This window comes from Sphingopyxis sp. GW821-FHT02C12, from assembly GCF_059421785.1.
The window spans coordinates 1,368,184-1,425,854 of sequence record NZ_JBWKVQ010000001.1 but is presented as its reverse complement, the minus strand read 5'-3'; the positions used below and the strand labels follow the sequence as shown (position 1 = coordinate 1,425,854).

47 protein-coding genes (2 of these 47 only partly in view) are annotated in these 57,671 nt (G+C 66.5%); 15 read left to right on the top strand and 32 right to left on the bottom strand.

Annotated features, from left to right (window positions below; translation table 11 throughout):
* Both AC07U1_RS06635 and ung read right to left on the bottom strand, forming a co-directional pair.
* A protein-coding gene (locus tag AC07U1_RS06635) for a sulfite exporter TauE/SafE family protein (RefSeq protein WP_495177071.1) crosses the window boundary here: on the bottom strand, positions 1 to 495 show its 5' portion. It extends 264 nt beyond the left edge of the window; 495 of the gene's 759 nt are visible here — the first part of the coding sequence; it begins with the start codon at positions 493 to 495; its stop codon lies off the left edge, out of view.
* Complete coding sequence (gene ung / locus AC07U1_RS06630; protein WP_495177072.1) at positions 492 to 1,199, bottom strand: uracil-DNA glycosylase; 708 nt, start codon at positions 1,197 to 1,199, stop codon at positions 492 to 494. The genes AC07U1_RS06635 and ung overlap by 4 nt, the downstream gene beginning before the upstream one ends.
* An 87-nt stretch (positions 1,200 to 1,286) precedes the next feature.
* Here ung and AC07U1_RS06625 point away from each other — a divergent pair, with 87 nt between their 5' ends.
* The 5 genes from AC07U1_RS06625 (at position 1,287) to AC07U1_RS06605 (ending at position 11,914) form a co-directional block, all read left to right on the top strand.
* Positions 1,287 to 1,607, top strand: a complete 321-nt coding sequence (locus AC07U1_RS06625) for a phosphoribosyl-ATP diphosphatase (RefSeq protein ID WP_495177477.1) — start codon at positions 1,287 to 1,289, stop codon at positions 1,605 to 1,607.
* 9 nt (positions 1,608 to 1,616) lie between these two features.
* Positions 1,617 to 1,994 carry a histidine triad nucleotide-binding protein gene (locus AC07U1_RS06620; RefSeq protein WP_495177073.1) on the top strand — a complete coding sequence of 126 codons (378 nt, stop codon included), beginning with the start codon at positions 1,617 to 1,619 and terminating at the stop codon, positions 1,992 to 1,994.
* Positions 1,995 to 2,112: 118 nt separating this feature from the next.
* On the top strand, positions 2,113 to 7,947 hold the full coding sequence (locus AC07U1_RS06615) for an alpha-2-macroglobulin family protein (protein WP_495177074.1): 5,835 nt from the start codon (positions 2,113 to 2,115) through the stop codon (positions 7,945 to 7,947).
* A gap of 143 nt (positions 7,948 to 8,090) precedes the next feature.
* On the top strand, positions 8,091 to 10,229 hold the full coding sequence (gene pbpC, locus AC07U1_RS06610) for a penicillin-binding protein 1C (RefSeq protein ID WP_495177075.1): 2,139 nt from the start codon (positions 8,091 to 8,093) through the stop codon (positions 10,227 to 10,229).
* A gap of 122 nt (positions 10,230 to 10,351) precedes the next feature.
* A complete protein-coding gene (locus AC07U1_RS06605) occupies positions 10,352 to 11,914 on the top strand; it encodes an amino acid permease (RefSeq protein ID WP_056342360.1) in 1,563 nt (520 codons plus the stop codon).
* Between the two features lie 67 nt (positions 11,915 to 11,981).
* Here the strand turns inward: AC07U1_RS06605 and AC07U1_RS06600 are convergent, their stop codons facing one another.
* The 4 genes from AC07U1_RS06600 to AC07U1_RS06585 form a co-directional block, all read right to left on the bottom strand.
* Complete coding sequence (locus AC07U1_RS06600) at positions 11,982 to 13,175, bottom strand: multidrug effflux MFS transporter (RefSeq protein WP_235535531.1); 1,194 nt, start codon at positions 13,173 to 13,175, stop codon at positions 11,982 to 11,984.
* 188 nt (positions 13,176 to 13,363) lie between these two features.
* On the bottom strand, positions 13,364 to 13,666 hold the full coding sequence (locus tag AC07U1_RS06595) for a hypothetical protein (RefSeq protein WP_056342353.1): 303 nt from the start codon (positions 13,664 to 13,666) through the stop codon (positions 13,364 to 13,366).
* A 26-nt stretch (positions 13,667 to 13,692) separates the two neighbouring features.
* Entirely contained in the window at positions 13,693 to 16,569 is a 2,877-nt protein-coding gene (locus AC07U1_RS06590; protein ID WP_495177077.1) for a M16 family metallopeptidase, read from the bottom strand.
* Between the two features lie 102 nt (positions 16,570 to 16,671).
* On the bottom strand, positions 16,672 to 18,831 hold the full coding sequence (locus AC07U1_RS06585; RefSeq protein ID WP_495177078.1) for an acylase: 2,160 nt from the start codon (positions 18,829 to 18,831) through the stop codon (positions 16,672 to 16,674).
* Positions 18,832 to 18,992: 161 nt separating this feature from the next.
* Here AC07U1_RS06585 and AC07U1_RS06580 point away from each other — a divergent pair, with 161 nt between their 5' ends.
* A complete protein-coding gene (locus AC07U1_RS06580) occupies positions 18,993 to 20,573 on the top strand; it encodes a leucyl aminopeptidase (RefSeq protein WP_492737787.1) in 1,581 nt (526 codons plus the stop codon).
* Positions 20,574 to 20,840: 267 nt separating this feature from the next.
* Positions 20,841 to 23,420 carry an ATP-dependent chaperone ClpB gene (gene clpB / locus AC07U1_RS06575; protein WP_492737789.1) on the top strand — a complete coding sequence of 860 codons (2,580 nt, stop codon included), beginning with the start codon at positions 20,841 to 20,843 and terminating at the stop codon, positions 23,418 to 23,420.
* Between the two features lie 51 nt (positions 23,421 to 23,471).
* On the opposite strand, the gene AC07U1_RS06570 is transcribed toward clpB, so the two are convergent.
* The 5 genes from AC07U1_RS06570 to AC07U1_RS06550 all read right to left on the bottom strand — a co-directional run bounded on the left by AC07U1_RS06570 (position 23,472) and on the right by AC07U1_RS06550 (position 29,164).
* On the bottom strand, positions 23,472 to 26,519 hold the full coding sequence (locus AC07U1_RS06570; protein WP_492737791.1) for a TonB-dependent receptor domain-containing protein: 3,048 nt from the start codon (positions 26,517 to 26,519) through the stop codon (positions 23,472 to 23,474).
* 287 nt (positions 26,520 to 26,806) lie between these two features.
* Positions 26,807 to 27,121, bottom strand: coding sequence for a hypothetical protein (locus tag AC07U1_RS06565; protein WP_495177079.1), 315 nt, complete (start codon positions 27,119 to 27,121; stop codon positions 26,807 to 26,809).
* Between the two features lie 39 nt (positions 27,122 to 27,160).
* Positions 27,161 to 27,418 (bottom strand): hypothetical protein, encoded by a 258-nt coding sequence (locus tag AC07U1_RS06560; RefSeq protein ID WP_495177080.1) that lies wholly within the window; start codon positions 27,416 to 27,418, stop codon positions 27,161 to 27,163.
* Between the two features lie 121 nt (positions 27,419 to 27,539).
* A complete protein-coding gene (locus AC07U1_RS06555; RefSeq protein WP_056342333.1) occupies positions 27,540 to 27,860 on the bottom strand; it encodes a hypothetical protein in 321 nt (106 codons plus the stop codon).
* Positions 27,861 to 27,979: 119 nt separating this feature from the next.
* Positions 27,980 to 29,164 carry an aspartyl/asparaginyl beta-hydroxylase domain-containing protein gene (locus AC07U1_RS06550; RefSeq protein WP_495177081.1) on the bottom strand — a complete coding sequence of 395 codons (1,185 nt, stop codon included), beginning with the start codon at positions 29,162 to 29,164 and terminating at the stop codon, positions 27,980 to 27,982.
* Between the two features lie 61 nt (positions 29,165 to 29,225).
* Here AC07U1_RS06550 and AC07U1_RS06545 point away from each other — a divergent pair, with 61 nt between their 5' ends.
* Complete coding sequence (locus tag AC07U1_RS06545) at positions 29,226 to 30,233, top strand: hypothetical protein (protein WP_495177082.1); 1,008 nt, start codon at positions 29,226 to 29,228, stop codon at positions 30,231 to 30,233.
* 106 nt (positions 30,234 to 30,339) lie between these two features.
* Here the strand turns inward: AC07U1_RS06545 and AC07U1_RS06540 are convergent, their stop codons facing one another.
* From AC07U1_RS06540 to xseA, 4 genes are all read right to left on the bottom strand, one after another.
* Entirely contained in the window at positions 30,340 to 33,531 is a 3,192-nt protein-coding gene (locus AC07U1_RS06540; protein WP_495177083.1) for a TonB-dependent receptor domain-containing protein, read from the bottom strand.
* Between the two features lie 257 nt (positions 33,532 to 33,788).
* Complete coding sequence (locus AC07U1_RS06535) at positions 33,789 to 34,724, bottom strand: M23 family metallopeptidase (protein WP_495177084.1); 936 nt, start codon at positions 34,722 to 34,724, stop codon at positions 33,789 to 33,791.
* A complete protein-coding gene (locus AC07U1_RS06530; protein WP_056342324.1) occupies positions 34,721 to 34,927 on the bottom strand; it encodes a DUF2093 domain-containing protein in 207 nt (68 codons plus the stop codon). The genes AC07U1_RS06535 and AC07U1_RS06530 overlap by 4 nt, the downstream gene beginning before the upstream one ends.
* A gap of 75 nt (positions 34,928 to 35,002) precedes the next feature.
* Complete coding sequence (gene xseA, locus AC07U1_RS06525; protein WP_495177085.1) at positions 35,003 to 36,433, bottom strand: exodeoxyribonuclease VII large subunit; 1,431 nt, start codon at positions 36,431 to 36,433, stop codon at positions 35,003 to 35,005.
* Between xseA and purD the strand changes: the two genes are divergently transcribed.
* Both purD and AC07U1_RS06515 read left to right on the top strand, forming a co-directional pair.
* Positions 36,432 to 37,709, top strand: coding sequence for a phosphoribosylamine--glycine ligase (gene purD / locus AC07U1_RS06520; RefSeq protein ID WP_495177086.1), 1,278 nt, complete (start codon positions 36,432 to 36,434; stop codon positions 37,707 to 37,709). The genes xseA and purD overlap by 2 nt on opposite strands.
* 59 nt (positions 37,710 to 37,768) lie before the next feature.
* A complete protein-coding gene (locus AC07U1_RS06515; protein WP_495177087.1) occupies positions 37,769 to 38,440 on the top strand; it encodes a helix-hairpin-helix domain-containing protein in 672 nt (223 codons plus the stop codon).
* 99 nt (positions 38,441 to 38,539) lie between these two features.
* Here the strand turns inward: AC07U1_RS06515 and AC07U1_RS06510 are convergent, their stop codons facing one another.
* Complete coding sequence (locus tag AC07U1_RS06510; RefSeq protein ID WP_187668988.1) at positions 38,540 to 39,304, bottom strand: hypothetical protein; 765 nt, start codon at positions 39,302 to 39,304, stop codon at positions 38,540 to 38,542.
* Positions 39,305 to 39,518: 214 nt separating this feature from the next.
* Between AC07U1_RS06510 and AC07U1_RS06505 the strand changes: the two genes are divergently transcribed.
* Complete coding sequence (locus tag AC07U1_RS06505; protein WP_495177088.1) at positions 39,519 to 39,929, top strand: hypothetical protein; 411 nt, start codon at positions 39,519 to 39,521, stop codon at positions 39,927 to 39,929.
* Between the two features lie 50 nt (positions 39,930 to 39,979).
* On the opposite strand, the gene AC07U1_RS06500 is transcribed toward AC07U1_RS06505, so the two are convergent.
* Positions 39,980 to 41,302 carry a hemolysin family protein gene (locus tag AC07U1_RS06500; protein ID WP_056342308.1) on the bottom strand — a complete coding sequence of 441 codons (1,323 nt, stop codon included), beginning with the start codon at positions 41,300 to 41,302 and terminating at the stop codon, positions 39,980 to 39,982.
* A 213-nt stretch (positions 41,303 to 41,515) separates the two neighbouring features.
* Here AC07U1_RS06500 and AC07U1_RS06495 point away from each other — a divergent pair, with 213 nt between their 5' ends.
* The gene (locus AC07U1_RS06495; RefSeq protein WP_495177089.1) at positions 41,516 to 42,205 is read left to right on the top strand and encodes a YiaD family glycine zipper/OmpA-like lipoprotein; all 690 of its coding nucleotides are present in this window, start codon (positions 41,516 to 41,518) and stop codon (positions 42,203 to 42,205) included.
* Between the two features lie 61 nt (positions 42,206 to 42,266).
* On the opposite strand, the gene AC07U1_RS06490 is transcribed toward AC07U1_RS06495, so the two are convergent.
* The 7 genes from AC07U1_RS06490 to AC07U1_RS06460 are packed head-to-tail and all read right to left on the bottom strand — an operon-like array spanning position 42,267 to position 48,387.
* Complete coding sequence (locus AC07U1_RS06490) at positions 42,267 to 42,893, bottom strand: MarC family protein (protein WP_056342302.1); 627 nt, start codon at positions 42,891 to 42,893, stop codon at positions 42,267 to 42,269.
* Between the two features lie 2 nt (positions 42,894 to 42,895).
* Positions 42,896 to 43,576, bottom strand: coding sequence for a hypothetical protein (locus AC07U1_RS06485; protein ID WP_495177090.1), 681 nt, complete (start codon positions 43,574 to 43,576; stop codon positions 42,896 to 42,898).
* Entirely contained in the window at positions 43,576 to 44,466 is an 891-nt protein-coding gene (gene folD / locus AC07U1_RS06480) for a bifunctional methylenetetrahydrofolate dehydrogenase/methenyltetrahydrofolate cyclohydrolase FolD (RefSeq protein ID WP_495177091.1), read from the bottom strand. Before folD ends, AC07U1_RS06485 begins: the two co-directional genes overlap by 1 nt.
* 3 nt (positions 44,467 to 44,469) lie before the next feature.
* Complete coding sequence (locus tag AC07U1_RS06475; protein ID WP_056342910.1) at positions 44,470 to 44,769, bottom strand: YggT family protein; 300 nt, start codon at positions 44,767 to 44,769, stop codon at positions 44,470 to 44,472.
* 45 nt (positions 44,770 to 44,814) lie between these two features.
* Positions 44,815 to 45,711 (bottom strand): acetylglutamate kinase, encoded by an 897-nt coding sequence (argB, locus tag AC07U1_RS06470; protein ID WP_056342298.1) that lies wholly within the window; start codon positions 45,709 to 45,711, stop codon positions 44,815 to 44,817.
* The gene (locus AC07U1_RS06465; protein ID WP_495177092.1) at positions 45,708 to 46,385 is read right to left on the bottom strand and encodes a queuosine precursor transporter; all 678 of its coding nucleotides are present in this window, start codon (positions 46,383 to 46,385) and stop codon (positions 45,708 to 45,710) included. The genes argB and AC07U1_RS06465 overlap by 4 nt, the downstream gene beginning before the upstream one ends.
* 43 nt (positions 46,386 to 46,428) lie before the next feature.
* Positions 46,429 to 48,387: an alpha/beta hydrolase family protein gene (locus tag AC07U1_RS06460; protein ID WP_495177093.1), complete on the bottom strand. Its 1,959-nt coding sequence runs from the start codon at positions 48,385 to 48,387 to the stop codon at positions 46,429 to 46,431.
* Between the two features lie 151 nt (positions 48,388 to 48,538).
* On the opposite strand from AC07U1_RS06460, the gene AC07U1_RS06455 reads away from it, so the two are divergent.
* The 3 genes from AC07U1_RS06455 (at position 48,539) to AC07U1_RS06445 (ending at position 50,948) form a co-directional block, all read left to right on the top strand.
* The gene (locus AC07U1_RS06455) at positions 48,539 to 49,888 is read left to right on the top strand and encodes a NupC/NupG family nucleoside CNT transporter (RefSeq protein WP_495177094.1); all 1,350 of its coding nucleotides are present in this window, start codon (positions 48,539 to 48,541) and stop codon (positions 49,886 to 49,888) included.
* A gap of 125 nt (positions 49,889 to 50,013) precedes the next feature.
* On the top strand, positions 50,014 to 50,622 hold the full coding sequence (locus AC07U1_RS06450; protein WP_495177095.1) for a beta/gamma crystallin-related protein: 609 nt from the start codon (positions 50,014 to 50,016) through the stop codon (positions 50,620 to 50,622).
* A gap of 11 nt (positions 50,623 to 50,633) precedes the next feature.
* A complete protein-coding gene (locus tag AC07U1_RS06445) occupies positions 50,634 to 50,948 on the top strand; it encodes an MliC family protein (protein WP_187139181.1) in 315 nt (104 codons plus the stop codon).
* Here the strand turns inward: AC07U1_RS06445 and AC07U1_RS06440 are convergent.
* The 8 genes from AC07U1_RS06440 to gluQRS all read right to left on the bottom strand — a co-directional run.
* Positions 50,943 to 52,085 (bottom strand): epoxide hydrolase family protein, encoded by a 1,143-nt coding sequence (locus AC07U1_RS06440; RefSeq protein WP_495177096.1) that lies wholly within the window; start codon positions 52,083 to 52,085, stop codon positions 50,943 to 50,945. The genes AC07U1_RS06445 and AC07U1_RS06440 overlap by 6 nt on opposite strands.
* A gap of 35 nt (positions 52,086 to 52,120) precedes the next feature.
* A complete protein-coding gene (locus AC07U1_RS06435; RefSeq protein WP_187139183.1) occupies positions 52,121 to 52,609 on the bottom strand; it encodes a hypothetical protein in 489 nt (162 codons plus the stop codon).
* A gap of 122 nt (positions 52,610 to 52,731) precedes the next feature.
* Positions 52,732 to 53,598, bottom strand: a complete 867-nt coding sequence (locus AC07U1_RS06430) for a 3-hydroxyacyl-CoA dehydrogenase NAD-binding domain-containing protein (protein ID WP_495177097.1) — start codon at positions 53,596 to 53,598, stop codon at positions 52,732 to 52,734.
* 69 nt (positions 53,599 to 53,667) lie between these two features.
* Entirely contained in the window at positions 53,668 to 54,654 is a 987-nt protein-coding gene (gene egtD, locus AC07U1_RS06425; protein ID WP_495177098.1) for an L-histidine N(alpha)-methyltransferase, read from the bottom strand.
* Between the two features lies 1 nt (position 54,655).
* Positions 54,656 to 55,966, bottom strand: coding sequence for an ergothioneine biosynthesis protein EgtB (gene egtB / locus AC07U1_RS06420; RefSeq protein WP_495177099.1), 1,311 nt, complete (start codon positions 55,964 to 55,966; stop codon positions 54,656 to 54,658).
* Between the two features lie 274 nt (positions 55,967 to 56,240).
* Entirely contained in the window at positions 56,241 to 56,822 is a 582-nt protein-coding gene (locus tag AC07U1_RS06415) for a cob(I)yrinic acid a,c-diamide adenosyltransferase (protein WP_495177100.1), read from the bottom strand.
* Positions 56,823 to 56,841: 19 nt separating this feature from the next.
* Positions 56,842 to 57,066: an HIG1 domain-containing protein gene (locus AC07U1_RS06410; RefSeq protein WP_056342260.1), complete on the bottom strand. Its 225-nt coding sequence runs from the start codon at positions 57,064 to 57,066 to the stop codon at positions 56,842 to 56,844.
* 9 nt (positions 57,067 to 57,075) lie between these two features.
* A protein-coding gene (gene gluQRS, locus AC07U1_RS06405) for a tRNA glutamyl-Q(34) synthetase GluQRS (RefSeq protein ID WP_495177101.1) crosses the window boundary here: on the bottom strand, positions 57,076 to 57,671 show its 3' portion. The gene runs 253 nt beyond the window's last position; the window shows 596 of its 849 coding nt (coding positions 254-849); the start codon falls outside the window, past its right edge; its stop codon occupies positions 57,076 to 57,078.

The window sequence follows — 57,671 nt, the reverse complement described above, 5'->3', positions numbered from 1 at the left end:
CTTGCGCGGGGTCACCCACATCTGGAACGGCGGGCCGCCGGCATGCGCGATCTGGCTGACGAACCCCATCGCCGTCCCGAACAGCGTGCCGACCCAGCCCGGCGACTGCGACGCCGCGACGATACGCCCGCCCCGTTCGACCCACAGCCGGTACAGCCCGAACGCCAGCGTGATCGCCCCCAGCGCCGCCATCAGCTGCGCTTCGTTGACGCGCTCGGCATAATACCATCCCGCCGCCACCCCGACCGCCGCGCCGGGCAGCATCCAGCCGATGATCCACCCGTCCCAGGTCTGGCGAAACGCCCAGACGCTGACGACATCCTGCACGATCAGGATCGGCAGCAGCAGCGCCGCGGCGGTCGCCGGCGGCAGGACGAGCGCAGCGAGCGGCGTCGCCAAGGCACCGACCCCGGCGAGCCCGCCCTTCGCCATACCGAGCAGAATCACCGCGACGATCAAAATCGCCAGCGTCATCGGGTCGGCCAATATGCTCATTCGGCGTCCGGCGTCTCGGGCAATTGCCAGTCGATCGTGCCGCGCCCCTTCGCGGCGAGGAATGCATTGGCCTGGCTGAACGGCTTCGACCCGAAGAAGCCGTTGTGCGCCGACAGCGGCGAGGGGTGCGGCGCGCGCAGGATCAGGTGCGGGCTGTCTGCGCCCAGCCCCGGCACGTCGGCGGCCTTGCGCTGCGCATGGCTGCCCCACAGGATGAAGACCTTGGGCGCCGGATCGGCGGCGACCGCCGCGACCGCGGCGTCGGTGAAGCGCTCCCAGCCGCGTTTCTGGTGCGACGCCGCCATGCCCGCCTCGACCGTCAGCACATTGTTGAGCAGCAGCACGCCCTGCGCCGCCCAGCTTTTGAGATAGCCATGCCGCGCCGGCGCGATGCCGAGGTCGTCGCGCATCTCCTTGTAGATGTTGACGAGGCTCGGCGGCGTCCGCACCCCCGGCTGGACCGAGAAGCACAGCCCGTGCGCCTGGTCGGGTCCATGATAAGGATCCTGCCCCAATATCACGACGCGGACTTGCCTTGGCGGCGTCGCGTCGAGCGCCGCGAACCAGTCGCGGGGTTTGGGATAGATGGTCTTGCCCTTCGCGCGCTCGGCGGCGAGATACGCCTTCAGCTCGCCCATATAGGGCAAATCGAACTCGCCGCCGATGCGGGCGAGCCAGTCGGGATGAAGCTTGACCTCGGCCATGCGGCCTTTGACCGGAGCCGGCGCGCCTTGTCCAGCGGCTATTCCATCGCTAGGCACGGCGCGCAGACAGGGGATCATTTGATGGCGATCGGCGAAGCACTGGATCAGCTCGAGGCGGTGGTGAAGGCACGGCTCGCCGCGGGCGACGCCGAAGCCAGCTATGTCGCCAGCCTCGCCGCCAAGGGACGCCGCAAGATCGCGCAAAAGCTGGGCGAGGAGGCGGTCGAAACCGTGATCGCGGCGGTCAGCGAGGACGACGCCGCGCTGGTCGGCGAAGCAAGCGACCTCCTCTTCCATCTCGCGATCCTGCTCGCCGACCGCGGCCTCGGCTGGGGCGCCATCGCGACCGAACTCACCCGCCGCCACGGCACCTCGGGCCACGCCGAAAAGGCCGCCCGCCCCCGCTAGGAGCTCTCCATGCCGATCGACGCCACCCTCCCCTATGACGAGACCAACATCTTCGCGCGCATCCTGCGCGGCGAGCTGCCGTGTACGAAAGTCCATGAAGACGACTTCAGCCTCGCCTTCCACGACATCAATCCGCAGGCGCCGCTGCACATCCTCGTCATCCCCAAGGGTCCCTATGTCAGCTGGGACGATTTCTCCGCGCGCGGCAGCGACGCCGAAATCGCAGGCTTTATCCGCGCGGTCGGCCAGGTCGCGCGCGATGCGGGCCTCGTCGCGCCGGGCTATCGCCTGCTCGCCAATGTCGGCTTCGATAGCCATCAGGAGGTTCCGCATCTGCATGTCCATATTTTTGCAGGACAAAAATTGGGTCCGATGCTGGCCCGCTGAGTCGGCCAAACGCCTGGTCGCGCCAAAATCTGCGACGACCCGTTTCATTTCGTCGGCGAACCGTTGACTATTCGCCCGCGTTTCGGCACATAAGACGCTGGGTCTTTGGGAGGCAGCGATGGCGCGTTTTTGGCAAGGACTCGGGGTGCGATTCGCGGCGAAGGCCCGTCTCGCGCTGATGCTCCCGCTCGCCATGGCGGTCGCCGCCGCGAGCGGCGACACCATCCCGCAGGTCATCCTCGCCACCCCCGGCAGCGCCGGCACCGGCGACGGCACGATCAGCCGCTTCACCCTGCGCTTTTCCGAAGACATCGTGCCGCTGGGCGATCCGCGCGCCAAGGCCCCGGCGACCAACGACTGCAAGCTGCCCGCGACCGGCCGCTGGGTCGACACGCGCACCTGGGTGCTCGAATTCGAAAAATCGCTGCCCGGCGGCATGAGCTGCCACGTCGAGCTGCTCCCGACGCTCAAGACGGCAAGCGGCGTTTCGGTCGGCGGCAACAGCCGTTTCGAGATCGACAGCGGCGGCCCCTCGGCGCGCGCGGTGCTCGTCGGCGGCACTTACGATGGGGTCGAGGAGGATCAGATCTTCCTCGTCGCGACCAATGTCGCCGCCGACCGCGCCTCGGTCGGCCGCTTCGCCTATTGCGCGGTCGACGGCATCGGCGAGAAGATTCCGGTCGACGTGCTGGGGTCCGACACCGCGAGCGAAATCCTCGACGGCCTCGGCAACAACAATTGGGACCGCCAGGAATTCGCCTATAATGGCAATCTCCCGCTGCGGCTCGCCGCGGGGCCCGACCGCGCCGCCGCGCTCGAACGCATCGTGCCCGTCAAATGCCGCCGCCCGCTGCCCCCCGGCCGCGAGATGGCGCTCGTCTGGGACGCGCGCATCCAGCAGGCGGGTGCGCCCAGCCGCACCGCCGGCCGCGACCAGCGCTTCGACTACGACGTCCGCCCCGCCTTCACCGCGAAAATGTCGTGCAGCCGGATCAACCCGCAGGCGGGCTGCAACCCGATCAAGGACATCACGCTCAGCTTCGCGTCGCCGGTCGCGCGCGACACCGCGCTCGCCGCGACGCTCACCACCGCCGACGGCAAAAAGCTGACGCCCAAGCTCGACGACGACGACAAGAATGACGCGCATGTCACCTATGTCCGCTTCAAGGGGCCGTTGCCGCAGAATGTCGACGCGACGCTGATCCTGCCCGCCGACGTCACCGACCAGAGCGGCCGCAAGCTGCAGAACCAGTCGAATTTCCCGTTGAAATTCCACATCGACCGCGCCCCGCCGCTGGTCAAGTTCGCCGCGGAATTCGGCATCCTCGAGGCCGGCGAGGGCGGCGTGCTGCCCGTCACCGTGCGCGGGGTCGAGGCTTCGCTGGTCCAGGCGAACCTCAAGATGCCCGCCAATATACTGAAGGTCGGCGACGACGATGCCGCGATCGCCCGATGGCTGAAGCGCGTCGACGAGGCCGACAACAGCGATTATCGCGAGGAACGCGACGCGACCGGCAAGGAAGTCACCGTCAACTACACCGGCAGCAAGTCGGTGTTCGACGGCGCTCCTGCGGGGGGCGAGCGCCGCGACATGGTGCTGAGCCCGCCCGCCGGCGGCAAGGAGTTCGAGGTCGTCGGCATCCCGCTCGGTGAAAAGGGTTTCCATGTCGTCGAGATCGCCAGCCCCGAACTCGGCGCCGCGCTGCTCGGCCGCAAGTCCACCCGTTATGTCGCGACCGCCGCACTCGTCACCAACATGGCGGTGCATTTCAAATGGGGCCGCGAAAATTCGCTCGCCTGGGTGACCTCGCTCGACACCGGCCTGCCCGTGCCCGGCGCCGAGATCCGCGTCACCGACAGCTGCACCGGGCGCCAGCTCGCGCGCGGCACCGCCGACAAGGCGGGCCGCCTCGCCTTCCCGAACGGCCTGCCGCAACCCGAAACCTATGCGAGCTGCGAAGAAAAGCCCGACATGGCGGTCAGCGAGGGCCATGCGCTGATGGTCAGCGCGCGCAGCGGCGACGATTTCAGCTTCACCCTCACCGACTGGGGCGACGGCATCCGCCCCTATGACTTCGACCTGCCTTATGGCTGGTCCGAACGCGACGACATCCTTCACACCATCTTCGACCGCGCGCTGGTCAAGGCGGGCGAGAGCGTCAACATGAAGCATGTCCTGCGCCGCCCGGTCGGCACCGGCTTCGCCGCGCCCAAACCGATCGCGGGCAAGCTGCGCCTCGTTCACCGCGGCTCGGACACCGAATTCACCATGCCGTTCAGCATCGACGCGTCGGGCAGCGGCGAGAATGTCTGGAACGTCCCCGCCTCGGCGCCGATGGGCGATTACGACCTCGTCTTCGTCACCAAGGACAAGGATGGCGAGGACAAGACGATCTGGTCGTCGCAATCGATCAAGGTCGACGAATATCGCCTGCCGACGATGAAGGCTACCGTCACCGGGCCGAAACTGCCGCCGGTGCGTCCGACGCAAATTCCGCTGTCGCTGTTCGTCGGCTATCTGTCGGGCGGCCCCGCGCCCAACCTGCCGGTCGAGATGCGCACCAGCTTCTCGCCCAGCTGGTCGCCGCCCGAGGATTATCGCGACTGGGACTTCGACGGTCAGCCGGTCAAGGAAGGCACGATCCAGCTCGACGACAGCGGCGAGGAACCCGCCGCCGACCTGCCGCTCGCGCGCTCGGTGCCGCTCGTCCTCGACGCCAACGGCAGCGCGACGACCAATGTCATGGTCGACCAGCCGATCACCGAACCGACGCAAATGGCGGTCGAGATGGATTATGAGGACGCCAATGGCGAGACCTTGACCTCCAGCCGCCGCATCACCCTCTTCCCTTCGGCGGTTCGCCTCGGGCTCAAGACCGACGGCTGGCTGATGCGCGACAACGACCTGCGCCTCAATTTCATCGCGCTCGACCTCGACGGCAAGCCGCTGTCGGGCCAGCGCGTCTCGGTGGCGGTCTACAGCCGCGAGATCATCACCGCCCGGCGTCGCCTGATCGGCGGCTTCTACGCCTATGACAACCAGATGCGCACGCGGCGCCTCGACGCGACCTGCTCGGCATCGACCGACAAACTCGGTCGCGCGCACTGCGCGATGGCGCCCGGCATTTCGGGCGAGGTCACCGTCGTCGCGACCACCGTCGACGCCGACGGCAACGAGGCACGCGCCGTCCGCTCGGTCTGGCTCGCGGGCGACGACGACTGGTGGTTCGGCGGCGACAATGGCGACCGCATGGACGTGATCGCCGAAAAGCCGCGTTACGCCGCGGGCGACACCGCGCGCTTCCAGGTTCGCATGCCCTTCCGCGAGGCGACCGCGCTGGTCACCGTCGAACGCGAGGGCGTGCTGTCGAGCTTCGTCGTGCCGCTCAAGGGCACCAACCCGGTGGTCGACGTCAAGCTGCCCGCCAGCTACGCTCCCGACGTCTATGTCTCGGTGATGGCGGTGCGCGGCCGCGTCACCGGCGACGAAAGCTGGTTCCGCAAGCTGAAACGCGCTGCGGGCTTCAAGATCGAAAATAGCGAGGGCGCCCCCGCGACCGCGCTCGTCGACCTCGCCAAACCCAGCTATCGCATGGGCATCGCGCGGATCAAGGTCGGCTGGGAAGGCCATCAGCTCGGCGTCAAGGTCAAGGCCGACAAGGCGACCTACGCCGTCCGCGAAACCGCCAAGGTCGCGATCGAAGTCAAAGGTCCCGACGGCAAGGCGCCCGCCAATGCCGACGTCGCCTTCGCCGCGGTCGATGAGGCTTTGCTCCAGCTCGCGCCGAACGAAAGCTGGAAGCTGATCGACGCGATGATGGGCGAACGCACCCTCGACGTGCTGACCTCGACCGCGCAGATGCAGGTCGTCGGCAAACGCCATTATGGCCGCAAGGCGCTCGAACCGGGCGGCGGCGGCGGCGGCGACCTCAGCGGCCTGACCCGCGAGGACTTCCGTCCGGTGCTGCTGTGGAAGGGCCGTGTCCCGCTCGATGCCAAGGGCCGCGCCACCGTCGACGTGCCGCTCAGCGACAATCTGTCGGGCTTCCGCCTCGTCGCGATCGCGACCAACGGGTCGCAGCTCTTCGGTACCGGCGAGACGAGCGTCCGGACCGTGCAGGATCTCGGCGTCTTCGCCGGGCTTCCCGAGCTCGTCCGCACCGGCGACGCCTATGACGCGCGCTTCACGCTCCGCAACGGCACCGACAAGGCGATGGAGGTCACCGCGACCGCGACGCTGTCGCCCGCCGTCGCCACCGCGCCGCCGCTCACCGTCACCATCCCCGCGGGCGGCGCGGTGCCGATCAGCTGGCAGATGACCGCGCCCGACCTCGTCGGCCCGATCGAATGGACCGTCGAGGCGTCGGCAAAGGGCGGCAAGTCGCGCGACCGGCTGGTCTTCCAGCAGGTCGTCGAACCCGCGGTACCGGTCGAAACCTGGGCCGCCAGCCTGTTCCGTGTCGGCCCCGACACCAGCTTGGCCGTAGGCATTCCCGAAGGCGCGCTCACCGGCGGTTATATCGACATCGCGCTCGCGGGCACCCTCGCCCCGCCGCTGTCGGGCGTGCGCGATTATATGGGTGTCTACCCGTATAACTGCTTCGAACAATCAACCTCGCGCGCCGTCGCGCTCGGCGATGTCGGCCGCTGGCAGGCGCTGGCGGGGGCGATCCCGACCTATCTCGATAAGGACGGGCTGCTGCGTTACTGGCCCAACGACCGGCTCGAAGGGTCGCCGGAGCTGACCGCCTATGTGCTCGCGGTGACCGCCGCCAACGGCTTCGCCATCCCCGAGGATTCGAAAGCGAAGATGATCAAGGCGCTGCAGGCGATCGTCGAAGGTCGCCTGACCCGCAAGGGTTACGGCCCCTATGACATCCGCCCGGTCCGCGTCGCCGCGCTGGCGGCGCTCGCCCGCAACGATGCGTCGAGCCCCAAGCTCGTCGCGGCGATCGACATGGCGCCGGTCGACATGGCCACCGGCACCCTCGCCGACTGGCTGGTCGCGATCGAACGCACCCCCAACGTCCGCAACGCCCCGGCGCTGCGCACCGCCGCCGAGGCCGAGCTGCGCAAGCGCCTCGTCTACGAAGGCACCCGCGTCGATCTCGTCGACGATGCCAAGGCGCCCTGGTGGATGATGGTCAGCGGCGACGAAATGGCGATCAAGGCGCTCGACGCGGTGCTCGGCCGCAAGGGCTGGGAGGATGACGCGGGCAAGCTGATGGTCGGCGTCGCGCAGCGCCAGCGCAGGGGCCATTGGGACACCACCCCCGCCAACGCCTGGGGCGCGACCGTCGTCCGCCGCTTCGCCACCCTTTATCCGGCGGCGGCGATCACCGGCGTCACCCGCATCAGCCTCGCCGATGCGAGCGCGGCGCAAAGCTGGCCGCTTCCTGATACAACCAGCCCGCTCCGCGTGCCGCTCGTCACCGGCAAGATGGCGCTGCAACACCAGGGCACCGGCACGCCCTGGGCGGTGGTCAGCGTCAAGGCCGCCGTGCCGCTCAGGGAGCCGCTCAACGCCGGGTACCGGATCAAGCGCTCGGTCAGCGTGGTCAAGGCCGCCGACCCGAACCGCCTCGTCCGCGGCGACGTGATCAAGGTGCGGATCGAGGTCATCGCCGCCGCCGGACGGACCTGGGTCGTCGTCAACGACCCGATCCCGCCGGGCGCGACGATCGTCGGCAATCTCGGCGGCCAGTCGCAGATGCTCGCGGCGCAGGCCGGGGGCGAGGGCGTCTGGCCGAGCTATGTCGAACGCGGCAAGGACAGCTGGCGCGGTTACTTCGGCTGGATGCCCGCGGGCACCCACGCGGTTGAATATGTCGTGCGCCTCAATGGCTCGGGCCGCTTCAACATGCCGCAGACGCGCGTCGAGGCGATGTACTCGCCCGCGATCCGCGGCCAGTGGCCGAACGCCCCGCTGACCGTGGCGGCTGCGGCGAATTGATGGCCTCGGCGCCCGCCTTCAAAACTCCGTCATTGCGAGCGGAGCGAAGCAATCCAGAGCGGCTTGCCACACCCTGGATTGCTTCGCTTCGCTCGCAATGACGAGGTGAGTGATGGAATGACCTGCAACTGCGCGCAAAGGCGATGACTGGGCCCGCCCCCCCCAAACGGCGCTGGTTCGACGCCCTCGCTTGGACCGCGCTCGCCCTCCTCATCCTCGTCACCGCCGCGCACCTCCTCACCAAGCCCCCCGCGATGCCCGACTACGAGGACGTCCGCGCCGACTGGAAACCCAGCGAAGCCTGGCTCTACGACCGCGACGGCCGACTGCTCGACAGCGAGCGCGTCGATTTCGAACGCCGCCGCATGGCGTGGGTGCCGCTGAAGGACATCGCGCCCGCCGTCCGCGCCGCCGTCGTCACCAGCGAGGACAAGCGCTATTGGTCGCACGGCGGCGTCGACTGGCTCGCCATCGCCAGCGCCGCAAAGACCCGCTGGACCGGCGGGCGCTCGCGCGGCGCGTCGACGCTGCCGATGCAGCTCGCGGGCTTCCTCGCCCCCGACCTCGCGCTCCCCGGCCAGCGCGGTTGGCTGAACAAGATCCGCCAGATGCGCGCCGGGCAGGAGCTCGCCGCGCACTGGAGCCGCGAGCAGATGCTCGAGGCCTATTTCAATCTCGTGCCCTTGCGCGGCGAGACGCAGGGCATCGGCGCCGGCGCCCGCGCGCTGTTCGGCAAAAGCCCCGCCGACATGGACCGCACCGACGCCGCGCTGTTCGCCGGCCTGCTCCCCAACCCCGCCGCGGGGGCCGAAACGCTCGGGCAACGCGCCTGCCGCGTCGCCGCCGCGAAAGACTGCACCGCGATCCGCGCCGCCGCCGCGACGCTCGTCTCGGGCGAGCGCATCGCGCAGCTCGACCCCGCGCTCGCGCCGCACCTCGCGGTCCGCCTGCTCGACAAGCCCGGCAAACGCGTCACCACCACGATCGACCGCCGCATCCAGGAGGCCGCGATCGTCGCGCTCAAGCGCCAGCTCGCGGGCCTTGGTGCCGACCGCGTCCGCGACGGCGCGGTCGTCGTGCTCGACAACGCCACCGGCGACGTGCTCGCCTATGTCGGCGGCGTCGGTTTAAAATCAACCGCGGCGCAGGTCGACGGCGCCAATGCGCGGCGCCAGGCCGGCTCGACCCTCAAGCCGCATCTCTATGCGCAGGTGATCGAGCATCGCTGGCTCACCGCCGCCTCGATCCTCGACGACAGCCCGGTCCAACTCGACACCGCCTCGGGCCTTTATGTGCCCAAGAATTACGACCATAGCTTCAAGGGGCCGGTCAGCGTCCGCCACGCGCTCGCCTCGTCGCTCAACGTCCCCGCCGTCCGCACCCTGCTCATCGACGACGTCCAGCAGTTCCGCGACCGCCTGTGGGCGCTCGGCTATCACGGCCTCGTCGAGGACGGCGAATATTACGGATTTTCGCTGGCGCTGGGTTCCGCCGAAGTTTCGCTGGTCGAACAGGCCAACGCCTTCAGAACATTCGCAAATCACGGCAACTGGTCCCCCGTGCACTTCGTCGATATGCGCGATGATCGTGAAGTTCCGCGGGCCATCGTCTCCCCCGCCGCCGCCTTCATCGTCGGCGACATCCTCGCCGACGCCTCGGCCCGCACCGACGCCTTCGGTGCCGACAGCGCGCTCCGCCTCCCCTTCTGGGCCGCCGCGAAGACCGGCACGTCAAAGGGCATGCGCGACAATTGGTGCATCGGCTGGTCCGACCGCTTCACCGTCGCGGTGTGGGTCGGCAATCTCGAGGGCGATTCGATGCGCGCCGTATCGGGCACCTCGGGCGCCGCGCCCGTCTGGCGCGACGTGATGATGGCGCTCCACGCCGGAAACCCCGGCAAGGCCCCCGCGATGCCCGCCGATGTCGAGGCCCGCCAGATCGCGCTCCCCGGCACCCGCGAGCCGCCGCGCCGCGAATATTTCATCCGCGGCACCGGCCAGGCCGAAATGGCCGCCGCCCCCGCCGCCGCGCGGCGCCCGCGCATCACCAGCCCGGTCAGCGGCAGCGTCTATGCACTCGACCCCGACATCCCGCTCGATCGCCAGCGGCTCGGCATCGCGGTCAGCGGCGAAGTCACCGGCTATCGCCTGATCCTCGACAAGGTGATGCTCGGCGACGCCGACGCCGGGCAACAGATTTTACCACGCCCCGGCAGTCATATGCTCGCGCTCGTCGACCCCGGCGGCCGCATGGTCGACCGCGTGCGTTTCACGGTGCGATAAACCGGGTTGGACCCACCCGAATCCGTCTTTCGGCCCCGTGAAATTAAGTTGCGCTGACGGGAGGAGCGTTTACTCTACCCCGCCATGAGAGGCCCACACCGGGTCCCAAAGGGGAATTTTGGATGATATTTGGTCGCGTCAAACCGCTCGACGCCATCTTGGCCACCGCCGAGAAAAAGTCGCTGCATCGAACGCTCGGTGCTTTTCAGCTCACCCTGTTCGGCATCGGCTGCGTCATCGGCACCGGCATTTTCGTGCTGACCTCGGCCGGCGCGCAAAAAGCCGGGCCAGGCCTGATGCTCGCCTTCGCCATCGCCGGGCTGATCTGTATCGTCGCCGCGCTCTGCTACGCTGAAATCGCCGCGATGATCCCCGTCGCGGGTTCCGCCTATACCTACACCTATGCGACGATGGGCGAGGTTCTCGCCTGGACCGTCGGCTGGGCCCTTGTCCTCGAATATGCGGTCGCAGCGTCCGCGGTGTCGGTCGGGTGGTCCGGCTATTTCACCGGAACGATATTGAACGAGTTCCTCGGGATACAGCTGCCATCCTACCTCGCCGGCGCGCCACTGGCGCTCGGCGGGATCGAAGGCGGGTTCATCAACCTGCCCGCCGTGGTCATCGCCCTGCTCGTCACCTGGCTGCTGATGATCGGCACGACCGAAAGCGCGCGGGTCAACGCGATCCTCGTCGCGATCAAGGTCACCGCACTCACCGCCTTCATCGTGCTGACGCTGCCCAGCGACTATTTCTCGACCGACAAGTTCAATCCCTTCCTGCCCGCCGGCGTCTTCGGCGGCTTCGGTTCGGGCCTCGGCGCGGTTGGCGCGGCGGCGACGATCTTCTTCGCCTATGTCGGCTTCGACGCGGTCTCGACCGCCGCCGAAGAAACCAAGAACCCGCAGCGCAACGTGCCGATCGGCCTGATCGGCTCGCTGCTCTTCTGCACCGTCTTCTACATCCTCGTCGCCGCCGGCGCGATCGGCACCGTCGGTGGTCAGCCGATCATGGGCCCGAACGGCATCCCCTTCCCCGCCGGCTCGGAAGAACTGGCACGCCAGTGCGCGACCTTCGCCGCCGACCAGCTGCCGCTCGTCTGCTCGAACGAAGCGCTCGCGCATGTGCTGCGCCAGATCGGCTGGTCGGGCGTCGGCAACATGCTCGGTATCGCCGCCTTCGTCGCGCTGCCGTCGGTCATCCTGATCCTGCTGTTCGGCCAGACCCGCGTCGCTTTCGTGATGAGCCGCGACGGCCTGCTCCCCGAATCGTGGAGCAAGGTCCATCCCAAGTGGAAGACCCCGCACATCATCACCGCGATCACCGGTGCGGCTGTGGCCTTCGCCGCCGCTTTCCTGCCGGTCGGCAAGCTCGCCGACATCGCCAATGCCGGCACGCTCTATGCGTTCATGATGGTCGCCGTCGCGGTGATGATCCTGCGCAAGACCGCCGCCGACACGCCGCGTGCGTTTAGGACGCCCGCGCTGTGGCTGATCGGCCCCGCCACCATCGCCGGCACGGTGTTCCTGTTCTTCAACCTGCCGCTCGACGCGATGCTCGTGCTGCCGATCTGGGGTGCGATCGGGCTGCTGATCTACTTCCTCTACAGCCGCAGCCGCAGCCATCTTGGCCGCGGTATCGTCGAGGTGCATGAGGACGATCTGGAACCGCACGCGCCGATCAACTGACGCACACGGCCAGAATCGAATTGAAAGGGGCCGTCCCGGCGATGCCGGGGCGGCCCCTTCGCTTTTGTCAGAACGGACTTTTCGGCGCCGTTCCCGGCCGGGTGAACAGCTTGCCGCGCTCGGCCCAATAAACCAGCGCCAGACCCAACACCCCCGACATCAGGAAGGCATAAGCGAGCGGCAGCGTCGTGCCGTCATATTGCTGGCCGATCAGCGCGCCGACCGTCGCCGCGAGCAGAGTCTTGGCAAAGCTCTGATAGGAGGAGGCCACGCCCGCCATATGGCCGAAATCCTCCATCGCGATCGAGCCGAAATTGCTGCCGATAAAACCGATCAGACCGACATTGACCATCATCAGCGCGGTGAACATCCACAAGGTCTCACCGCCGCTGAGCGCCACCAATATCTGTATGCTCGCTGTCGCCATGAAGGCGAAGACCGCGCATTGCGACACGCGCCGCGCCCCGAAACGCTCGACGATCGCCGCGTTGGAAAAATTGGCGATCGCGATGCCCGTTGCAACGAACGCGAAAACCAGCGGGAACAGGTTCCGTGCCTGGAACACGTCGGCGATGATCTGTTCGCTGCTGTTGAGATAGCCATAGAGCGATCCCTGCATCATGCCCGATGCGAACATGTAACCCGCAGCGCGGCGATGACGCGTCACCGTCGCCCAGCCCGCGATCATGGTCCGCAGGTCGAGCGGACGGACGTCGGCGGGGTCGAGCGTTTCGGGCAGCCGCCGCAGCCAGAACAGCATCACGACGCCCATCACCGCGAGGACGATGAAGATCGAACGCCAGCCCGCGACGGCGGCGACCCCCGCGCCCATCGTCGGCGCGATCGCGGGCACGATCATGAAGACGAGGAAGATCATCGACAGCCTTTTGGCCATCGCATCGCCCGAAAAAAGATCGCGAATCACCGCGACGACAATCACGCCGAGCGCAGCGCTGACGACGCCATGTCCGAAACGCAGCGTGAGCAGCATCGGAAAACTGGTCGCGAGGCCGCAGCCGATCGAAAAAGCGACATAGGCAAAGAGCGCGGGCACCAGCACGCCTTTGCGCCCGAAGCGATCGGACAGCGGACCATAGAGGAGCGAGCCGAAGCCGATGCCGAGCAGATAGGTCGAGATCACATATTGCCGGTCGTTGGCGACCGTCACCCCCAGCCCTTCGCCGATCGCGGGCAGGGCGGGAAGCATCGAGTCGATGGCGAGCGCATTGAGCGCCATCACCATCGCCATCATCACAACCATCTCGCGTTGGCCGGGAAGGGGACGCGAAGTTTCGGGCGGGGGGGCGGAGGGATTATTGTGCATTGCAGCAGCGCTATGCGCTCGCCCCCGCAGTTTGGCCACCCCCTCCGGCCCGGCAAAGCTATGCAAAGAAAAGGGCCGCCTCCGGGTGGAGGCGGCCCTTCGTCTGTTTCCAGGCGTTGCGGCGATCAGCCCTGGCGGGTGCCGGTCATCGCCATCGAACCGAAAGGGCCGGCCTTGATCGTGCCGGTCAGCGTGTCACCGTCGATCGTCGCTTCGGCTTCGAGCGTCATCGGCATCGGCACCTTCATGTTCATGGTCCAGGTCAGCTTGTTGCCATCGACCTTGCCATTTTCCACATCGAGCGCGCCCATCGCACCGGCATTCTGGCCGGTGAAGGTCGCGCCGTCGCTGGTGACGGTGAAGACCGACTTCTGGTCGCCCATCGGCGACTTGGTCACGCAATCATAGCTGCCATCGACTTGGGACATCTGGGCTCTCCTTACTGAAACTGATGTTAGTTATCGAGAGTCACCGTTTCCACCGGCAGACCCAATCCGTCAAGCTGTGGTTTGACCGTCGCGGCATCGCCGACGACGACATAGACGAGGCCCTCGGTGCTCAGCGCCTTGCGCGCCGCTCCGTCGATCTCGGCGGTCGTCATCGCTTCATAGGTCGCGGGCAGGGTTTCGTAATAATTGTCCGGACGGCCATATTTGACGATCGCGCGCAGCCCGCCGAGCACATCGCCCGAAGTTTCGAAGCTGCCCGGCAGTTCGCGGACATTGCCGTTGGTCGTGCGCTGCAACTCTTCCGCGGTGACGCCCTTGTCGCCGAGGAAGGATTTGAGGTCGCTTTGCAGTTCCTTGATCGAATCGCCGGTGCGATCGGCCTGCACCGGCGCCGCGGCGATCCAGGCGATCCGGTCCTTGTCGCTCGAAACCCGGGTCCGCACGCCATAGGACCAGCCCTTGGTCTCGCGCAAATTGGTGTTGAAGCGCGAGAGGAAACTGCCTCCAAAAATATCGTTCGCCGAACGCAGCACCTCCAGCTTGTCGGTGCCTTTGGCATCGAGCACCTTGCCCGCGAGAATCACCGACTGCGGCGATTTGGGGCGGTCGAAGAGCAGGATGCGCGGCTGCGGCGCCGGGATCGCGACCTCGAAATGCTTGGTCGGCTTCGCCGTCGCGGGCGCCTTCCAATTGCCGAAGGCTGTTTCGAGCTGCTTGGTCACCTCTTTCAGCGTCGTGTCGCCGACCACGAAGATGCGCGCCGTGTCCGGGCGGATCCAGGTCGAATGGAACGATGCGAGCTGGCCCTGCGTCGCAGCGGTCACCGCCTTCGCATCGCCAAGCCCCGACGGCGGAATGCCATAGGGATGGTCGGCGCCGTACAGCACCGGCATCAGCACGCGCGACGCGATCGCGTTGGGATTGTTGAGTTCGGCCTTCAGCCGGTTGAGCTGCTGCGCGCGCACCCGCTCAAGTTCCTTCGCGTCGAAGGCGGGATTGCGGATATAGTCGGCGAGCAGGGTCAGCGACGGCGCGAGGTTCGGCTTCAGCGCGAACAGTTCGAACACCGTTTCGTCGGCGTTGGCCGATCCGTCGATCTGTGCGCCGAGCCGCTCCTTGGCTTCGGCAAAGGCGATCGAATCGAGGCTCTTGGTGCCCTCGTCCATCAGGCTGAGCATCAGCGACTGGGTGCCGAGCGCATCATGCGGATCGGCGGCATAGCCGGCGTCGAAGCTGACCGCGACATTGACCGTCGGCACCGCCGTGCGCTTGGCGAAGACGACCTCGATGCCATTCTTGAGCTTGGCGCGTTCGATCGTCGGGAAGTCGAGCGCGGTCAGGTTGGCGACCGCCGGCAGCTGCGACCGGTCGGCGATCGAGGTGCCGAAGCCGGTGTCGGGACCGACATCGCCGAGCGCGGGGTTCCAATAGCGGTCGGGTTCGACCGCCGCCGTGACCTTGCCGGTTACCGCACCGCCGCGATTCTCGCCGCCCTCGGTGCGTTCGCCGGGAACATAGGTCAGCGAAAAGGCCGGGCGCGACAGCCATTTGTTGGCAACCGCCTTCACCTGCTCGGGGGTCGCCTTCGCCATGCGGTCGAGCTCGACCTTGTAATAGCCCGGATCGTTCGAATAGAGCGCGCCCTCGGCGAGCGCGACGGCCTTGCCGCCGAAGCCGCCGACCGATTCGAGCCCCGAGATCGCCGACCCCAGATAACTCGCCGCCGCACGCTGCAACTCGTCGGCGGTCGGGCCGCTCGCGAGGAATTTGGCGACCTCTTCGTCAAGGCGCTGCCCGACGAGGGCGGTGTCGACGCCAGGCTTCACATCGGCCTGGACGAGCAGGATGCCGGCATCCTCGAACGGCTGGGCGAAGGCCGAGACGCTGACCGCGACCGGGTCCTTGCGCACCAGCGCATTGTCGAGCCGCGACGACGACAGCCCGCCGAGCACCGACATCGCCATCTGCAGCGGGATCGAGTCGGCATCGTTGAGGCCGGGAATCGCCCACATGCGATAGATGCGTGTCGTCGGGACGAGGTCCTTGACCTCCTTGGCGAGCGGCGCGGGCAGCGTCGGGACCGACGTCGCCGGCGCCTTCACTTCGGGACCCTTGGGAATATCGCCAAACCACTGCTGCACCTTGGTCTTGGCGGTCGCGACGTCGATGTCGCCCGCGAGCACCAGCACCGCATTGTTCGGGCCATAATTGTCGGTGAACCACTTTTTCACGTCGTCGAGGCTTGCCGAATTGAGGTCGCCCATCGAGCCGATCGTGCTGTGGTGATAGGGATGGCCGGTCGGGAAGAGATTTTCGAAAATCTCGTAACGCAGCAGGCCATAGGGATTATTGTCGCCCTGGCGCTTTTCGTTCTGGACGACGCCGCGCTGGTTATCGAGCTTCTCCTGCGTCACCGCGCCGAGCAGATGCCCCATGCGATCGCTTTCGAGGAATAGCGCCATGTCGAGCGCGCCGGTCGGCACCGTCTCGAAATAATTGGTGCGGTCGACGTTGGTCGTGCCATTCTCGTCGGTGGCACCGACCTGCTGCAGCGGTTCGAAGAAATCGCCCGGCGAATTTTCCGACCCGTTGAACATCAGATGTTCGAACAGATGCGCGAAGCCCGTCTTGCCCTTGGGTTCGTGCTTCGACCCGACACGGTACCACACCGACACCGCGATCACCGGCGCCTTGCGGTCTTCGTGGACGATGACGCGCAGGCCATTGTCGAGGGTGAACGCCTGATAGGGAATGTCGACCGCCTTGACGAGGTCGGCGATCGGCGCGGGGTCGGCCGCCTTGGCCTTGGCGAGTGCGGGGCCGGCGGCGACGAGCGAGGTCGACAGGGCAAGGGCAACAGCGAAGCGGTGAAAACGGGGCATGAAAATCCTCTTGAAATCAGGAGCAGGCGCGGGTTCGGCCTGCATGCGACCGGGGTGCCGGACGGCACTGTATCAACGGTTTAGGACAGCGCGCGTGCCGGTTCAAGGGCGATAGACGCGCGGCTTCGTCGCCCACAGCGCCGCGGGGTCGAACAGCACCGGCTTGAGCTGGTGCCGCACGAACAGCGGCGCCTGATCGTTATAATGCGGGCTGTCCGGGCGCGTCGTCGCCGATCCGAACGGCTGGATCGATTCGGACTTGAGCTTGCCGTCCTTGCCCCAGGTCACGAACATGATGAAGCTGTCGCCGTGACGGACCTTGAGCCGGCCGTCGGGCTCGACATCCCACAGCGTCGAGGCGCGGATCGTGTCGTTGCCGCCGTCGAGCGGCAGGTCGACACGGTGATCGCCCTCACCATGGCGCAGCCGCAGCACGGTGCCGAGCTTCGGATCGAGGGTGCCGAAATGCTTCTGCAGATGGTCGGCGGCTTCCTTCAGCGTCTCGCGCGGGTCGGGGCGTTCGGCGAGCCGCTGGTAATGCACCCGGTTCGCGGGACGCAGCACCATCAGCGCCAGCGCATCGCCCTGCCCCTTGCCATCGAGGTTCCAGTCCCATGCGCGCAGCAAGGCCTGCGCCTGCGCGAGTTCGGCATCGCCCTTCAGGTTCAGTGCGAGGATGCGGTCGATCCACGCCTTGGCGTAACCGGTCCGCGCGTAGGCCGTGTCATATTTGATCGCCTTCAACCGCGCCTCGTCGATCTGTCCCGACGCCTCGAACAGGTCGATCAACCGCGACGCGCGGTTGCTCATATCGTCCTCGATCCCGAGCAGCGGCGAGAAAGCCGCCGCGTCGAGTTCGTCGCCCGGACCCGCCGCGACCCACGGCGTGTTGTTAGCGTTCATCACATAACCCGACGCCGGATTGACCAGCGCCGGGACGCGGTCGAACGGCAGCGTCTTGGTCCACAGATCGGTCGAGCGATCGCCCGGCAATATGCCGCGCCAATTATAGCCCGCCGGCCGGTCGGGGAACATCGCGTTGTAGAACATCCCGATATTGCCTGCGGCGTCGGCATAGATGAAATTGGTCGCGGGCACGCCCTGCCCCGCCATCGCGGCGCGCCATTCGGCGAAATTCTTCGCCTTGTTGAGCCTATAATATTGGGTGACCATATTCGCCTGGTCGATCCCGGCGTAGCGGATCGCGAAGGCGCCCTGGGCGTTCCTGATCACCGGGCCATGGACCGAGCGATAGACCATGCGCGGCACCGGCAGCACGAAGGGGCCGAACTTGACCTTGAGCCACACCCGCCTCGCCTCGAGCGGGCGCCACTGGCCGTCGAAGCGATAATTCTCGCCGCTCTCGTCGAGCACGAGCTGATAGATGTCGATCAGATCGGGCCGGTTCACCGTGTTGGTCCAGCCGAGATATTTGTTGTGGCCGAGGAAGGGGTATGGCGAGCCGGGGAAGTTCGCGCCCGCAAAATCCCAGCCCTCCTCACTATGCACCACCAGTTCGTACCAGGCGACCCCGCCGGTCCAGGGCTGGTGCGAGTTGGAGACGAGCCGCGTCGCGCCGTCCGTCGAACGGGCTGGCGCGACCGCCATCGCGTTCGACCCGTTGGCGGCGGGATCGCTGCCGAGCGGCGTGTCCTTGCGCGGTACGATCTTGCCGGTGGCGTCGAGTTCGGGGCCGCCCTCCCGCCCCATCTCCTTGCCTTCGACGAGCGAGCCGAGCGTCGAATCGAGCCCGAAGAAAAAGGGTGAGCGCAGCACGAAACCCGCGACGACATCCTCGCCGGTCACCGGGAACAGCTTCGACAGCCGCACTTCGTCCGGATGCTTGTCGGCGTAGCGATTGAGCCCGGCCGCATAAGCGGTGAACAGCGCCTGCACATCCTTCGGCAGCCGCGGCCAGTCGCGCGCGGTGGTCGTGCGGATATCGAGCAGCGCCGCAGCATAGTCGATCTTGGCGCCATCCTGCCCGAGCATCGCCCCGGCGCGCCCGCGCGTCATCGCGAGCACTTCCTGCAGCGTCGCAAAATCATCCTCGGCATGGGCATAGGCGACGCCATAGGCGACATCGGCATCGGTCTTGCCGAAGATGTGCGGGACGCCGAACTTGTCGCGCGCGATCCTGACGTCGGTCGGCTTGAAGCTCGGCGCGGCGGGTGCCTTAGCGGTCAGCGGCTCCCAGACCGCCAGCGAAATCACGGTCAACAGCAGCAGGACCAGCAGCCCGATTCCCAGTTTGCGCAGCATCTCGGTCCCTTTTGCGTCGGCTCACGAACGCGACTGTCTGACCGCGTGCAGGTTCGATGGCAAGCGTCTGTCGTTCGTCGAGAGGCAATTGCAGGTCGGGCCGCGCGTGCTAGGTCAAGAAACGGACCGATAGTGATGGAATAACAGGGAGTTTCCGTTTGATGCGTACCAAAAGCCTGCTGCTCGCCGCCTGCCTCTCGCTCGCGCCTTTGACGGCCCCCGCCGCCTTGGCGCAGGACGTGACCGGCTCGGGCGTCGTCCCCGGCAGTGTCGCCAACAGCGCCGAGCGCCCGATCGGCTTCGCCGCGAGCGCGCCCGCCAAGGGCGTACTGGTGGTGCTGATGGCCGACGCGACCCTGCCAGCGCTCGACGCGGTCGGCGTCGGCGCGGGCGAACGCGCCGCGATCGAATCCGCGATCGCCAATGCGAAGTTCGACGGCAAAGCCAACGCCACGCTGTCGCTGCGCGGGATCGGCGCGCACAGCCGCATCCTGCTCGTCGGCACCGGCACCGCGCCGACGATGCTCGCGCTCGCCGAGGCGAGCGGCAAAGCGGCGCAGGAACTCAAGTCCGACGCGCAGCCGGTGACGCTGACCGGCGCGTTCACCGGGGCGCAGGGCGCCGAGGCGGGCTATGGCTTTGCGCTCGGCCAGTACCGCTTCGACCGCTACAAGACCGTCGACCGCAAAACGCCCCCCGCCGACACCGTAACGATCGTCGGCGGCGACAGCGCCGCCGCCGGATCGGCCTTCGCCGCGCGCTGGCGGCCGCTCGCCGACGGCGTCCGCCTGTCGCGCGACCTCGCCAACGAGCCCGCCAATGTCGTCTATCCCGAAAGCTTCATCGCCGAAGTGCGCCAGGCCTTTGCCGGCGTCCCCGGGATTACGGTCGAGGTGCTCGACGAGGCGGCGATGCGCAAACTCGGCATGGGGACGCTCGTCGGCGTCGGTCAGGGCAGCCCGCGCGGCTCGCGCCTGCTCGCGGTGCGCTATCGCGGCGGCAGCAGCGACGCCGCGCCGCTCGCTTTCGTCGGCAAGGGCATCACCTTCGATTCGGGCGGCATTTCGCTGAAACCGGGCAGCGGCATGTGGGACATGAAGGGCGACATGTCGGGCGCCGCATCGACGATGGGCGCCGTGCTGTCGCTCGCCAAATCGAAGGCGCCGGTGCATGTCGTCGCGGTCGCGGCGCTCGCCGAGAATATGCCCGACGGCAACGCCCAGCGCCCCGGCGACGTCGTGCGCACCATGTCGGGCAAGACGATCGAGATGCTCAACGCCGATGCCGAAGGGCGGCTCGTGCTCGCCGACGCCAATGAATATGTCGCCGACAAGTACAAGCCGCGCGCGATCGTCAATATCGCGACGCTGACCGGATCGATCGTAGGCGCGCTCGACAACCAATATGCCGGGCTGTTCGCGCGCGACGAGACGCTCGCCGCGCAACTGCTTACGGCGGGCAGCGCGAGCGGCGAAGAACTCTGGCGCATGCCGCTCCACAAAAATTACGCGAAGAAGATCGAATCGGACATCGCCGACGTACGCAACATCGCGCCCGGCGCGGGCCCGGGCGCCAGCATCGGCGCGCATTTCATCGGTTATTTCGTCGCCGAGACGACGCCTTGGGCGCATCTCGACATCGCGGGCGTGAACCAGGCCGACAGCGCCTCGCCGCTGGTGCCCAAGGGCATGTCCGGCTTCGGCGTGCGCTTGCTCGACCAGCTCGCGCGCGAAGGGCAGTAAGGATTCGCACAGAGCCGCAGAAAGCGCAGAGAATATGGTTCACGCGGAGACGCGGAGACGCGGAGAGAAAATGAGAATGACAGCGGCGGCGCCCCTATTTCTCTCTCCTCTGCGTCCTCTGCGCCTCTGCGCGAATCTTCTCTCTTTTCTTCTCCGCGTCTCCGCGCCTCCGCGTGAACCCTTTTCAGGGCGGCGCGAACCGGGTGATCGCCCCTTGTGTTGCCAAATAGCAACACTATCTCTGGCGACGAGAAAGGGGATTTCTGAATGAACCTCGAAAAATTTACCGACCGCGCCAAGGGCTTTTTGCAGGCGGCGCAGACGATCGCGATCCGCATGAACCACCAGCGGATTTCGCCCGAGCATGTCGCGAAAGCACTGCTCGAAGACAATCAGGGCATGGCCGCCGGGCTGATCGCCAAGAGCGGCGGCGATGCCGCGCGCGCCGTACAGGGCGTGGACGCGCTGCTCGCCAAGGTGCCCGCGGTGTCGGGGTCGGGCGCGCAGGCGACCCCGGGCCTCGACAATGATGCCGTGCGCCTGCTCGACCAGGCCGAGCAGGTCGCAACCAAGGCCGGCGACGGCTTCGTCACCGTCGAGCGGCTGCTGCTCGCGATGGTACTGGCGGCGGGCACGCCGGTCGCCAAAGCCTTCGCCGACGCGGGCGTGAAGGCGGACGCGCTCAACGCCGCGATCAATGACCTGCGCGGCGGGCGCACCGCCGACACGGCGAGCAGCGAAGACCGCTACGAAGCGCTCAAGAAATTCGCCCGCGACCTCACCGAAGTCGCGCGCGAGGGCAAGCTCGATCCGGTCATCGGCCGCGACGAGGAGATCCGCCGCACGATCCAGATTCTCGCGCGCCGGACCAAGAACAACCCGGTGCTGATCGGCGAAGCCGGGGTAGGCAAGACCGCGATCGCCGAAGGCCTCGCGCTGCGCATCGTAAACGGCGACGTGCCCGACAGTTTGAAGGACCGCCGCCTGCTGTCGCTCGACATGGGCGCGCTGATCGCCGGCGCCAAATATCGCGGCGAGTTCGAGGAGCGCCTCAAGGGCGTGCTCGACGACGTCAAGGCCGCCGAGGGCGAGATCATCCTCTTCATCGACGAGATGCACACGCTGGTCGGCGCGGGCAAGGGCGAGGGTGCGATGGACGCCTCGAACCTCCTGAAGCCCGCGCTCGCGCGGGGCGAACTCCACTGCATCGGCGCGACGACGCTCGACGAATATCGCAAGCATGTCGAAAAGGACCCCGCGCTCCAGCGGCGCTTCCAGCCGGTCTTCGTCGGCGAGCCGACGGTCGAGGATTCGATCTCGATCCTGCGCGGCATCAAAGAGAAGTACGAGCTGCACCATGGCGTGCGGATCACCGACGGCGCGATCGTTGCCGCCGCGACGCTGTCGAACCGCTATATCTCCGACCGCTTCCTGCCCGACAAGGCGATCGACCTGATGGACGAGGCGGCGAGCCGTATCCGCATGGAGGTCGAATCGAAGCCCGAGGAGATCGAAAACCTCGATCGCCGCATCATCCAGATGAAGATCGAGGAATCGGCGCTCGGCAAGGAAAGCGACGCCGCGTCGAAGGACCGGCTCACGACTTTGCAGTCCGAACTCGCCAATCTCGAGCAGCAGTCGGCCGAGATCACCCAGAAGTGGCACGCCGAAAAGGACAAGATCCACGCCGAGGCCAAGATCAAGGAAGAGCTCGACGCCGCGCGTTCGGCGCTCGACCAGGCGCAGCGCGCGGGCGACCTCGCGAAGGCGGGCGAGCTCAGCTACGGCACCATCCCAGGCCTCGAGAAGCAGCTCGAAGCGGCGCAGGCCGCGGCGGGCAATGCGATGCTGCGCGAGGAAGTCACCGCCGACGATATCGCCGCGGTGGTCAGCAAATGGACCGGCATCCCCGTCGACCGGATGATGGAAGGCGAGCGCGAGAAATTGCTCGCGATGGAATCGACACTCGAAAAGCGCGTGATCGGCCAGGACGATGCGGTGCGCGCCGTCTCGACCGCGGTGCGCCGCGCGCGTGCGGGGCTTCAGGATCCCAACCGCCCGCTCGGCAGCTTCCTCTTCCTCGGCCCGACGGGCGTCGGCAAGACCGAGCTCACCAAGGCGCTCGCGCGCTTCCTGTTCGACGACGACAATGCGATGGTCCGCATCGACATGTCCGAATTCATGGAGAAGCACAGCGTCGCGCGGCTCGTCGGCGCGCCGCCGGGCTATGTCGGTTATGAAGAGGGCGGCACGCTCACCGAAGCCGTGCGCCGCCGGCCCTATCAGGTCGTGCTGTTCGACGAGGTGGAGAAAGCGCACCCCGACGTGTTCAACATCCTGCTCCAGGTGCTCGATGACGGGCGCCTCACCGACGGGCAGGGCCGCACGGTCGATTTCACCAATACGCTCATCATCCTGACCTCGAACCTAGGCAGCCAGGCGATCGCGGCGCTCCCCGACGACGCGCCGATCGAACAGGCCGAACCCGCGGTGATGGAGGTCGTGCGTGCGCATTTCCGGCCCGAGTTCCTGAACCGGCTCGACGAGATCGTGCTCTTCAACCGCCTCGCGCAGCAGCATATGGGCGGCATCGTCGACATCCAGGTCGCGCGCGTCCAGAAGCTGCTCAATGATCGCAAGGTGACGCTCGACCTCAGCGACGCCGCGCGCGCCTGGCTCGGCCGAGTCGGCTACGACCCCGTCTATGGCGCAAGGCCGCTCAAGCGTGCGGTGCAGAAATATCTGCAGGACCCGCTCGCCGACCTGATCCTGAAGGGCGAGGTCAAGGACGGCTCGACGATCAAAGTCGACGAAGGCGACGGCGCTCTCAAGCTGACCGCAGCGTAACAAAAAAGGGCGGCAGAAATGCCGCCCTTTTCTTTTGATCCGAGACCGGCCCTAGAGGCCGAGGCTCGCAAGGTTCACCTTCACCCCCGCATAGACGTAACGCCCGCGGAAGCTCGACGGATAGTTGAGCTCGCCGACATCGGGATCGCGACCGAAGATATTGTTCACGCCGGCATAGAATTGGAAACGCTCGTCGTCGGTCTTGAAGCCGAGCTGGACGTCATGTTCCCATTTCTCGCGATAGAAGATGTATTTCGGATCGACGAGATCGGGGTTCGCCTCGATCTGCTCGGTGGTGAAGCGCCGCGTCTTGCTGAAATAGTTGACGCCATAGTTCAGCGACCAATTGTCCTTCACCCAGGTGATGTCGAGCGTGCCGTTCCATTTCGGCGCGAACGCCTCGGTCCGGTCGTTGTCGACCTCGGCCCCCGGGGTCGAGATGAAGGTCAGGCTATCGAGATAGCCGCCCGCGAGCCGCAGATTGAACTGGCCAAGGCTGTCGCTCGGCCGGAAGGCATAGTTGATCGTGAAGTCGGCGCCCGACGTCGCGAACTGCGACACGTTGAGCGGCCGCAGCAGATAGTCCGAAACGAACCCGGTCGACGGATCGCGGGTGATCAGGTCGCAGAACTGGTTGTCGAGCGTTGGCTGATCGACGCAGGCGTTGGTGAGGTCCTGCGCGGTCGCCGTCGTGATCGCATTGGCGATCTTGATGTCATACCAGTCGAAGGTCGCGACCAGCCCCGGAATGAAGGTCGGCCGCAGCACCACCCCCGCGGTCCAGGTCTTCGCCGTTTCCTCGTTGAGGAAGGGCGTGCCGATCGTCCGGCCCGGCAGCGACGCCGTCGCCTGCGGATCGTTCGTAGGATTGAAGGTCGCGGGATCGATGCCGAGCGCGGTCAGCGTCGCGTTGCAGTTGGCGACGCGGAACGACGTGCCTTCGGCGAGGTTGGTCGGATCGCACGGATCGTCGATGAACGAGAAGGTCCCGTTCTGCGGCGCGAACAATTCGGTCAGGTTCGGCGCGCGCACGGCCTCCGAATAGGTGCCACGGAAGCGGATGTCGCGCACCGGTCCCCAGGTGCCGTCGACCTTCCACGTCGTCGTGCTGCCGATCGTCGAATAATCCGACACACGGATCGCCGCACCGAACTGCAGGATATCGGCGAACGGCATGCCGCGCAGCACTGGGATATTGATTTCGGCAAAGGCTTCCTTAACGTCGAAGCTCCCGCTTTCGGGGAATTGCGCCGCCAGATCGGCGAGCGCATCCTGGACGAGGAAAGCGTCGGGGACGAAGTTCGACTTTTCCTTCCGATATTCGGCGCCCAATGCAAAGCCGATCGGGCCGCCAGGCAGTTCGAACACCGCACCGGTGTCGCCCGATACCGAGGCGCTGACCACATGCTGCTGTACTTTGACGCGGTTGGCGAGGTCGACGTTGATCCAGTCGAGCGCCGCCTTGCTCGGCGAACCTTCGCCGAAGATGTTCAGCGGCACGCAGCCGCTGTTCGCGCCGGGGGTGAAGGTGATCGGCGTCGTGTTGGCGCCGATGATGATCCCATTGGGGTCGTTCAGCGGCGCGGTCGGATCGAGTGTCGAGCGGCAGACGATATTGCCGTTCGGCGTTCCGGTCGTGAACGCGCCCTGGTCGACCGCATCGAGCGCCGCGAAATATCGGTCGCGCAGGCGGTAATTGGTGCTCAGGAACTGCGTCTTGGTCTGGCCGTAGACATAGCTCACCTCATAGGTGAGATTGTCGGTGAGCCGGCCGTCGAAGCCGAGCACCCCGCGATAGGTGTCGCGCTCGGCATATTCGCCGCGCACCCCGAGGTCGAAATTGTCGCGACTGACAAGAACGCCATCGGGAAGGAAGCCAGCTTCGCCGAAGATTCCGAGCGACAGCGCATCGGGCACGATCGCGTTCCGGATCGCAGCGGGAATGAACGGGTTGTCGGCCTGCACCGTCGTGAAGAAGTCGAACGACGGCTGCGCGAAGGAGAAGTTCTTCGTTTTGACGTACTTGCCCTCGACGAAGAAGCGCAGCGCGTCGCTGAACTCGTAGCTGCCGAGCAGGTTGATATTATGCTTCTCGGTCTTGGGCTGGAGGTCGCCCTGATAGCCCGCGATCGGGGTGCTGTCGCCGCCCTGCACCACGCCGCCCGAACCGGGGATCGCGGTTCCAAGGTCGTAAATCTTGCCCGCGCCGGTGAAGTCGGGCGAAAAGTCGATATCGACATCGACCGCGCCGCCCGGCGCGCTGTCGGCATAGCGGATGTCGTTGTAAAGGATGCGGTCGACGATGTTCGGGACGTCGGGGAAATCGGCGAGGTTGCGGCGGAAGCTGAACAGGCCGAGGTTGCGCCCGGTCTTGCGCGCATCGGCGGGCACCCGCGAATCGCGGTTATATTCGTAGGACAGCGCGACATTGCCGCGATCTTCCGAGAAATTGGTGCCCACGGTCAGCGCGCCATAGATGTTGTTCGCGTCGCCGCGTGACGAAATGCCCGTCTGGAAGCGCGCGTCGATGCCCTCGAAATCGCGCTTGAGCACGAAGTTGACGACGCCCGACACGCCATCGGCGCCGTACACCGCCGACACGCCGCCGGTGAGCACGTCGATCCGGTCGATCAGCGCGTTGGGGATGGTGTTGATGTCGACCGACGAGGTGCCGGTGATCCCCGAAATATGGCGGCGGCCGTTGACGAGCACGAGCGTGCGTTCGGTGCCGAGGTTGCGCAGGTTGAGCAAATTGACCCCGACCCCGCCGAACAGCGCGGTCGATCCGCCGGCATCGGCGGTCGTGCTCGATCCGAGCAGCGCCGGATTCTGGACGAGCAGATCGGTGAGGTTGGTAAGGCCTGATTGCTGGATCGTCTCGCTGCTGATCGAAGTGACCGGATTGGGCGAATCGGCTTCGGGCCGCGCGATGCGCGACCCGGTGACCACGATGGCCTCGCCATCGTCGGCCGCGGCGTCGGCGACGGCATCATCGGCGGGCGCTTCCTGCGCGAAGGCGGGGGCGGCACAAAGCGCCAGGCCGAGGGCCAATGGCGCGGCACCGCGGCGCAGGCTTGCCAGAACGACGAGATTTTTCACGGATGGGACTCCCTTTTTGTCATCAACAAAAGGTGAGCCATGGCAGGGGGCGGCGCGCGCCAACAGGCAGCGCGCTCCGTCATCCGGCACGACCCACCCCACATCGTGCACTGAAGGATTATCCTTAATTTTCTGTTATTTCGGTGAATCCCCGGTGCAAAACCAACATGCAGGGGCCACGTGCCAAAACAAGCATGGTCCGGCCAAGCGACGTGGGGCTTCGACGAACGGTCGTCAGACGCGCGGATAGTGGCGCGCATCGACCGTGCATTACGTGCCGCGATAATTTAGTTGCTGTGGTTGACCGGTGCGCGCGTCATCGCTTCGGCGGTTTGGCGGGCATCCTGATTTTCCTTCGCCCACACCGCCTTCCACTGTTCATTGGTGTGGCAGACGCGGTTCTTCTTCACCAGTGAGCCGATCTCGAGCGTCTTGCGGCATTTGATGAAATAGGGATGGGCCGGCGCGAGTCCGACGTTATACGCCTTGATCTCGGTCGGCGTCATCTCCGACGGCTTCCGCGTCGGCGGCGCGCGATCGGCAGCGGGATCGGGAGCCGCGGCCGACACAGCCAGTGCAAGCGCTGTCAATATCGTCAACATCGAGACCGCCTTTCCTTCAACGGGGTTCGTCCGCCGCGCCTATTGCGGGCGTCTGGGAATGATGACCAACTGGTCGGCGGGTTCCTGCGGATTTGTCCAGCCGCGTGCGAGCGTCTCCATCGTATCGCGGGCATCCTGATTGCCCTTGTCGACGATCCGTCGCCACTGTGCATTCGTGTTGCACACCCGCAACTTCTTCACCAGCGAGCCGATTTCCTCGATCTTGCGGCATTTGATATAATTGGGATCGGCAAACGCCAGCCCTTCATTATGCGCATCGATTTCGGCCCCGGTCATTTCCGAAGGGGTCCGCGCGAGGGGCATGTCGTCGCTCGCCGATGCCGCAGCCGGGGCAGCCAGCATCAACGATATGGATAATATGGGACGCGCACGCATCATCATCTCCCCATCGGCTGCGTCAGTTCGAACCGCCCGCCGCCTTGCTCGTCATCGCCTCGGCGGTGTCGCGCGCATCCTGGTTGCCCTTCGCCGACACTTCCTTCCACTTCTCGTTGGTGTAGCACACCCGGTTCTTCTTCACGAGCGAACCGATTTCGAGCGTCTTGCGGCATTTGATATAATAGGGATGGGTCTGCGCCAGCCCCTCGTTATACGCCTTGATCTCGGTCGGCGTCATCGCCGAGGGCGCCTTGGTCGGCGGCGCGCGGTCGTCTTCGGCCGCCTGGGCGACCGGAGCCGCAACCAGCAACGCGGCAAACAGGGTCACATATTTACGCATCGAATATCCTCCTCGCCGCCGGGCGGGCCGGCGGCATCCAGGCGATATCATATGTCGGCGTGCACCCCTTCGCCAAGCGGAATCTCCAGTCGAAACCATGGCCGCGAGCGGGCGCCGGTTCAGCGCGGAATGGCGAAGCCCGTCGCGTCCGCGGCGGCGAAATAGCGGGTCAAAAGCTCCTGCTCGCGCGGGGTCAGATGCGGGTTCCAGACGTCGAAGATCAGCACCGCGCGCAGATCGTCGCTGTCGTTCCACGCCTCATGTTCGATCGTGTCGTCGAAGGCGAAGGCCTTGCCCTCCTCCCACGCCCGCGTCTCGCCCCCGACCCGGAAACCGCAGCCCGGCGGTACCATGAGCGGCAAATGGACGATCGCCCGGGTGTTGGTCACCCCGGTGTGCGCGGGGATTCGTGTGTGGGGTTTCAGCAGCGAAAAAAAGGCGCTCGGCGATCGGCCCGGAATATGCGCGCCCGGTACCGCGGCGAACGCCGCCGCGGTCGCCGGGCAGCGGTCGAGTACCGCCGGATTCGGCTCGCCATATTCCCACAGGAAGCACGCCCCCCAATCGAGCCGGTTGTCGAGCGGCGACCAGATCGATGTCGGCGTTCCCGCCTCCATCCGCACATAGGGACGCAGCGCATCGCCGGGATCGTCGAGCAGCGCCGCGAGTTCGGCACGGATCGCATCGGTCTGCGCCTCGACGTCCGCAAACCAGGAAAAATGGTCGCGGTCGAAAAATTCGTCGGCGGGCAGGAACGGATAATAGAGCCCCGCGCATTCGTTTCGATAGATGCGCCGCCGCCCGAGCGCACTCGTTACAAAGGCATTGCTGCGGCGCGCCTCAGTCTCGGACAGGTCGCCGTGCATCGGCGCGAGCGCGCCGGTGACGGCAGCGAACATCGTGTCGGTCGCCCCCGCGATAAAGGCCTGGCCGTGCGCCAGCAGCGGTGCGAGCGGCGGCGGCATCGGATCGAGCTGGCCGCCGAGCGCGGTCGCCGCGCTCCACGCGCCGAGCGCCGCGCCAAGTTCGCCGCGCGCCTCGTGCCGCTCGGCCTTGCGAACCCATGCCATCAGGTCGCGCCGGTCGACCGCCAGCGCGGCATCGAGCGCCGCCAGTTCGCGCCCGTCGTCGCCGAGCGCACGCCAGGCCGACGCGAGGTTGCGTTGCAGCGCGCCCGATTGCGGGTCGGCGGCGGCGGCGGCGGAAAAATGGGTCACGGCGGCAGCGGGATCGCTCGCCTGAAGCGCCGCGATGCCCAACCGGTTGGCCTCGACGGCCGATGCAGGCTGAGAAGAGCTGGTCATGGCCATGCTTGCCATCGGCGGATGCAATCGGCAAGGTCGATTGATGACCGCCGCGCCTTCCGTGACCGCCATTATCGGCGATGCCGAATGGCTGGCGCACCGCTACGATCCCGGCCACGACACCTTTCATTTTCGCCGCGTCGGACGCGAAGCGCGGGCGGTCGTTCCCTTCCTGACCGATGCCTGCCTCGGCGAGGACGCGGCGGCGGTCGTGCTGGCGCGGAAGGACTGCCGCGCGGCGACAGCGAACGCCCCGGCGCCGCTGCATTTTCTTTTCCATTCGGCCTATTGCGCCTCGACGATGCTCGTCCAGGCGCTCGACCAGCCGGGGGTCGCGACCGGCCTCTCCGAGCCGGTCCTGCTCAACGACATGGTCGGCTGGCGACGGCGCGGCGCCGCGCCGCAAGAGCATGGCCGGGTGATGGACGACGCGATGGCGATGCTCGGCCGCCCTTTCCGTCCGGGAGAGGCGGTGGTGGTGAAGCCATCGAACATCTTCAATCCGCTGGCGCGTGGCGCGTTGACGCTTCGCCCGCAGGCGCGCGCGATCCTGCTCCACGCGCCGCTCCGCGCCTTTCTGTTGTCGGTCGCACGCAAGGGCATGTGGTGCCGGCTGTGGTGCCGCGAACTGCTCGAAAATTACCTCGCCGACGGGTTCGTCGCACTCGGGTTCGAGCCGCGCGACTATTTCCGCCAGTCCGACCTGCAAATCGCCGCGGTCGGCTGGCTCGCCCAGCAACAGGCCTTTGCCGCGCTCGCGGCATGGGCGCCCGATCGCATCGCGACGCTCGACAGCGAGACGCTGACCGCCGACCCCGCCGCGGCGGTGCTCGGCGCCGCGCGCCATTTCGGACTCGCCGCGGACCCGGCGCACATCGCGGTCCATCCCGCGCTTGCCCGCAACAGCAAGTCGGGCGCCCCCTTCGCGCCCGGCGAGCGTCAACGCGACCTTGCGGCGGCGGAGGCCGCCTATGGCGAAGAGATCGAGCAGGTCGCCGGCTGGGCGGCCGTCGTCGCCGAACAGGCCGGCATCCCGCTGGCCTTGCCGCGCAGGCTCGCCATCGCCTGACGCCACGGCGTCACCTCAGCCACCGGTTCGTGCGGATTACCGCAGGCAAAGAAAAAGGGGCGGACATTGCTGTCCGCCCCCGATTCCTGTGCTTGGCTGAAGAAGACTAGAACTTCAGCTTCGCCGACACCGCGTAGCGGCGGCCCAGCGCGTCGTAGGTCGACGGATAGGTGTTGCCGCTGTTGTACGTGGTCGAACCCAGCGAGTTGCCGACGATCGGCGGCTTCTGGTTGAGCATGTTCTGCACCGTCGCCGTGAAGGTCAGGTTTTCGCTGACGTTGAACCGCGCGGTCAGGTCGAAATAATGCTTCGCCTTGATCTTGCGGAACTCGGGATTGACCATGCAACCGCCGGTGTCGGTCGTTTCCGGATTCGGACAGTCGCCCGGATTTTTAAGCGCGAAGTCGAGATCGTCCTTCAACTGCTCCGGCTCGAACGAAACGCTATCCTGCCAGCGCCACAGCAACGAAAGGTCGACCTTGTCGAAGCCCAGCGTGAAGCGGTTCGAGAACTGGAGCTCGGGCTGGATCGAACCGGTGAACGAGCAGTTCACGCTGTAGTAGCCAACGCATTCGCGGTTCAAGCTTTCCGGATCAGCGGCATTGGCCTTGAACTTCGAGTGACGCGTCCAGTTGCCGACGAACGACCAGTCGAGGCTGGCGAAGCCCAGATCGGCGTTATAGTTCAGCAGCAGGTCGACGCCGTCGGTGTACAGGCGACCGAGGTTGTTGGTCGTACCGAACAGGCCCGGCGTGGTCGCCGGATCGCCGTCGAGACCACCGGTCAGCGGGTTACGGCGAATTGCCGTACAAGCCGGATCGGTGGCGCTGCCCGCGGTGAGGTTATCGAAGCAGGCGCTGATGATGTCACCCGGCAGCGGCGTGCCCAACACGTCGTTGATCTTGATGTTGTAGTAGTCGATCGACATGTTGAAACGCGGCAGGAAGTCGGGCTGCCACACCACACCCAAGGTCCAGGTATCGGCCTTTTCCGGCTGCAGGTTCAGGTTACCACCGGTGGTGATGTTCGCCTGAGCTGCGGTCGGGTTGGTGATCGAACCGATCGTGCCGGCCGGAGCGCCCTGTGCGATACAGACAGCGCGCAGGTTGGCGTTCGCCGGCAACGTCGGACCCGTGCCAGCGCACGGATCAATGCCGAGGTTGGTCAAACCGACGCTCGTCGGCGTGAACAGTTCGCCGATGTTCGGCGCACGCACAGCGCGGCTGTAGTTACCACGGAACTTGACGCCCGCACCCGGTTCCCAGCTGCCGCCGGCTTTCCAGGTGGTGGTGTTGTACCCGCCGGCGCCGTTGATGCTGTAATCCGAATAACGGATACCGGCTTCGAGGGTCAGGCTTTCGAAGAAAGGCTTGTCCTCGATCAGCGGCGCGACGATTTCGGCATAGGCCTCATAAACGTCATAGCCGCCGTCGATGTCGGGAGCCGCACCGCCGGCGCCGCCGAGTTCACCCGCCGTCTTGGCGAGAAGGTCCGATTGCTGCTGCGCCTTGTACTTGCGATATTCACCGCCGATCGCGAAGCCGATCGGCTGGACGGCACCCGGCGAAGCGAAGCCCAGGTCGCCCGAGATGATCGCGCGGACCTGTGCCAGCGACGTGCGGTTCACCGACGTGCTGTTTTCCTGGAGATAATCGGCCATCGCAGGCGTGATCGAGCCTTCGGGGCCGAACAGATTGACGGGAACGCAGGCCGCGTTGCCGCTCTGGCAGGTCACGCCGTCGTTCGACAGTGCGGCTTCGCGGAAGCGCGACTGCAGCGTGTAGCCCTGGATCGTCTGGATATTTTCCGATTCGCCATAGGCACCCTCGATGCTCCAGTCGAGCGTGTCGGTGATGCCGCCACGGGCGCCGATGCGATAGTCGAAGAAGGTCGTCTGATAGTCGCTGATACGCGGACCGACTTCCGGCGTGCGGCGATTCAGCGTTGCCGCCGGATTCGACTGATAGCCTTCGCCGTCGCTAACAACGCCGTCGTTGTTGACGTCGAACGGCACGAGGACACTGTTCAGACCGATTTCACGATAATTCGGGTCCGAACGACCAGTCGCCGTTGCGGCGGCCGCACATTCGTCAACCGAAAAACGCGCCGTATAGATGTCGGGGCGGCTGTTGACGTCAAACGCGCAAAGCTGAGCCCGCAGCGATGCCGGCAGGAACGGGTTGTTGAGGTTGATCGGAACCGAACCGCCGAACGAACCCGACGGCGCGATGATCGTCGAAACGGTCTGCTTCGAGAACATGCCGCGCGTGTAGACCTCAACCGCATCGGACACTTCATAATTGGCCTGGCCATAGATATTGAAGCGCTCGAACGGCGTCTGGAAGATGTTGAACGGGTTGAAGTTGAAGGTCTGGAACGTGCCGACGGCCTGGCCAGCGGCATTCACCTGACGGACGCCGCCATTGGCTGCACCGCCGGGATTGGCAGCATAGATCGGCGTATCATCGGGGTTGCGACCGACGAAGACCGATTCAGGCGTGATGTTCGGCGTGCCGCCCGCAAGCAACGGACGCGTGCCCGAGAAGCGCGACGGGACCGAGGTGCCCGAACCGCCAGTGCCGCCGGTATAGCTGTCGACCTGGTTGACCGAGAACGGACGCGCGCCCTGATAGACGGGGTCGGCCTGCTGGTAACCGATGCTCAGCACGGCGTTGCCGCGGCCATCGTCGAAGTTCGCACCGATGGTGGCGTCGACGCGGAAGACGTTGCCGTCACCCTGCTCGGTGATCTGCTCCGAAGCCGTGACTTCCAGACCGGCGAAATCGCGCTTGGTGATGAAGTTGACGACGCCGGTGATGGCGTCGGCACCATAGGTGGTCACCGCGGCGCCGGTCAGCGCGTCGACGCGCTCGATCAGGGCCAGCGGGATGTTGTTAAGGTCGACGCGGCCGTTGACGTCCGACGGCGCGACGCGGTTGCCGTTCAGCAGCACGATGTTGCGGGTCGAGCCGAGGCCACGAAGATCGACGTACGAAGCGCCGCCGTTGCCGTTGTTGACGGCCGAACCGATGTTGGCGACGACGCCCGGCAGTTCGCGCAGAACTTCTTCCGCGGTGTTCGACTGCTTCAGCTCGATCGTGTCCGACGTGGTCACGTTGACCGGCGTCGACTGCTCGAGGTTCGGGTTGCGGATCAGCGAACCGGTGACGACGATTTCCTTTTCGGCCGCCGCACCGTCTTCTGCGTCCTGCGCGAAGGCAGGAACCGAAACGAGCGCAACGCTCAGCACCAGCGGTGCGGCGCCCAGTTTCAGCTTGGAATATTGGGTTTTCTTCACAGTGCAGTCCCTTGCTACTGATGGATAAGATACCCGGACCCCCATTGCGCCGGCAAAACGCCAGCGCACAGATGCCCCGATAGCGTGCGGGATGATCCTTCATTCATGTGGAGTAAAGGGAATTTCCGGCGCTTCCGGCGGTTTCACCGGCCATTGTGACGTATTTGCAACAAGTGCGAGGGCGCGCGAAATTCTATGATGCGTCGCAGCATGTTATGCGACATAAAGTTACGCCGGTTACGAAATCGCCCGCGGCCTCAGTTCCCCATCGGCCCCGCGAGCTTGCCCGGATCGAGGCGCGCATCGCGCCATTTCATGCCCCAGTGCATATGCGGACCCGTCGCGCGGCCGGTTTGCCCCACCGTGCCCAGCCGCTGCCCCTGGACGACGCGGTCGCCGACCTTCACGTCGAGCCGCTGACAGTGGAGAAAGGCGCTGTTCAGCCCCATGCCGTGATCGACGATCAGCAGATTGCCCTCGAGCGTGAAGGGCGACCCCGCCGCGAGGACGACGACCCCGTCGGCGGGCGCGACGAACGGCGTGCCCGCCGGCACCGCGATATCGGCGCCGCTGTGATAACTGCCCGGCTTGCCCTGATAGACGCGCTGCGAGCCGAAGAAGCCCGATCGCCGTCCGGTCACCGGCCAGATGAAGCGCTGGCGCCAGCCGTCCGAGGCGTGATCGACGCGGCGCGCCTCGGCGATCTGCGCCAGTTCGGCGGGGCGGCGGCGCTCGAACTCGGCGTCGCTCGACGCGCCGCCGCGATAGGGGGCGTTGATATTCTCGATCCGCCAGTTGCCGGGCGCGACGCTTAGCCCGCGTTCGATCGTGTGGCCGTCGGCGAAGGTCGCGACGAGCCGCGCCGTCGCAGCGGCATCGCGGTCGAAGGCGATCAGGAAGGCGCCGTCGTCGGTCGTCGCAACCGGCCTGCCGTCGAGCGTCAGCGCCGCGATTCCGCTCGGCGCCTGCCCGACCATGGCGCCGCCCTGCTCGGCCGTGCCCCGCAGCGTGAAATCGCGGCGGAGCGGCGCGATCGGGCCGACCACCACCGGCTGCGGCGGCGCGACGGCCTCGACCCGCGGCGGAGGCGGCGGCAGCGCAGCCGACTCGCTGGCCGGGGGGACGCAGCTTCCCGCAACGATCAGCAGCGGCAGCGCGGCACCATAGCGCCGCCAGCGTCGGTGGCGCCTCATGCCCTGGATTCGAGCGCCGCCTGCACCGAAATCGCCGCGCTCGCATAGGGCTCCTGCCGTGCGACCGACCAGTAGCGCAGCTCGTCGAGCCCGATCGGCACCCCGGTCACCGCGCACAGCACATGATCGCCCGGCGACAATATCCGAAAGCCGTTGGGCCCGAACTGCAGGCGGGCGAGGCGGTTGCGGCTGGCGATCAACATGGTCGGGGGTCCATTCGGTGACGATATTCGCGCCGACCATAGCAGCTTCGGCGTGCCCGGCCAGCCCCGGCGACGTCAGAAAAGCTCGCCCTGCCCCCGTTTCGGCGCGTCCGGCGACGGCTTGCGCGCCGGTTTGGCCGCGGCCGGAAGAGGCGGAGCGGCATCGCCGCCCGCCACCTGCACCGGCAATTCGCCGTCGGCGAACTGCAGCCGCAGATGCCCCGCCTGCTCGGCCTTCGCCGCGGTCGTGACGATCGCGCCGCCGGTATCGCGCACCATCGCATAGCCGCGCGACAGCAGCGCGCGCGGGTCGAGGCTGTCGAGCAATCGCCCCAGTCCTTCGATCCGCGCCCGGTCGCGGTCCCAGCGCCGCGCCAGCAGCGAAGACCGGAGCGCGCCCGACCGCGTCGCGAGCCGCTCGGCGATCACCGCCAGCCGGTGGCGCTGGCTGCGGTCGAGCCGGTCGCCCGAATCGTCGAGCCGCTGGCGCTGCGGCGCATAGAGCGCCTCGCGGCGCGGCAAATGCCGCGCCAGCGCGGTCAGCCGCTCGCCCGCCAGCGCCTGATGCCGGTTCGCCGCCGCGATCATCCGTCCCGCGCGCTGGAGCAGCAGTTCCTGCAATTCGGCGCGCACCGGCACCGCCATCTCGGCGGCCGCCGTCGGCGTCGGCGCGCGGCGGTCGGCGGCATAGTCCGCAAGCGTCGTATCGGTTTCGTGCCCCACGGCGCTGATCGTCGGGATCCGGCAGTCGGCGATCGCCCGCACGACGACTTCCTCGTTAAACGCCCACAGATCCTCGATCGAGCCGCCGCCGCGCGCGACGATGACGAGGTCGGGGCGCGGCACCGGCCCGCCGGGCGCGATCGCGTCGAAGCCGCGGATGGCGTTCGCGACCTGCGCCGCGGCGCCGTCGCCCTGCACCAGTACCGGCCAGACGATGACATGCATCGGGAACCGGTCGGCGAGGCGGTGGAGAATGTCGCGGATCACCGCGCCGGTCGGCGAGGTCACCACACCGATTACACGCGGCAGGCGCGGCAGGGACTGCTTGCTGTCCTGGTCGAACAATCCCTCTTCGCCGAGCCGCGCCTTCAATTTCTCGAAGAGCAGCATCAGCGCGCCCTCGCCCGCGACCTCGAGCGTGTCGACCACCAGCTGATATTTGGAGCGCCCCGGATAGGTGGTGAGCTTGCCGGTCGCGATCACCTCGATCCCGTCCTCGGGCCGGAAGGCGAGGCGCGCCGCCTGCCCCTTCCACATCACCATGTCGATCAGCGCATTATCGTCTTTCAGCGCGGCATAAAAATGCCCCGACGCCGCGCGCTTGGCACCCGACAGCTCGCCCCTGACCCGAACCCGCGCAAAGCCGTCCTCGACCGTGCGCTTGATCGCCGCCGACAATTGGCTGACCGATAGCGGCGGCACATTGTCGCCGGGCGCCGCCTCGGCTAACAGCCGCGCCGCGGGGTCGGTTTCGGACGCCGGATCGGGAAAAGGGACTGCCATGAATATCCTGCTGGTCGGCTCGGGTGGCCGCGAACATGCGCTGAGCTGGCAACTGGCACAATCGCCGTCGTGCGCCAAGCTCTATGCCGCGCCCGGCAGCCCGGGGATCGAGGCCCATGCCGAATGCGTCGCAATCGGCGTCGACGATCTCGATGGTCTTACCGCCTTCTGCACCGCCCACGCGATCGACTTCGTCGTCGTCGGTCCCGAGGCGCCGCTCGTCGCCGGCCTCGCCGACCGGCTGCGCGCGCTTGGCATCGCGACCTTCGGCCCCGGCGCCGCGGCGGCGCGGCTCGAAGGCAGCAAGGGCTTCACCAAGGACCTGTGCGCCCGCGCGTCGATCCCGACCGCCGCTTATGCCCGCTGCACCAGCGCCGAGGAAGCGCATGCGGTGCTCGAAGGCTTCGACATCCCGGTCGTGATCAAGGCCGACGGCCTCGCCGCGGGCAAGGGCGTGATCATCGCCGAGACCGCCGAAGACGCCGCCGCCGCCATCGACGACATGTTCGACGGCGCCTTCGGCGGCGCGGGTGCCGAGGTGGTGATCGAGGAATTCATGACCGGCGAGGAGGCAAGCTTTTTCGCGCTGTCCGACGGCACCGACGTCATGGCGTTCGGCAGCGCGCAGGACCACAAACGCGTCGGCGACGGCGACGTCGGTCCGAACACCGGCGGCATGGGCGCGTACAGCCCCGCACCGGTCCTCACCCCCGACCTCGAAGCGGCGGTGATGGACCGCATCATCCGCCCGACCGTGGCGACGCTCGCCGCCGAGGGCACGCCCTATATCGGGGTGCTGTTCGCGGGGCTGATGCTCACCGACACGGGGCCGAGGCTGATCGAATATAACGCGCGTTTCGGCGACCCCGAATGCCAGGTGCTGATGATGCGTTACACCGGCGACCTCGCCGCGCTGCTCCATGCCGCCGCGACCGCCGCGCTGGCCGGGGCGACCCCGCCCGCTTTCACGAGCGACTATGCGCTGACCGTGGTGATGGCGGCGAACGGCTATCCGGCGACCCCCGCAAAGGGCGGCGTCATCCATGGCATCGCCGACGCCGAAAGCGGCGGCACGCGCGTCTTCCACGCCGGCACCGCGCGCGAAGGCGAAACCATCGTCGCGGCGGGCGGGCGCGTGCTGAGCGTCACCGCGACCGGCCGCACCGTCACCGAGGCGCAGGCGCGGGCCTATGCCGCCGTCGACAAGCTCGATTTCGCAACCGGCTTCTGCCGCCGCGACATCGGCTGGCGCGAAGTCGCGCGCGAAGCGAAATAGGCGGTGCTGGACGGCGCGGACGCGCGCGCATAGGCTGACCGCAACACAGGGAGACTATCATGGTGTGGCTTCAGGAAAATTATGTCATCGCGGTCGTCGGACTCGTCGTCGCGGTCGTGCTGCTATGGTTCCTGTTCGGCCGCAAAAAGGCCGAGGATGTCGCGCCGACCGTTGCCCCGCCCGCCGAACCGAAGAAGCCGCTCGAAGCGGTGAAGCCCGAGATCGTCGCCGCCGAGCCCGCACGCTTCAAGCCGAAGGAACCGGCGCCGGTGCCCGCGCCCCCGGTCGCAGCCCCTCCGCCTCCCCCGCCCCCTGCGCCCGAACCGGTCGTCGAACCGGTACCCGAGACCGAAGCACCGGCGGCACCGGCCGAACCGGTAACCCCGCCGCCGGCTGTCGAGGCGACCGCCGAAGCGGCCCCCGCTCCAGCCCCTGAACCGGCTCCGGCTCCGGCTCCGGCTCCGGCTCCGGCTGTCGCGAAGGCCGATAATCTCCAGCTGATCAAGGGACTCGGCCCCAAACTCGCCGGCCTGCTGAACGGCCTCGGCGTCAGCAGCTTCCAGCAGATCGCCGATTGGACCGACGCCGATATCGCCGCGATCGACCCCCAGCTCGGCGCCTTCCAAGGCCGCATCGCGCGCGACAATTTCGTCGACCAGGCGGGCTATCTGGCGCGCGGCGACAAAGCCGGGTTCGAGGCGAAATATGGCGCGCTGGGCGGCGAACTGTAACGACGGATTTCGACCGATTGCGGACGTTCGACCTCGGCACCAAGCCTACCAGGAAGCGATTATCCTTACCCGGTCGCATGCAAGCGTGCCGCGGTAGCTTCAGCCCCTCGGTTGCCGGTCAAAAGTCGGAGCCCACTCGAATGGCTCGTGTTGCCTGCGGATTTCGTCGGGACTTAGAACTCGGGCAGGCAGCTCGAACCTCTCCGGATCAACGGTTGCGTCGGACACCTCTGACAGCTCGAGCCCCTTGAGGCGGAGAGGAGTGCCGCTCGCGAGAAGTTCGCGCACCTTCGGGTCGTAAACACCGAACCCGAAAAGGTTGGTAAGTGACAAAGCTCTGAGCGTTCCGAAGCGACCTTTGACCAAGCGGGCGAAAGCGCTGCCGATGGGGCTTAGATACTCATCGTCCGAGATGATCAGATCGACTGGCCCAACCTTCCTGTTCGAACCGCGTTCGGCGTAGCCGCGCCCCTTCCACTTTCCGACATTCACCGCACCCTTCTCAACCAAATCGATCTTGGTGAACTGATCGACCAAATCGAGCGATATCCCTCCAGCCTGCCCGGCATCCGCAATCACTGCTTCAAGGTCATTCAGCTTCTTGGCGTAAGGCCCATCGATACCGCGACTGATCGCGTAAACCTCCCCGTCACGGATGAGGAAGTAATCGGACTTTCCGGAAATGTGCAGCCGGGCATCGCCAGCTTCATTGATTTCAATTGTCATGGCCATGTCGAGCTTCTGCTCGAACTCGTCCTCCGATTGGACTTCATAGAGCGCGGACATGTCGGCACTAGCGGGCACAGCGATGACTCCAGAGATAAACGCCAAGGTAAAGGCAGACCAGCGTAGCTTCATGAGCATGACCTCGCGATAGATGCCGGGTTGGAAAGCTAGGTTGGTGGCCGTGAAACAGCAAGGATGCACTTGTTAGCAAAGCAAAGTCCCGATGATCGGACATCCGCTTCCCACCCCAAAGCCGACCCTTCGCCGCCGCCGAAAATAATCCTTTCCTAAATTAGTTCGCTATGTTCCAAACTGGTGGATGGAACCCTCGCCTTCCCCGCCATCCACCCTGTTGCTAGCCGACAGCTGCCTCGCCTTCGTGCCGGTGCCGCAACAACGCCATCGCGCCGACGGCTGGACGCCCGATACGCAAGCGCGCTTCATTCGCGCGCTGGAGGCGATGGGGTCGGTGGGCAAGGCGGCGCGCGCCGTCGGCATGGGCCGTGCCTCAGCCTATCGCCTGCGCGACCGGCCCGGCAGCGCGTCTTTCGCGGCGTCCTGGGATCGCGCGATATCGATGGGGCGCACCTATCAATATAGCATCGCGATCGACCGCGCGATCAACGGCGTGACGACCGTCCGCGTCTTGAAGGGCGGCGCGATCGAAGTCAGCGGCGGCCCCGACATGGCGGTCGTCCATGCCGCACTCCGCGACGAAACCGTGCCGCCGCATGCCGCTAAAGCGACAAAGGAGACAATATGACGGCGTGTGTCCGTATCTTTTGTCGCTTTAAGGTCCGAAACGGCCGCGCCTCACTCCGCCTCGTCGCCCTTCGGCTTGACGATCTCGCTGACGAGCAGCTTGTCGATCTTGCGCCCGTCCATGTCGACGATCTCGAAGCGCCAGCCGCGATCGGTGAATGTCTCGCCTTCCTTGGGCAGATGCTTCAATATCGCGAGCGCATGGCCGGCGGCGGTCGCATAGTCGCGGTCCTCGCCGAGTTCGATCCCCAACCGTTCGGCCATCTGGTCGGCGGGCATCGACCCCGCGATCAGCAGGCTGCCGTCGTCGCGTTCGACCACGAAGGGTTCGCTGCCGATATCCTGGTCCGACGCGAATTCGCCCGCGATCGCCGAGAGCAGGTCGGCGGGGGTCACCAGTCCTTCGAAATGGCCATATTCGTCATGGACGAGCAGCACCGGCACTTCGGCGGCGCGCAGGTTTTCGAGCGCGTCCATCGCGTCGATCTGGTCGTGGATCACCGTCGCGCGGCGCGTGAGCTTTTCGAGGTCGAGCGTCTCGCCGCGGAACAGCGCGCCGGCGATGTCGCGCGCCTGGACGACGCCGATGATGTCGTCGACCGACCCGCGCGCCACCGGCAGCCGCGTGTGCGGGCTTTCGAGCAGCTTGGCGCGCACCGCGTCGGCGTCCGAGGCGATATCGATCCAGTCGACGTCGATTCGCGGGGTCATCACCTCACGCACCGGGCGGTCGGCAAGGCGCACGACGCCCGAGATGATCGCGCGTTCGCTTTCCTCGATCACCCCCGATTTCGACGCCTCGGCGACGATCAGGTGAAGTTCCTCCGCGGTCACCCGGTCTTCGGATTCGCGGCTGAGGCCGAGCAGGCGGAAAACGAGTCCCGAGCTGTTGTTGAGCAGCCAGACGAGCGGCGCGGCAATTTTCGACAGCCACAGCATCGGCCGCGCCATGAAGATCGCGATCGGCTCGGGCGCGCGGAGCGCGAACTGCTTGGGCACCAGTTCGCCCGCGATCAGCGAGAAATAGGTGGTGACCGCGATGACGACCGCGAAACCCGCGGTCAGCGCGGTTTCGTCGTCGAGCCCGAACCAGGCCTGCAGCCGTTCGCCGACTGGCCCACCGAGGCTGGCGCCCGAATAGGCGCCGGCGAGGATGCCGATCAGCGTGATGCCGACCTGGACGGTCGACAGAAAGCGTCCGGGATCGGCGGCGAGTTGGCGTGCCACCGCCGCCCCGCGACTGCCGCGCTTTTGCGCCGCCTGCAGACGCGGGCCGCGCGCCGAGACGATCGCGAGTTCGGATAGCGCAAAAATGCCGTTGAGAAGGATCAGCAAGGCGATGATCGCCACGTCCGACCAGGGAAAAGGGGTCATCAGTTATGTGTCCGGCGCGGTCGCGCCTGGCCCCTGTCAGCTTCGGTCATGGCCACCCTATAGGCGAAAGGTGCCGCGCTGCACAATGGGCGCGCCGCGCCCGGCTCAGCGGGGGTTCAGGCGATGAATGGAACCAGAGGCGCGGCCGGAGGTTATCGGCACAGCGACAGCAACGTCGGCGATCAGCCGTCCGCGCATAAAAGGGAGCGCATCATGAATATCAAGACCATCAAACTGGCCGCACTGGCGGGCATCGCCGCCATCGGCCTGTCGGCCTGCGTCACCGACCCGGTGACCGGCGAAAAGAAGATCTCGAAGGCCGCGATCGGCGGCGTCGGCGGCGCGCTCGGCGGCTATCTGCTCGGCGACCTGATCGGCGGCAAGCACAGCCGCACCGAGGAAATCGTCGGCGCGGGGATCGGCGCGGTCGCCGGCGCGGGCGTCGGCTATTATATGGACCAGCAGGAAAAGAAGCTGCGCGAACGCACCGCCGGCACCGGCATCGACGTCGAGCGCCAGGGCGACCAACTGGTGCTCAACATGCCCGGCGACGTGACCTTCGATTATAACAGCGCGCTGGTGAAATCGCAGTTCCGCAGCGCCCTCGACAGCGTCGCCTCGACCCTCGCCGAATATCCGAGCACCTATATCGACGTCTATGGCCACACCGATTCGACCGGCAGCGACAGCTATAACCAGGGCCTGTCCGAACGCCGCGCCTCGTCGGTCGCCGACTATCTCGGCGGCCGCGGCATCCAGCGCGCCCGCATGGCGACGATGGGTTATGGCGAATCGCAGCTCAAATGCGCGCCCGAACGCAGCGAGGCCGATTATCAGTGCAACCGCCGCGTCGAAATCCGCATCGCGCCGGTGACCCAGAACGACGTGAACAGCGCGCGGTAAACACCGATTCCAGTGGATGGAAGGAGGGCGTCGCCGACAAGGCGGCGCCCTTTTCCGTCGCTCAACCCAGGTTGAAGCTGGCCTTGACCCCGTCGATGACGAATTGCGCCGCCAGCGCGGCGAGCAGCACGCCGAGCAGGCGGGTGATCACCGCCTCGCCCTTGTTGCCGATCAGCCGCATCAATGGCCCCGCCGCGAGCAGGGCGGCGAGCGTCAGCAGCAGCACGAGCAGCAGCGCGCCAAAGATCACGAAGGCGCGGTCGAGGCCATTGTTCTGCGACACCAGCAGCATCACCGAGGCAATCGACCCCGGCCCCGCCAGCATCGGCATCGCCATCGGGAACACCGACACATCCTCGACCTCGGGGGTCGCCTTGACCTTTTCGGCGCGCTGCTCGCGGCGTTCGGTGCGCTTTTCGAACACCATGTCGATCGCGATGATGAACAGCATCAGGCCGCCAGCGATGCGGAAACTGTCGAGGTCGATGTGCAGGAAGCTGAGCAAAGCCTCGCCGAACATCGCGAAGAAGACCAGGATCCCGCCCGCGATGATCGTCGCGCGGATCGCCATCGAACGCCGCTGCACCGCGTTCGCGCCCGTCGTCAGGCTGGCATAGATCGGCGCGCACCCCGGCGGGTCGATCACCACGAACAGGGTGACGAAGGCCGAGATGAAGAGGTCGAGCATCGTCAGGGCTTCTGCGGTGTCGGGGCCGCGACCCGGTCGTCGATCACCGGCGTCATCGCGCTGCCGTCCCACAGCCGCACGGTAACGCGGCGCGCGCCGTCGGGGCTGACGACCGAGGTCCAGCTGAGCGTCTGGTCAGGCGACAGGCCGACCGCGCGGTCCTCACCTTCGTTGCCGCCGTCGACCGCGACGCCGGGACGCGCGCCGCAGACCGCCTGCTTGGTCTCGATGAATTCGGGCGCCGCGCGCGGGGTCGCCAGCGTGTCGCCATGGTCGAGCGTCCACAGCGTCTTGCCGCTCTTGGGATCGCGCAGCCAGACGGTGCTGAAATAGCCGTTCGCCGGCCCCTTCTGCCAGGCGCCGGTGGTCACCCCGACATTGCCGTCGCAGCTGACATAGACGGCGTGCGGCTGCCACTTCACCGCCTCGGCGGGGTCCTTTTGCGTCCGCAGCCAGTCGCGCGCCTTCACCCGCTGCGGCACGAACATCGTCGCATCGGGCGCCGAGGTTTCACGAAACGCCGTCCACTGCCCCTTTTCCTGCGCGAGCCGGGTAAAGCCGATCTCGGCGGCGACGAAGCCGCTGGGATTGGGGCCGAGCGGGCGGTTGCGGATATCGTCGGGCTGACCCGCGCACCCCGCCACCAGAAGCAATGCAAAGGCGGCGGCGGTCATGCGGCGCATCAGAAACCCTCCGGATCGGCAAGGCCGGCGCGGCGATGCGCGGCGACGAGCGTGTTGCGGAGCAGGCAGGCGATGGTCATCGGTCCGACACCGCCCGGAACCGGGGTGATCGCATCGGCGACCGCCGAAACCTGCGCATAGTCGACGTCGCCGACCAGCCGCCCCTTGGTTTCGCCGTCGGCGGGCGCGAGCCGGTTGATGCCCACATCGATGACCACCGCACCGGGCTTGATCCAGTCACCCTTCACCATTTCGGCACGGCCGACCGCGGCGACGACGATATCGGCGCGGCGCACCGCATCGGCCAGATCGCGGGTCCGGCTGTGCGCGATGGTGACGGTGCAGTTCGCGCCGAGCAGCAATTGCGCCATCGGCTTGCCGACGAGGATCGAGCGGCCGACGACGATCGCGTCCTTGCCCGACAGATCGCCGAACCGGTCCTGAAGCAGGAGCAGACAGCCGTAGGGGGTGCAGGGCACCATGCCGGGGATGCCGAGCGCGAGACGTCCGGCGCTGACCGGGGTCAGCCCGTCGACATCCTTGTCGGGATCGATCGTCGCGACCGCCGCCTGTTCGTCGAGATGGCCGGGAAGCGGCAACTGGAGCAGGATGCCGTCGACGGCTTCATCGGCGTTAAGCGCCGCGAGCAGCGCCTCGACCTCGGCCTGCGTCGCGGTCGCGGGCAGGCGATGTTCGAAGCTCGCCATGCCGGCGGCGACCGTTGCCTTGCCCTTCGACCCGACATAGACCGCGCTCGCCGGATCGTCGCCGACGAGCACGACCGCGAGGCCGGGGGCGCGGCCCGCAGCGACCTCGAACGCCGGCACCGCACCGGCGATTCGCGCGCGCAGCCCGGCGGCGAAAGCCTTGCCGTCGATCACTGCCGCCATCGATCAGGCCAGCCCGGAACTGATGCCGAGTTGCACCAGATAGGACATCACCGGTCCGCGGATGATGATCAGCAGGATCAGCACGACCATCGGGGTCAGGTCGATGCCGCCGAAATCGGGCATGATGCGGCGGATCGGGCGATAGAGCGGCTCGGTGATCCGTTCGAGGACGTACCAGAGCTGGCGCACGAATTCATTGTGGGTGTTGATGACGTTGAAGGCGAGCAGCCACGACATCACCGCCTGGACGATGATGATCCACCACAGGATGTTGAGAAGGATCGACAGGATCTCGAGGAACATGAAATACAAGGGATAGTCTCCGGGGGAGCCGCGCGGGCCCCCGTCTTAGCGATGAATCAGCGTGCCTGCACCCCGGGCGGTGAAAATTTCGAGCAGCATCGCGTGCGGCACCCGCCCGTCGAGGATGACCGCCGCCTCGACCCCGGCATCGACAGCCGCGACGCAGGTTTCGACCTTCGGGATCATCCCGCCGGTGATCGTCTCGTCCGCCTTCAGCGCCTCGATCGCGACGCGGTCGAGGTCGGTGAGCAGATTCTTGTCCTTGTCGAGCACCCCGGCAACGTCGGTGAGCAGGAAGAAGCGCTTGGCACCCAACGCCCCGGCGATCGCGCCCGCCATGGTGTCTGCGTTGATGTTGTAGGTCGCGCCATCGGCGCCGAGCGCCACCGGGGCGACGATGGGGATGAAATTGTCCTTGGTCAGGTTCTGCAGGATCGTCGGATCGACTGCGACGGGCTCGCCGACGAAACCCAGGTCGACATGGCGCTCGATTCCCGAATTGGGGTCGGGTTCGGTGCGCTTGACCTTTTCGGCGAGCACGAGATTGGCGTCCTTGCCCGAAATGCCGACCGCCCGGCCGCCGAGGGCGGCGATCCAGCTGACGATTTCCTTGTTGATCTTGCCCGCGAGGACCATTTCGGCGACCTCGGCGGTCGCGGCGTCGGTGACGCGCAGGCCACCGACGAAGGTCGATTCGATCCCGAGCTGCTTGAGCATCGCGCCGATCTGCGGCCCGCCGCCATGGACGACCACCGGGTTGATCCCGACCGCCTTGAGCAGCACGACATCTTCGGCGAAATCACGCTGCGCCTCGGCATCGCCCATCGCATGGCCGCCATATTTGATCACGAAGGTCTGGCCAGCATAGCGCTGCAGATAGGGCAAGGCCTCGACGAGCGTTTCGGCTTTCGCGAGCATCGCGGGGTCGGGGGCGTGGCTCATGCGGTGGGCTTGCTATCGAGATTGCGACCCAGCGCAACGAGGCCGGTGATCACGAAGGGGATGACGAGGATCGACAGCGTGACCTTGGCCAGCATCTGCCCGCCCATCAGGTTCGCGATGGGAAAAACCCCCGAAAAAGCGATAGTGACGAACAGCAACGTGTCGACGATCTGGCTGAGCGCGCTGGCGATCGCGCCGCGGATCGCGAGCCACGTCGACCCCGTTCCAGCGCCTTCACGGCCGCGCAGACGGCTGAAGATCGTGACGTTCAGGAACTGCGACGTGCCATAGGCAACGATGCCCGCCGCCATCAGCCGCGGACTCTGCCCAAGCACCGTTTCAAAAGCGGCCAGCCGCGCGGGGTCCATTTCGGGCGACGCCGGTAGCGACAACACCAGCGCGGTGAGCAGGATCGACAGCACGAGTGGCACGAAGCCCCACAGCACCAGCCGGTTCGCCACAGTCTGCCCATGAAGTTCAGATACGCTGCTCGACAGGGCGACGAGCAGCAGGAAGGGGAAAATTCCCGCCTCGACCGCCAGCCAGTCGCCGAGCGCGACCTGCTTGTTGCCCAGCACACCGGCGAGCACGACCATGCCGCCATAGATGATGGTGAAGAGGAAGAGCGAGGGCGAGAGCGTGCGCGGCAACGCCGTCGAAGAAGTGTCGGTCATCGGCGCGCGATAGTCGGTTTTGAGGGCGCTGGAAAGATGCCGGTCAATCGGGCGGATTATGCTTGGCAAGAAAGGCCTCGATCGACGTCAGCAAGGTGGTCCGGTCGGCCTCGCGGGTGAAATAATGGTCGGCGAGCGGGATCGAGACGAATTCGACCGATTTGCCCGCCTTGCTCATTGCGCTGTACATCTTGGCCGACTGGACATGGTCGACGGTGACATCCTTCTTGCCATGGACCAGCAACAGCGGCGTCTTGATCCGGTCGATTGCGTTGATCGGCGACACGGCGGCGAAATCGGGGGTCATCTTCTGCCACTGGTCGCGATAGAGGCGCGAGCGGACCTTGCCGCCGAAATCATTGACCTCGCGCCGCAGGTTTGACACGCCGTTGATCGACACGGCGCAGCGATATTGATCGGGATCCTTGGCGATCCCCCACATCGCCGCATATCCGCCGTAGGAGGCGCCGACGATGCAGACGCGCTTTGGGTCGGCGATCCCCTCGGCGACCGCCCAGCGCACGCCGTCGGTGACATCGTCCTGCATCGCGAAGCCGAGCTGGCCTTGCCCGGCCTTCAGGAAGGTCTCGCCATAGCCGGTCGAACCGCGGAAATTGGGCTGGAGCACCGCATAGCCGCGCTCGGCGAGGAACTGCGCCCAATAGTCGTAACTCAGCGTGTCGTGCGACCAGGGGCCGCCGTGCGGCATGACGATGAAGGGCAGTTTCTCTTTCGCGCGACCGCGCGGCATCGTCAGCACGCCCTCGATCTCCAGCCCGTCGCGCGCCTTGTACTGGACGAGCTTCGAACGCGACAACCGCCTGCCGCCGATCGCCTCGTTCACCGACGCCAGTTTCGACAGGTCGCCCGCGGCGGAATCGAAATAATAGAAGAGCCCCGGATTGTCGGGAGTACTGATCCGCACCAGCAGCTTCGTCAGGTCGCGGCTATAGCTTTCGATGCGGACCTTCGACTGCGGCGATGCCGCGTCCAGCTCCTTCTGGTGCGTCGCCATCACGGGGTCGATCCACTGGATCGGTTTCGCATCGTCGGAGGTGTAGAAGCCGATCAGCCGCGACCCGTCGGGCGACCGGATCGCGCCCTCGATATCGGCGCCGTCGACCTGATGCGCAATCCGTAGCTGCTTGCCCGTCGCCAGATCGGTTTCGGCGATCACCGTGCGCCCGTCGGGGGCATCGGCATAGACCAGCCCATTGTCGGTGCCGGGAACGAAGACGAAGGGAACCGACAGCCGCTCCTCGTCACGCAGCGAGGCGCTGTCGATCGTGCGGAACAGCGACTTGCCGTCGCCGCGATAGAGCAAGGTCGATTTGGTCGTCTGGTCGCGATAGCCGATGCCGTAGCGGACCCGTCCGAGATGGTCGGCGCCCCACTCGAGGACGCTGCCCCGCGCAGTGACCTCGGTCTTCCTGCGGCCGGTAGCGACATCGACGCGGTAGACGGCAGGCCAGAAATCCTCGCCTTCATAGATGGAATTCTGCCCGGCCACGAGGATTTCGGTGCTGCCGTCGGTCGGAATCCAGACAACGCTCGATGCATCCTGTCCCTTGAGATCCCAGAGCAGGCGGGTCGGCTTGCCAGTGGTGCGGTTGATGCTGATCAGGCGCGAGATGTACCAATTGTCCGTCTCGACCGGCAGCAGCGCCCGCAGGCCGACGATGATATTGTCGTCGCCGACCCATTGCAGCCAGTCGATCTCGGTCAGGTCGGGCACGCCGACAAACATCGCCTGGCTGGCGTCGCCACCGATCGGAATGATGCCAATGCGCTGTTCGCCCTTGATCGCGAACAATCCCGCGAGGTGCCGACCATCGGGCGAAAGTTCGGCGCTTTCGATAAAGGGCAGGCGCGCGAAGGTCGCGGTCGGCAGCGGCTCGATCGGTTTTGCGGCAGACGCGGGAACCGCGGCACTACCCCCGTCCTGAGCCAGAACCGACGGCGAAACGGCGAGCAGAACCATCGCCATCATCGAACGAAACATGCGACCCCCCAAGACAATAGCCGCATGTCTATAAAGGAAATTCACCCGCGCCAAGCGTCATCGCTGCGGCAGGCTGTGATCGCCGCCCCTTGCCCCCGCCGCCCAGCCCGCTAGACAGGCGCAATAAACTTGCGGGGGACGCATCAACATTATGGAACGCCTGATCGGTCTGCTCGGCATCGTCGCACTGCTTGCGATCGCCGTGCTGTTTTCGTCGAACCGCCGCTGGATTCGCCCGCGCGTCGTCGTCCCCGCCTTCCTGCTCCAGGCCGGTTTTGCGCTGCTCGTGCTCGGCACGCCATGGGGCCGCGCGATCATCGGCGCGATGTCGACCGGGGTGTCGAACCTGCTGAGCTATGCCGACGAGGGCACCAAATTCCTGTTCGGCGAGGTGCTGACCCAGCCGCCCTATGGCAAGGCGGTGTTCGCGATCGGCGCGCTGCCCGTGATCGTCTTCTTCGCGTCGCTGATCTCGGTCCTTTATTATCTGGGCGTGATGCAACAGATCATCAAATGGGTCGGCGGCGGCATCCAGAAGATCACCGGGGTGACCAAGGTCGAAAGCCTGGGCGCGGCGGCGAATATCTTCGTCGGGCAGAGCGAAAGCCCGCTCGTCATCCGTCCCTATCTCGCCGGGCTGACCCCGTCGCAGCTGTTCACGATCATGACCGTCGGCATGGCGGGTGTCGCGGGCACCATCCTCGGCGCCTATGCCGGCATGATCGGCGAGCATCTGCTCCCCTATCTGCTCGCCGCGAGCTTCATGTCGGCGCCGGGCGGCATTTTAATGGCCAAGATCATCATGCCCGACGATCCCAAGGATATCGGCATCGAACCGATCGTCATGCCCGAGGCGAGCCACGACGAGGAAAAGCCGGCGAACATCATCATGGCGGCGGCGCAGGGTGCGCAGACCGGCGTGAAACTCGCGGTCGCGGTCGGCGCGATGGTGCTCGCCTTCGTCGCGCTGGTCGCGCTCGCCAATGGGCTGCTCGCCGGGATCGGCGGCTGGTTCCATATCGACGGCCTGTCGTTCCAGTCGATCATCGGCCAGATCTTCCGCCCCGTGATGTGGCTGATGGGCGTGCCCTGGTCCGAATCGGATGCCGTCGGCGCGCTGTTCGGCAGCAAGATCGTGCTCAACGAATTCGTCGCCTTCATCGATCTCGGCAATATGCAAAAGGCCGGCGGGTTGTCGCCGGCGTCGATCGCCATCGGCACCTTTGCGCTGTGCGGTTTCGCCAATTTCAGCTCGATCGCGATCCAGATGGCGGTGACCGGCAGCCTGGCCCCGAACCAGCGCCCGATGATCGCCAAGCTGGGGCTAAAGGCGCTGCTGGCGGGTAGCCTGTCGAACCTGATGTCGGCGGCGCTCGCTGGCCTGATCCTGAGCGTCACGCCGCCGCTGACCACGCCGGAACCCGTACCGGCCGCGCCGGTGACGGCCCCCGCGGCGACGCCGGCACCGGAGGTCGCGCCGGCCCCCGCCGCCAAACCCTGATTTCGTGAGTAACGATGCAGGCTTAGCACCGCTCTGGCAGCGATGATGTTTGCGCGGCCTTTTCCCATGCTGTAATCTCGGCCTCGAACGAATCTCCGGGTCGCAGTCACAGCAGGGGAGAACGTATGAAAGCCGTGCATCGTCTGTCCATCATCGGCGCCGTCGCGGCGGCGCTGACCGGGGGGCTGCTCGCCACCTCGACCGCGCAAACCCCCGAAGAACGGCTCTATCGCCCGCCCGAGGCGACCATCTATCGCGATGCGGCCTATCGCGGCCCGGCGGTGTTCATCGGCGAGGCGAAGACCGATCTCGGCCTCGCCTGGCCGGTCAATTCGATCCGCGTCGCCAGCGGCCGCTGGGAGCTGTGCGAAAAGACACGCTATCGGGGCAATTGCCGCACCGTCGACCGCGATACGCCGATGCTGGGCAGCGTGCTGCGCGGGATGACCGTCCAGTCGATCCGCCCGGTCGGCGGAGGCGGCTGGAACCCGAATCCGCCCGCGAACGACCAGAGCGCCCGCGGCAGTTTCGCCGAATTCCATACCCAGCCATCGACGAACGGCTATCGCGTCCTCGCCTGCGCCAACGGGTCGGCGACCGCCGCCTGCGCCGCGCGCGCCGCCGACACCTGGTGCCGCTCGATCGGGTGGAACGGGTCGGCACGCGAGCATATGGAAACCATCAATCGCCGCGAATATCTGGCCGACGTGCTCTGCGTCCGCTCGGGTTATTGAAGGGGAAAGCCATGAAACGGACAATCATCCTGCTGGCCGCAGCCGGGACTGCGCTCGGCGGTTGCGCCTCGGTCCCGCGCCAGACCGGCACCAGCTATGCCTGCAGCGGCGGCACCCGGCTCAACGTCAACTATACCGGCAATGGCGCGATCGTGCGCGTCAACGGGATGCGGACGCTGGTGCTGAAACAGACGCCGTCGACCGGCGGGTCGGTCTATGAAAACAAGACCGGGGCGCGGCTCGCGCGCAACGGCAACGAGGTGACCTGGAACACCGCGGTGCGCAGCGCGGCCGAACGCTGCCAGGTCGTGATGACTCCGCTATAGGGTCATCGCGCCAAAGGCAGCGCGGACCTCAGCGGCGAACAGATCGGGCTGCTCCCATGCAGCGAAATGGCCGCCGCGGTCGAGTTCGTTCCAGTAGACGATATTCTTGTAGCGGCCCTCGGCCCAGCGCCGCGACAGGCGCATGATTTCGAGCGGGAACAGACTACACCCGGTCGGGACATGGATTTCGCCGAAGCCGAATTGCGCGAAGCTGTGCCAATAAAGCCGCGCCGACGAGGCGGCGCTGTTTGTCAACCAATAGAGGCTGACGGTGTCGAGCATCGCGTCCTTGCTGAGCGCCTTTTCGGGATGACCGCCGATCGACTGGCCGCCGGGCTGGTGACCGCAGTCGGTCCAGCCGTGGCATTTTTCGACGATCCAGCACATCTGCCCGACCGGCGAATCGGCGAGGCCGTAACCGACCGTCTGCGGCCGGGTTGCATGCTGGGTCGAATAGCCGTTGTCCTTGGTCCGGTACCATTGGAAGCGCGCGAGATAGGCCTTCTCGTCGTCGGTGAGGTCGGCCATCGTGGCGGGGTCAGGCTGGCCGACGATCATGTTGACGTGGATGCCGGCGCAATGATCGGCGTGATTGCCGCCGATCGCGCAGGTCACCGCGCTGCCCCAGTCGCCGCCCTGCGCGAAATAGCGGGTGTAACCTAGCGCGACCATCAGCGCGTCCCACGCCGCCGCGATATGTTCGACGCTCCATTTGGCTTCGCCGGGCTTGCCCGAAAAGCCGTAGCCGGGGAGCGACGGGATGACGAGATGATAGTCGGCCGATAGCGGTTCGACGACGTCGAGGAACTCGATCACCGACCCCGGCCAGCCATGGGTCAGCACGAGCGGGCGCGCGGCGGGATTGGTCGAGCGGATATGGAGATAATGGATGTCGAGGCCGTCGATCTCGACCAGATAATTGGGCCAGGCGTTGAGCCGCGCCTCGACATTGCGCCAATCATATTCGTCGCGCCAATAGGCCGCGAGGTCCTGCGCATAGGCGAGCGGCACGCCCTGGTCCCAGTCGTCGACCGTTTCCTTTTCGGGCCAGCGCGCGTTCGCGAGCCGCGCCTTGAGGTCGTCGAGCGCCGATTGCGGCACGTCGATCGTGAACGGACGGATGGTGCCGACCTGCATGATTTTCTCTCCCCCTCTTGCCCCCGGTTTCGGGCTTATGGCCGCGCCGGCGCCTTGCAGCCGCGCTCGAGTCCGACGCCTTTCAGAAAGCCGCGACGCACCGTTCCGGCATAGACCGCCGCCGCATAGCGCCGCCGTTCGGCGTTGGCGCCGGTGACCTCGCCGATGAGACCGCGAAACGGAATGATCGATCCCGCCACATTACCCGCGACGCGGCCGGCGGTCTGCTCGCGCTTCTTGGCCCGGCTCTCGTCGACCTGTTCGTTGACATCGGGGCCGAGTACCGCATCGAGTTCGGTGATTTCCTGAACGATCGCCGCGCATTTGCCCATGCCCGCGAGCGAATAGGGCGCTCCCTGAATCGCCAGCAATTTTTCCGGGACTTCCTTGCCGTCGAACGGCTCGGTCACCGAATTGGCGGTATCCTTGATCGTCGAATCCTCGGGCGCGCCTTTCTGGGCGTGCGCCGACGGCGCGAAGACGAGACCGGAAAGGGCGAGGAGGACTAAGGATTTCCGTTGCATATCAGGCTCCTGCTATGACGCACCATTAGTCCGCTAACGCCTCAAACGACATTCGGCTCCCGACCCGTTATTGCGCGACGCACCAGGCCGCGTCCAGCCGCAACAAGGACGGTCCCGGAGGCTCAGCGCGTCGGAACCGGCGCCTCGCCGGTCCAGTCGTAGAAACCGCGCCCGGCCTTTTTGCCGACCCAGCCCGCCTCGACATATTGGACGAGCAAAGGCGCCGGGCGGAATTTGGGGTCGCCGGTACCGCTCTGCAGCACGCGAATGATTTCGAGGCAGGTGTCGAGGCCGATGAAGTCGGCAAGCGTGATCGGCCCCATCGGATGGTTGAGGCCGAGACGGCAGCCGGCGTCGATGTCCTGCATCGTCGCGACACCCTCACCGAGCGCAAAAATGGCTTCATTGATCAGCGGCATCAGCACGCGGTTGACGATGAAGCCCGGCGCGTCGTTGGCGTGGACGATTTCCTTGCCAAGCCCGCGGCCATAGGCCTCGACCGTGGCGAGCGTGTCGTCGCTGGTCGCGAGGCCGCGGATCAGTTCGATCAGCCCCATGACGGGGACCGGGTTGAAGAAATGCACCCCGATGAAACGCGCCGGGTCGGGCGCCGCCTGCGCGAGGCGAGTGATCGGGATCGAGCTGGTGTTGCTGGCGAGGATCGCGGTGGCGGAGAGATGCGGACCGACGCTGGCGAAGATCGCGCGCTTGATCTCCTCGCGCTCGGTCGCCGCCTCGATCACGAGGTCGGCGGGGGCGAAAGCGCCATGATCGGCGACCGGGGTGATGCGGGCGAGCAGCGCGTCGGCGTCGCCCTGGCTCATCTTTTCCTTGGTGACGAGGCGACCGAGGCCCTTGGCGATGCCCGCCTTGCCCGCTTCGGCGCGCGCGAGGTCGATGTCGGAGAGCAGTACGTCATGGCCAGCGCCCGCCGAAACCTGCGCGATGCCCGCGCCCATCTGGCCCGCGCCGATAACACCTACGATCATGATCCGCCCTTTCGCTGAAAATATGCGCGTGCCCTACGGCTTCGGGCTGGCGCGTCAAGGGATGGAGCGTCAGGGGGCCGAGCGGAAGGCGGTCGCTTCGGCAAGGATCAGGGCAAAGGCGGGATCGGCATCGTCCCACGTCGCGACGGGGGTCCAGCCGCTGGCGCGGAGCAGCAGGTTCGCGTCGCGGGCTCCGTATTTATGGCTGTTCTCGCTGTGGATCGTCTCGCCCTTCGCCATATGATAACGGCGGCCGTCGACGGTGAAGTCCATGTCGCAGGCGGCGACGAGGTGCATTTCGATCCGCGCATGGACGTCGTCCCAGACGGCGCGGTGGAGGAAATTGTCGACCGGGATCGTGCCGCCGAGTTCGCGGTTGATGCGGGTGAGCAGGTTGAGGTTGAACGCCGCGGTCACCCCCGCCGGATCGTCATAAGCGCGTTCAAGGACCGCGATATCCTTGATCCGGTCGATACCGATCAGCAGCAGCGAGCCGTCGCCGAGCGCCTCGCGCCAGTTGCGGAGCAGGTCGATCGCGGTGCGCGCGACCATGTTGCCGATCGTCGAGCCGGGAAAGAACCCCAGCTTTGGCAGCGGGCAGATTTCGCGCGGCAAGGCGACGCGCTGGGTGAAATCGGCCTCGACCGGATAGATGGCGAGCCCCGGGAAGCGCGCGGCGAGCGCGTCCGAACTTTCGCGCAGGAAATCGCCCGAAATATCGACCGGGACATAGGCCGCGGGCCGGATCGCTTCGAGCAGCAGCGGCGTCTTGGTCGAGCTGCCCGATCCCAATTCGACCACCGCGCGGTCGGGGCCGATCGCCGCCGCCATTTCGCCGGCATGGCGTTTGAGCAGGTCGGTCTCGCTGCGGGTCGGATAATATTCGGGGAGCGTCGTGATATCCTCGAACAACGCCGATCCCGTCGCGTCGTAGAACCAGCGCGCAGGCACCGCCTTTTGCGCCTGCGACAGGCCCGCATGGACGTCGGCGCGAAAGGCGATATCGATCCCGGCGGCATCGGCATCGACCTGGCGGAGATTGCGAACGACACCCATGTCAGAGATCCTTGGCTAGCCGCACGCCGGTGAACTGCCAGCGCTGGTGGGGGTAGAAGAAATTGCGGTAGGAGGCGCGCAGATGGCCGCGCGGGGTCGCGACGCTGCCGCCGCGCAAGACGAACTGGCCGCTCATGAACTTGCCATTATATTCGCCGACCGCGCCGGGCGCGGCGCGGAAGCCGGGATAGGGGCGATAGGCGCTGCCGGTCCATTCCCACACGCTGCCGAACATCTGTTGCAGGCCGATGTCAGCGGCGGGTCCGGCGGATGGCTGGACGGGCCCGGCGCCGTCGAGCTGGTCGCCCGATGCGGGGTCGAGCACCGCGGCGGCGGCCTCCCACTCGATTTCGGTCGGCAGCCGCGCACCGGCCCAGCTGGCGAAAGCGTCGGCCTCGAAAAAGCTGATATGGGTGACGGGCGCGTGCGGGTCGATATCGCGCCAGCCCGAAAGCGTGAACTGCCGCCCGTCGCGCCAGTAGGCGGGCGCCTCGACATCCTCGCGCTGCACCCACGCCCAGCCGTCGCTGAGCCAGAGCGACGCGGTGTGATAGCCGCCGTCGGCGATAAATTGTTGCCATTCGCCATTGGTGACGGGGCGGCTGGCCAACGCGTGCGGGGTGAGAAGCGCCGAAAACTGCGGAACTTCACAGTCGAATGCAAAATCGTCGCCGCCGTGACCGACCGAAACCACGCCCTCGGCACCCTTCACCCAGCGGATCGCGCCGGCGTCGCCCGATGCGGCAGAAGGCGCAGAAAACTGCGCAACTTCATTCGCGATTGCACTTTTTTCCCATGCGGCGGGGCCGAGCGGGTTTTGCGCGAAAAGATGCTTCAGGTCGGTGAGCAGCAATTCCTGATGCTGTTGTTCGTGATGGAGGCCGAGTTCGACCAGCGCCAGCGCGGCGCGCGGCAGGTCGGGCAGCGCGCTCTGCACCGCGGTGTCGACATGGGCGCGCCAGACGCGGATTTCGTCGAGCGACGGACGCGTCAGCAGCCCGCGCTGCGGCCGCGCGTGGCGCGGCCCCTCGGCGTCATAATAGCTGTTGAAAAGAAAGGGGTAGCGCGCGTCGAACAAGGCATAGCCCGGCACATGGTCGCGCAGCACGAAGGTTTCGAAGAACCAGCTCGTATGCGCGAGGTGCCATTTGGCGGGCGACGCGTCGGGCATCGACTGCGCGCTGGCGTCGGCGTCGGACAGCGTCGCGACGAGATCGAGCGACAGGCGGCGCGTCGCGGCGAATCGCCGTGTCAGCGCCAGCGCGTCGTCGGTGCCGGCGGTGAGGGGCAATGCATCTGTCTGGCTGGCCATAAGTGGATAATCCCCCGAGGTCCGATTCGGTTTCGCGGTGGAGGGGAATATGGTTACGAGGCGGCGGCTTGTCTAGAACATTTAGGGAACGACATGCTCGTCGTTCGAAGCGTGCTTACGCAGCAACGCCGGAAGGATTCGCGCGGAGGCGCAGAGATCGCAGAGACAAGATGTTCACGCGGAGGCGCGGAGACAAAAGATTGGCGGCTTCGCCGCCCGTTCTTCACTTTCTCTGCGATCTCTGCGCCTCTGCGCGCATCGATATTGTTCGCTGTCAGCGCGTCGCGCCGGGCTTCCAGAGGATGTCACCGCCGGCCGCGGCGTTGAGGTGGCGCGTCAGCACGAACAGATGGTCCGAGAGGCGGTTGAGATAGGTGAGCGCGAGCGGGTTGAGGTCGCGGGTCGCCCCCGCGGCAACGGCCGCGCGTTCGGCGCGGCGCGCGATGGCGCGCGCGAGGTGGAGGCGTGCCGCCGCCTCGGTGCCGCCGGGCAGGATGAAGCTCTTGAGCGCGCCGAGATGCTCGTTCATCGCGTCGATCTCGTCCTCGAGCCGCGCGATTTGCGTGGGCACGATGCGCAGCGCCATCGCGTGCGGACCGAAACCGAACTGGATATCGGCGGGGGTTGCGAGGTCGGCGCCGAGGTCGAACAGCTCGTTCTGGATGCGCGACAGCATCGCGGCTTCGTCGCTGGCGGCATCAAGCGCGGCGGCGGCGATGCCGACCGCACTGTTCGCTTCGTCGACGTCGCCGATCGCCGCCATCAGCGCGTCGGACTTGGCGATGCGCGAACCGTCGACGAGCCCGGTGGTGCCGTCGTCGCCGGTGCGCGTGTAGATCTTGTTGAGCTTGACCATCGGACGCGGGCGCGGACGCCTATTGCCCCGCGGCGAGCAGGCCGATCAGCACGATCAGGATGATCGTGATCGCCTGCCACTTCACGCGCGACATCATCATCTTGTTCTGCATGACCTGATTCTCGTGCGCCGTGCCGTCCATCGCGGCGCGGTGGCCTTGCGAGAAATAGAAGAGCCCGCGCGCGAGCGAGAAGAGGACGAAGCCGGCCGCCACAACGACGCCGAGGATGAGCAGGATGGACATGCCGTCTATCTAGGGCATTTGCAGCGAATAGCCAGTGGGAAGCCGTCCACCGAGCAGATCGGCGGCGAGCGCGTGTCCGTCGGCGCCGTCGGCGCGCAGCGTCGCGAGCGTCGCCGCGGCGTCGCGCTTCGCCAGCCGTTTGCCGTCGGGGCCGCAGACGAGCGCGTGGTGGCGATAGAGCGGGGTCGGCAGGCCGAGCAGCGCCTGGAGCAGCCGGTGGACGTCGGTCGCGGCGATCAGATCGGCGCCGCGGACGATGTGCGTCACCCCCATCATCGCGTCGTCGACGGTGCTGGCGAGATGGTAGCTGGCGGGGGCATCCTTGCGCGCAAGCACGACATCGCCATGTGCGCGGGAGTCGGCCAGCCGGGGGCCTTTCCCCTGCTCTTCCCAATGAAGTTCGCCCGCGACATCGGCGGCTTTCGCCATGTCGAGCCGCCAGCAATGCGGTTCGCTGGCGCGGCTTGCCCGTTCGGCTTCGGTCAGGTGGCGGCAGGTGCCGGGGTAGATCGCTCCGGATGGCCCGTGCGGCGCCGCGAGGCTCGCGGCGATATCGGCGCGGGTGCAGAAGCAGGGGTAGAGGAGATCGCGGGCGACCAGATCGT

Coding starts and splice junctions, on each gene's coding strand:
- ung (WP_495177072.1), bottom strand. CDS start 1,199: ATGGCCGAGGTCAAGCTTCATCCCGACTGGCTCGCCCGCATCGGCGGC.
- AC07U1_RS06620 (WP_495177073.1), top strand. CDS start 1,617: ATGCCGATCGACGCCACCCTCCCCTATGACGAGACCAACATCTTCGCG.
- AC07U1_RS06615 (WP_495177074.1), top strand. CDS start 2,113: ATGGCGCGTTTTTGGCAAGGACTCGGGGTGCGATTCGCGGCGAAGGCC.
- pbpC (WP_495177075.1), top strand. CDS start 8,091: ATGACTGGGCCCGCCCCCCCCAAACGGCGCTGGTTCGACGCCCTCGCT.
- AC07U1_RS06605 (WP_056342360.1), top strand. CDS start 10,352: ATGATATTTGGTCGCGTCAAACCGCTCGACGCCATCTTGGCCACCGCC.
- AC07U1_RS06600 (WP_235535531.1), bottom strand. CDS start 13,175: ATGGTTGTGATGATGGCGATGGTGATGGCGCTCAATGCGCTCGCCATC.
- AC07U1_RS06595 (WP_056342353.1), bottom strand. CDS start 13,666: ATGTCCCAAGTCGATGGCAGCTATGATTGCGTGACCAAGTCGCCGATG.
- AC07U1_RS06590 (WP_495177077.1), bottom strand. CDS start 16,569: ATGCCCCGTTTTCACCGCTTCGCTGTTGCCCTTGCCCTGTCGACCTCG.
- AC07U1_RS06585 (WP_495177078.1), bottom strand. CDS start 18,831: ATGCTGCGCAAACTGGGAATCGGGCTGCTGGTCCTGCTGCTGTTGACC.
- AC07U1_RS06580 (WP_492737787.1), top strand. CDS start 18,993: ATGCGTACCAAAAGCCTGCTGCTCGCCGCCTGCCTCTCGCTCGCGCCT.
- clpB (WP_492737789.1), top strand. CDS start 20,841: ATGAACCTCGAAAAATTTACCGACCGCGCCAAGGGCTTTTTGCAGGCG.
- AC07U1_RS06565 (WP_495177079.1), bottom strand. CDS start 27,121: ATGTTGACGATATTGACAGCGCTTGCACTGGCTGTGTCGGCCGCGGCT.
- AC07U1_RS06560 (WP_495177080.1), bottom strand. CDS start 27,418: ATGACCGGGGCCGAAATCGATGCGCATAATGAAGGGCTGGCGTTTGCC.
- AC07U1_RS06555 (WP_056342333.1), bottom strand. CDS start 27,860: ATGCGTAAATATGTGACCCTGTTTGCCGCGTTGCTGGTTGCGGCTCCG.
- AC07U1_RS06550 (WP_495177081.1), bottom strand. CDS start 29,164: ATGACCAGCTCTTCTCAGCCTGCATCGGCCGTCGAGGCCAACCGGTTG.
- AC07U1_RS06535 (WP_495177084.1), bottom strand. CDS start 34,724: ATGAGGCGCCACCGACGCTGGCGGCGCTATGGTGCCGCGCTGCCGCTG.
- AC07U1_RS06530 (WP_056342324.1), bottom strand. CDS start 34,927: ATGTTGATCGCCAGCCGCAACCGCCTCGCCCGCCTGCAGTTCGGGCCC.
- purD (WP_495177086.1), top strand. CDS start 36,432: ATGAATATCCTGCTGGTCGGCTCGGGTGGCCGCGAACATGCGCTGAGC.
- xseA (WP_495177085.1), bottom strand. CDS start 36,433: ATGGCAGTCCCTTTTCCCGATCCGGCGTCCGAAACCGACCCCGCGGCG.
- AC07U1_RS06515 (WP_495177087.1), top strand. CDS start 37,769: ATGGTGTGGCTTCAGGAAAATTATGTCATCGCGGTCGTCGGACTCGTC.
- AC07U1_RS06510 (WP_187668988.1), bottom strand. CDS start 39,304: ATGCTCATGAAGCTACGCTGGTCTGCCTTTACCTTGGCGTTTATCTCT.
- AC07U1_RS06500 (WP_056342308.1), bottom strand. CDS start 41,302: ATGACCCCTTTTCCCTGGTCGGACGTGGCGATCATCGCCTTGCTGATC.
- AC07U1_RS06495 (WP_495177089.1), top strand. CDS start 41,516: ATGAATATCAAGACCATCAAACTGGCCGCACTGGCGGGCATCGCCGCC.
- AC07U1_RS06490 (WP_056342302.1), bottom strand. CDS start 42,893: ATGCTCGACCTCTTCATCTCGGCCTTCGTCACCCTGTTCGTGGTGATC.
- AC07U1_RS06485 (WP_495177090.1), bottom strand. CDS start 43,576: ATGCGCCGCATGACCGCCGCCGCCTTTGCATTGCTTCTGGTGGCGGGG.
- folD (WP_495177091.1), bottom strand. CDS start 44,466: ATGGCGGCAGTGATCGACGGCAAGGCTTTCGCCGCCGGGCTGCGCGCG.
- AC07U1_RS06475 (WP_056342910.1), bottom strand. CDS start 44,769: ATGTTCCTCGAGATCCTGTCGATCCTTCTCAACATCCTGTGGTGGATC.
- argB (WP_056342298.1), bottom strand. CDS start 45,711: ATGAGCCACGCCCCCGACCCCGCGATGCTCGCGAAAGCCGAAACGCTC.
- AC07U1_RS06465 (WP_495177092.1), bottom strand. CDS start 46,385: ATGACCGACACTTCTTCGACGGCGTTGCCGCGCACGCTCTCGCCCTCG.
- AC07U1_RS06460 (WP_495177093.1), bottom strand. CDS start 48,387: ATGTTTCGTTCGATGATGGCGATGGTTCTGCTCGCCGTTTCGCCGTCG.
- AC07U1_RS06455 (WP_495177094.1), top strand. CDS start 48,539: ATGGAACGCCTGATCGGTCTGCTCGGCATCGTCGCACTGCTTGCGATC.
- AC07U1_RS06450 (WP_495177095.1), top strand. CDS start 50,014: ATGAAAGCCGTGCATCGTCTGTCCATCATCGGCGCCGTCGCGGCGGCG.
- AC07U1_RS06445 (WP_187139181.1), top strand. CDS start 50,634: ATGAAACGGACAATCATCCTGCTGGCCGCAGCCGGGACTGCGCTCGGC.
- AC07U1_RS06440 (WP_495177096.1), bottom strand. CDS start 52,085: ATGCAGGTCGGCACCATCCGTCCGTTCACGATCGACGTGCCGCAATCG.
- AC07U1_RS06435 (WP_187139183.1), bottom strand. CDS start 52,609: ATGCAACGGAAATCCTTAGTCCTCCTCGCCCTTTCCGGTCTCGTCTTC.
- AC07U1_RS06430 (WP_495177097.1), bottom strand. CDS start 53,598: ATGATCGTAGGTGTTATCGGCGCGGGCCAGATGGGCGCGGGCATCGCG.
- egtD (WP_495177098.1), bottom strand. CDS start 54,654: ATGGGTGTCGTTCGCAATCTCCGCCAGGTCGATGCCGATGCCGCCGGG.
- egtB (WP_495177099.1), bottom strand. CDS start 55,966: ATGGCCAGCCAGACAGATGCATTGCCCCTCACCGCCGGCACCGACGAC.
- AC07U1_RS06415 (WP_495177100.1), bottom strand. CDS start 56,822: ATGGTCAAGCTCAACAAGATCTACACGCGCACCGGCGACGACGGCACC.
- AC07U1_RS06410 (WP_056342260.1), bottom strand. CDS start 57,066: ATGTCCATCCTGCTCATCCTCGGCGTCGTTGTGGCGGCCGGCTTCGTC.